Origin of the sequence: Streptomyces sp. 35G-GA-8 (genome assembly GCF_023534745.1) — a bacterium.
Lineage (GTDB): Bacteria > Actinomycetota > Actinomycetes > Streptomycetales > Streptomycetaceae > Streptomyces.
On sequence record NZ_JAMHJQ010000002.1, the window covers coordinates 71761 to 129431 of the forward strand.

Annotated in this window: 45 protein-coding genes (1 of these 45 running past the window's edge); 28 read left to right on the top strand and 17 right to left on the bottom strand. The window is 70.9% G+C overall.

Features of this window, described 5'->3' with window-relative positions:
- Positions 1-63 precede the first annotated feature (63 nt).
- Positions 64-1056 (bottom strand): acetylxylan esterase, encoded by a 993-nt coding sequence (locus M1203_RS03460; protein ID WP_249947988.1) that lies wholly within the window; start codon positions 1054-1056, stop codon positions 64-66.
- Positions 1057-1382: 326 nt separating this feature from the next.
- Between M1203_RS03460 and M1203_RS03465 the strand changes: the two genes are divergently transcribed.
- The 5 genes from M1203_RS03465 to M1203_RS03485 all read left to right on the top strand — a co-directional run bounded on the left by M1203_RS03465 (position 1383) and on the right by M1203_RS03485 (position 8132).
- Positions 1383-2627 carry a sugar ABC transporter substrate-binding protein gene (locus M1203_RS03465; RefSeq protein ID WP_249947989.1) on the top strand — a complete coding sequence of 415 codons (1245 nt, stop codon included), beginning with the start codon at positions 1383-1385 and terminating at the stop codon, positions 2625-2627.
- Positions 2628-2632: 5 nt separating this feature from the next.
- Positions 2633-3607 (top strand): carbohydrate ABC transporter permease, encoded by a 975-nt coding sequence (locus tag M1203_RS03470; RefSeq protein WP_249947990.1) that lies wholly within the window; start codon positions 2633-2635, stop codon positions 3605-3607.
- Positions 3604-4482 carry a carbohydrate ABC transporter permease gene (locus M1203_RS03475; RefSeq protein ID WP_249947991.1) on the top strand — a complete coding sequence of 293 codons (879 nt, stop codon included), beginning with the start codon at positions 3604-3606 and terminating at the stop codon, positions 4480-4482. The genes M1203_RS03470 and M1203_RS03475 overlap by 4 nt, the downstream gene beginning before the upstream one ends.
- Before the next feature lie 137 nt (positions 4483-4619).
- The gene (locus M1203_RS03480; RefSeq protein ID WP_249947992.1) at positions 4620-6467 is read left to right on the top strand and encodes a glycoside hydrolase; all 1848 of its coding nucleotides are present in this window, start codon (positions 4620-4622) and stop codon (positions 6465-6467) included.
- A 156-nt stretch (positions 6468-6623) separates the two neighbouring features.
- The gene (locus M1203_RS03485; protein WP_249947993.1) at positions 6624-8132 is read left to right on the top strand and encodes a glucoamylase family protein; all 1509 of its coding nucleotides are present in this window, start codon (positions 6624-6626) and stop codon (positions 8130-8132) included.
- Between the two features lie 24 nt (positions 8133-8156).
- Here the strand turns inward: M1203_RS03485 and M1203_RS03490 are convergent, their stop codons facing one another.
- Entirely contained in the window at positions 8157-9239 is a 1083-nt protein-coding gene (locus M1203_RS03490) for a hypothetical protein (protein WP_374401721.1), read from the bottom strand.
- 218 nt (positions 9240-9457) lie between these two features.
- Between M1203_RS03490 and M1203_RS03495 the strand changes: the two genes are divergently transcribed.
- Together M1203_RS03495 and M1203_RS03500 are read left to right on the top strand one after the other, a co-directional pair.
- Positions 9458-11515, top strand: a complete 2058-nt coding sequence (locus M1203_RS03495; protein ID WP_249948496.1) for a TPM domain-containing protein — start codon at positions 9458-9460, stop codon at positions 11513-11515.
- Positions 11516-11611: 96 nt separating this feature from the next.
- Positions 11612-12322, top strand: a complete 711-nt coding sequence (locus M1203_RS03500; protein ID WP_249947994.1) for a PspA/IM30 family protein — start codon at positions 11612-11614, stop codon at positions 12320-12322.
- A 72-nt stretch (positions 12323-12394) separates the two neighbouring features.
- On the opposite strand, the gene M1203_RS03505 is transcribed toward M1203_RS03500, so the two are convergent.
- From M1203_RS03505 to M1203_RS03525, 5 genes are all read right to left on the bottom strand, one after another.
- Positions 12395-14959: a SpoIIE family protein phosphatase gene (locus M1203_RS03505; RefSeq protein WP_249947995.1), complete on the bottom strand. Its 2565-nt coding sequence runs from the start codon at positions 14957-14959 to the stop codon at positions 12395-12397.
- 147 nt (positions 14960-15106) lie between these two features.
- Positions 15107-15577: an ATP-binding protein gene (locus tag M1203_RS03510; protein WP_249947996.1), complete on the bottom strand. Its 471-nt coding sequence runs from the start codon at positions 15575-15577 to the stop codon at positions 15107-15109.
- 237 nt (positions 15578-15814) lie between these two features.
- Complete coding sequence (locus M1203_RS03515) at positions 15815-16252, bottom strand: (deoxy)nucleoside triphosphate pyrophosphohydrolase (RefSeq protein ID WP_249947997.1); 438 nt, start codon at positions 16250-16252, stop codon at positions 15815-15817.
- A gap of 50 nt (positions 16253-16302) precedes the next feature.
- A complete protein-coding gene (locus M1203_RS03520) occupies positions 16303-16482 on the bottom strand; it encodes an SPOR domain-containing protein (RefSeq protein WP_249947998.1) in 180 nt (59 codons plus the stop codon).
- A gap of 330 nt (positions 16483-16812) precedes the next feature.
- The gene (locus M1203_RS03525) at positions 16813-17565 is read right to left on the bottom strand and encodes a GntR family transcriptional regulator (RefSeq protein WP_249947999.1); all 753 of its coding nucleotides are present in this window, start codon (positions 17563-17565) and stop codon (positions 16813-16815) included.
- A 248-nt stretch (positions 17566-17813) separates the two neighbouring features.
- Here M1203_RS03525 and M1203_RS03530 point away from each other — a divergent pair, with 248 nt between their 5' ends.
- Entirely contained in the window at positions 17814-18959 is a 1146-nt protein-coding gene (locus M1203_RS03530; RefSeq protein ID WP_249948497.1) for a threonine synthase, read from the top strand.
- Here M1203_RS03530 and M1203_RS03535 read toward each other — a convergent pair.
- Positions 18932-19096 (bottom strand): hypothetical protein, encoded by a 165-nt coding sequence (locus M1203_RS03535; protein ID WP_249948000.1) that lies wholly within the window; start codon positions 19094-19096, stop codon positions 18932-18934. The two genes, M1203_RS03530 and M1203_RS03535, sit on opposite strands and share 28 nt — an antisense overlap.
- 67 nt (positions 19097-19163) lie before the next feature.
- Between M1203_RS03535 and M1203_RS03540 the strand changes: the two genes are divergently transcribed.
- The 12 genes from M1203_RS03540 to M1203_RS03595 all read left to right on the top strand — a co-directional run bounded on the left by M1203_RS03540 (position 19164) and on the right by M1203_RS03595 (position 39183).
- Positions 19164-19673: a hypothetical protein gene (locus M1203_RS03540; protein ID WP_249948001.1), complete on the top strand. Its 510-nt coding sequence runs from the start codon at positions 19164-19166 to the stop codon at positions 19671-19673.
- Between the two features lie 115 nt (positions 19674-19788).
- Positions 19789-23196 carry a CHAT domain-containing protein gene (locus M1203_RS03545; protein WP_249948002.1) on the top strand — a complete coding sequence of 1136 codons (3408 nt, stop codon included), beginning with the start codon at positions 19789-19791 and terminating at the stop codon, positions 23194-23196.
- Positions 23193-23867 carry a hypothetical protein gene (locus M1203_RS03550; protein ID WP_249948003.1) on the top strand — a complete coding sequence of 225 codons (675 nt, stop codon included), beginning with the start codon at positions 23193-23195 and terminating at the stop codon, positions 23865-23867. Before M1203_RS03545 ends, M1203_RS03550 begins: the two co-directional genes overlap by 4 nt.
- Positions 23864-24538, top strand: coding sequence for an RES family NAD+ phosphorylase (locus M1203_RS03555; RefSeq protein ID WP_249948004.1), 675 nt, complete (start codon positions 23864-23866; stop codon positions 24536-24538). The genes M1203_RS03550 and M1203_RS03555 overlap by 4 nt, the downstream gene beginning before the upstream one ends.
- A gap of 297 nt (positions 24539-24835) precedes the next feature.
- On the top strand, positions 24836-26965 hold the full coding sequence (locus M1203_RS03560; RefSeq protein ID WP_249948005.1) for a hypothetical protein: 2130 nt from the start codon (positions 24836-24838) through the stop codon (positions 26963-26965).
- 8 nt (positions 26966-26973) lie between these two features.
- A complete protein-coding gene (locus M1203_RS03565; RefSeq protein ID WP_249948006.1) occupies positions 26974-28227 on the top strand; it encodes a hypothetical protein in 1254 nt (417 codons plus the stop codon).
- Positions 28224-31088 (top strand): hypothetical protein, encoded by a 2865-nt coding sequence (locus M1203_RS03570; RefSeq protein WP_249948007.1) that lies wholly within the window; start codon positions 28224-28226, stop codon positions 31086-31088. The genes M1203_RS03565 and M1203_RS03570 overlap by 4 nt, the downstream gene beginning before the upstream one ends.
- Positions 31085-32479, top strand: coding sequence for a hypothetical protein (locus tag M1203_RS03575; RefSeq protein WP_249948008.1), 1395 nt, complete (start codon positions 31085-31087; stop codon positions 32477-32479). Before M1203_RS03570 ends, M1203_RS03575 begins: the two co-directional genes overlap by 4 nt.
- A 64-nt stretch (positions 32480-32543) precedes the next feature.
- Positions 32544-34433, top strand: coding sequence for a VWA domain-containing protein (locus tag M1203_RS03580; RefSeq protein ID WP_249948009.1), 1890 nt, complete (start codon positions 32544-32546; stop codon positions 34431-34433).
- On the top strand, positions 34430-35119 hold the full coding sequence (locus M1203_RS03585) for a 4Fe-4S single cluster domain-containing protein (protein ID WP_249948010.1): 690 nt from the start codon (positions 34430-34432) through the stop codon (positions 35117-35119). The genes M1203_RS03580 and M1203_RS03585 overlap by 4 nt, the downstream gene beginning before the upstream one ends.
- Positions 35120-35131: 12 nt before the next feature.
- Complete coding sequence (locus M1203_RS03590) at positions 35132-36517, top strand: hypothetical protein (RefSeq protein ID WP_249948011.1); 1386 nt, start codon at positions 35132-35134, stop codon at positions 36515-36517.
- Positions 36514-39183: an AAA family ATPase gene (locus M1203_RS03595; RefSeq protein ID WP_249948012.1), complete on the top strand. Its 2670-nt coding sequence runs from the start codon at positions 36514-36516 to the stop codon at positions 39181-39183. The genes M1203_RS03590 and M1203_RS03595 overlap by 4 nt, the downstream gene beginning before the upstream one ends.
- Positions 39184-39265: 82 nt before the next feature.
- On the opposite strand, the gene M1203_RS03600 is transcribed toward M1203_RS03595, so the two are convergent.
- Entirely contained in the window at positions 39266-40243 is a 978-nt protein-coding gene (locus M1203_RS03600) for a hypothetical protein (protein ID WP_249948013.1), read from the bottom strand.
- A 329-nt stretch (positions 40244-40572) separates the two neighbouring features.
- On the opposite strand from M1203_RS03600, the gene M1203_RS03605 reads away from it, so the two are divergent.
- Positions 40573-40758 (top strand): hypothetical protein, encoded by a 186-nt coding sequence (locus tag M1203_RS03605; RefSeq protein ID WP_249948014.1) that lies wholly within the window; start codon positions 40573-40575, stop codon positions 40756-40758.
- Positions 40759-40863: 105 nt separating this feature from the next.
- Here the strand turns inward: M1203_RS03605 and dhaK are convergent, their stop codons facing one another.
- The 4 genes from dhaK to M1203_RS03625 all read right to left on the bottom strand — a co-directional run bounded on the left by dhaK (position 40864) and on the right by M1203_RS03625 (position 44394).
- Positions 40864-41859: a dihydroxyacetone kinase subunit DhaK gene (dhaK, locus tag M1203_RS03610; protein WP_249948015.1), complete on the bottom strand. Its 996-nt coding sequence runs from the start codon at positions 41857-41859 to the stop codon at positions 40864-40866.
- 42 nt (positions 41860-41901) lie between these two features.
- Positions 41902-42534: a dihydroxyacetone kinase subunit DhaL gene (dhaL, locus tag M1203_RS03615; protein WP_249948016.1), complete on the bottom strand. Its 633-nt coding sequence runs from the start codon at positions 42532-42534 to the stop codon at positions 41902-41904.
- A 145-nt stretch (positions 42535-42679) separates the two neighbouring features.
- Positions 42680-43531, bottom strand: coding sequence for an HAD-IA family hydrolase (locus M1203_RS03620; RefSeq protein ID WP_249948017.1), 852 nt, complete (start codon positions 43529-43531; stop codon positions 42680-42682).
- 2 nt (positions 43532-43533) lie between these two features.
- Positions 43534-44394 carry a class II fructose-bisphosphate aldolase gene (locus tag M1203_RS03625; protein ID WP_249948018.1) on the bottom strand — a complete coding sequence of 287 codons (861 nt, stop codon included), beginning with the start codon at positions 44392-44394 and terminating at the stop codon, positions 43534-43536.
- Between the two features lie 575 nt (positions 44395-44969).
- Here M1203_RS03625 and M1203_RS03630 point away from each other — a divergent pair.
- The 5 genes from M1203_RS03630 (at position 44970) to M1203_RS03650 (ending at position 51567) form a co-directional block, all read left to right on the top strand.
- Entirely contained in the window at positions 44970-46223 is a 1254-nt protein-coding gene (locus M1203_RS03630) for a helix-turn-helix domain-containing protein (protein WP_249948019.1), read from the top strand.
- Between the two features lie 310 nt (positions 46224-46533).
- On the top strand, positions 46534-47328 hold the full coding sequence (locus tag M1203_RS03635) for a toll/interleukin-1 receptor domain-containing protein (protein ID WP_249948020.1): 795 nt from the start codon (positions 46534-46536) through the stop codon (positions 47326-47328).
- Complete coding sequence (locus tag M1203_RS03640) at positions 47325-49310, top strand: hypothetical protein (RefSeq protein WP_249948021.1); 1986 nt, start codon at positions 47325-47327, stop codon at positions 49308-49310. The genes M1203_RS03635 and M1203_RS03640 overlap by 4 nt, the downstream gene beginning before the upstream one ends.
- On the top strand, positions 49307-50674 hold the full coding sequence (locus M1203_RS03645) for a hypothetical protein (RefSeq protein WP_249948022.1): 1368 nt from the start codon (positions 49307-49309) through the stop codon (positions 50672-50674). The genes M1203_RS03640 and M1203_RS03645 overlap by 4 nt, the downstream gene beginning before the upstream one ends.
- A gap of 311 nt (positions 50675-50985) precedes the next feature.
- Positions 50986-51567, top strand: a complete 582-nt coding sequence (locus M1203_RS03650; RefSeq protein ID WP_249948023.1) for a Uma2 family endonuclease — start codon at positions 50986-50988, stop codon at positions 51565-51567.
- Between the two features lie 214 nt (positions 51568-51781).
- On the opposite strand, the gene M1203_RS03655 is transcribed toward M1203_RS03650, so the two are convergent.
- Entirely contained in the window at positions 51782-52888 is a 1107-nt protein-coding gene (locus tag M1203_RS03655; RefSeq protein WP_249948024.1) for a tyrosine-type recombinase/integrase, read from the bottom strand.
- 376 nt (positions 52889-53264) lie between these two features.
- On the opposite strand from M1203_RS03655, the gene M1203_RS03660 reads away from it, so the two are divergent.
- Together M1203_RS03660 and M1203_RS03665 are read left to right on the top strand one after the other, a co-directional pair.
- Positions 53265-53531, top strand: coding sequence for a hypothetical protein (locus M1203_RS03660; RefSeq protein WP_249948025.1), 267 nt, complete (start codon positions 53265-53267; stop codon positions 53529-53531).
- Positions 53528-53920 (top strand): PIN domain-containing protein, encoded by a 393-nt coding sequence (locus tag M1203_RS03665; RefSeq protein WP_249948026.1) that lies wholly within the window; start codon positions 53528-53530, stop codon positions 53918-53920. Before M1203_RS03660 ends, M1203_RS03665 begins: the two co-directional genes overlap by 4 nt.
- A gap of 167 nt (positions 53921-54087) precedes the next feature.
- Here the strand turns inward: M1203_RS03665 and M1203_RS03670 are convergent, their stop codons facing one another.
- From M1203_RS03670 to M1203_RS03680, 3 genes are all read right to left on the bottom strand, one after another.
- Complete coding sequence (locus tag M1203_RS03670; RefSeq protein WP_249948027.1) at positions 54088-54834, bottom strand: hypothetical protein; 747 nt, start codon at positions 54832-54834, stop codon at positions 54088-54090.
- A 515-nt stretch (positions 54835-55349) separates the two neighbouring features.
- The gene (locus M1203_RS03675; protein WP_249948028.1) at positions 55350-56993 is read right to left on the bottom strand and encodes a class I SAM-dependent DNA methyltransferase; all 1644 of its coding nucleotides are present in this window, start codon (positions 56991-56993) and stop codon (positions 55350-55352) included.
- Positions 56990-57671 carry the 3' portion of a restriction endonuclease subunit S gene (locus M1203_RS03680; RefSeq protein ID WP_249948498.1) on the bottom strand. Its footprint extends 794 nt past the window's final position, so the window shows 682 of its 1476 coding nt (coding positions 795-1476); the start codon falls outside the window, past its right edge — the gene reads right to left on this strand; its stop codon occupies positions 56990-56992. The genes M1203_RS03675 and M1203_RS03680 overlap by 4 nt, the downstream gene beginning before the upstream one ends.

The window sequence follows — 57671 nt, forward strand, 5'->3', positions numbered from 1 at the left end:
AACCGCGAAACTGAAACCTAGGGGCGGCCCCCACCCGTATCCAGACGTCCCGGCCCACCCCGACTACCCCCCGCCCCCCAACCTCTCCCCAAAGAAGCGCCCATCCGCCGCCCTCAGCTCCCCCTCCTCCCGCTCGCTCCCCCCGTGCTCGAAGTGGCCGGCCGTCAGAACACGCAGTTCGCGCGGCCCGGCGAGCGCGTTGTATACGGCGAACTGGCCCGGCGGCGGGACCGCCGGGTCGAACAGGGCCGGTGCGACCATCATCGGGATCCCGATCCGGCTCGCGGCCGTGGCGGCGTCGAAGTACGGGAGTACGTCCGTGATCCCGGGGTGATCGCGGTAGTGGACGCGTACCGCCTCCCCGCTCCCGACGCCAGGCAGCGTCAGCCGCAGCGGGTGGTTGCCGAAGGTCGGTACCGTCAGCCGGCCACAGACGAAGCGGTCGTCCCAGGGCAGTGCCAGTGCGCCGAGGCCGCCGCCGAAGCTCTCGCCCGCGTATCCCAGCCGGGCGCCCCGTGGCGTCACCAGTTCCGGTACCAGTTCGAGCAGCGCGGACGCGGCGCACCACAGGTCGGCGACGCAGTCGCCGATGACATAGGTGTCACGGGACTCGATGCCGTGCAGCACATGGCGGTCCGCGTCGTCAGGGAGGGCGGGTCTGCGGCTGCGGGAGCCCAGTCCCCGTACGCAGGGCAGGATCGCCGCGCCGTCCGGCAGCGGAAGCGGCACATCCCGTCCGGCCTCCTGGCGTCCGCCATAGCCGTGGCCGATGACGAATCCGTGCCGTACCGGCCCTTCGGCGGGCAGGACGAGCCAGCCGCCGAGGCGCAGCCCGCCGACCGAGGTGAAGGACACCCCGAAGATCCGGAATCCGTCGCGCTCGTCCTCCTGGGGGCCCACCGCCGGCGCCGTCCCCACCCGTAGCGCCGCCTCGTAACGGTTCCGCCAGAACGTGTCGAATCCGTCCGGCGGGGCAGGAGCGGCGATGGTGAGCAGCTCATCAAGGGTCAGGCCGTAGGCCGGATCAAAGGGAAAGCCGTGTACGAACGCGGACATGATCGCGACAGTAGCTCACCGGGTATGCACCGGGCATGCACCGGACATGGGCCGGACATGCGCCGGACGCGTCCGGCCGGGCCTGAGCGGAATCCGTCACATCCGCTTTCGAAGCGTCATCGGCCCGGCTTAGCGTACGGAAACCGCACCCGGAGACGACACCCACGGCAACGCACTGCAACACACAGCCATCGCACGCACAGATGTCGCACATGTTGCACGAGTGTGACCAAGCCACCTCTTGCGGTTTTCCGAAGCGCGACGGCAGAGTGATGTATGCGCTTACAGGCAGCGCATACATCGGGGAGCTCAAGGAGGAGCCGTCCATGCACCGCACCGCCAGAACCGCCTCTGCCGCCACCGCGCTCGCGGTGGCATTCGGACTCACCGCGTGCGGAAGCTCGGGGGGTGAGGGCGTCGCCGCCGACAAGAAGCAGACGCTCACCGTCTGGGCCATGGGCGCCGAGGGCGAGAAGCTCGCCGACGTCGCCAAGGTGTACGAGAAGACCAACCCGCACATCACGGTCAAGGTCACCCCCATCAGCTGGGAGGTCGCGCACCAGAAGCTGGTCTCCGCGGCCGCCGCCGGCACCCTGCCCGATGTGACGCAGATGGGCGGCACGTACATGGGCGAGTTCGCCGAACTCGGCGTGCTGGAGCCTGTCGACACCGCCGCCTTCAAGAAGGAGGACTTCTTCCCCGCCTCCTGGAAGCAGGGAGAGGTGGGCGGCGAGGTGTACGGCGTCCCCTGGTACGTCGACACCCGCGTCCTCTACTACCGCACGGACCTCGCCAAGAAGACCGGCATCGGCAAGGCACCGGCCGACTGGCAGGAGTTGAAGCAGCTCGCCACCGCGTACCAGGACAAGGCCGGTACGGAGTGGGGCCTCTATCTCCAGCCCAGCGGCCTGGACACCGTACAGAGCTGGTACCCCTTCCTGTACTCGGCCGGCGGCGAGATCGTGTCCGAGGACGGCAAGGCGGTCTTCAACAGTCCCGAATCCGTCAGGGCCATGACGGAGTACGCCTCGTACTTCGACAAGGGGCTCACCAAGAAGAGCACTCCGCCCGGCTACGAGGTGCTCAAGGACTTCAACTCCGGTGATGTGCCGATGTTCTTCTCCGGCCCCTGGATCATGACCCTGATCAATGACGACTACCCCGACCTCAAGGGCAAGTGGGGCGTCGCGAAGGTCCCCGGTGACAAGGCGTCCGTCTCCATGGCGGGCGGCTCCAGCCTGGTCGTCTCCAAGGACAGCACGCGCAAGGCCGCGGCCACGGAATTCATCAAGTACCTCACCGGCACCGAGGGCCAGAAGGACTGGTTCACCCGCACCAGCGATCTGCCCGCCAACACCAGCGCCTGGGACTCCGGCAAGCTCTCCGACGACCCGGGGCTCCAGGTCTTCCGTGAGCAGATGGAGTCCGCCAAGGGCACGCCGGTGCTCGCCAAATGGAGCGAGATCACCTCGAAGGTCGACGAGGCCCTCGGCGCGGTGACCCAGAACAAGTCCTCCGCCAAAGAGGCCGCCGACAAGGCGCAGTCCGAAATCGAAGGGCTCGTGGAGTAACCGCCATGAGCACCACGACCGAATCCGCCGCGGACGCCGCCCCGGCACCGGCCGGGGCCAGTCCACCGACGAGCGGCGCGAAGGGCCGTGAGCCGCGCCCCCTGGGGGTGCAGAATCTGGCCGGGTGGCTGTTCTCCACCCCCTTCCTGGTGCTGTTCACGGTCTTCATGGCCTTCCCGATCATCGCCACGCTCGCCATGAGCTTCACCGACTTCGGGCTGCGCAATGTGACCGACCCGCTCTCCGCGGAGTTCATCGGTTTCGAGAACTACACCAAGCTCTTCGGTGACGAGAAGTTCCTCAAGGCGCTCTTCAACACGGCGTACTTCGTGGTCGTCGGCGTACCGCTCACCATCGGTGCGGGCCTCGCCGCCGCCGTCTTGCTGAACAGCGGGATCGACCGGGCGCGCACCTTGTTCCGGGTCGGTTTCTATGCCCCGGTGGTGACCAGCATCGTCGCCGTCGCCGTCGTCTGGACCTTCGTCCTCGATCCGTCCGAAGGGCTGATCGCGGGCCTGGCCTCCGAAGTCGGCCTCACCACCCCCGACTTCCTCGGCTCCGAGGCGCTGGCCATGCCGTCGCTGATCCTGATGGCGGTGTGGCGCAATCTCGGCACGGTCATGGTGCTCTTCATCGCGGGGCTCCAGGCCATTCCCAGCGAGGTGCGGGAAGCGGCGCGGCTGGACGGCGCCGGTGCCTGGCAGGAGTTCCGCCGGATCACCGTGCCGCTGGTGCGGCCCACGATGCTGTACGCCACGGTCATCACCACGATCGGCTATCTCAATGTCTTCGAGGAGCCGTTCGTGATGACCGAGGGCGGCCCCTCGAACAGCACCCTCACCGTTTCCCTGAACATGTATCGCGAAGGCTTCAACTTCTTCCACATGGGCTACGCGAGCGCCATGGCGTATGTGCTCTTCCTCGTGATCATGGGCATTACCGTGCTCCAGCTCCGTCTGCTGAAGGACAACACGAAATGAGCGCCGCAGAGACTTCGACCCGGCAGGCCGCACCGCGTGAGAGCGGGCGCACCGGTCGGCGCGGGAAAGCCGGGGTGTACGTTCTGCTCTCGCTCGGGCTGCTGGTCATGTCGGCGCCGTTCCTCTGGATGGCGCTGTCCGCCTTCAAGACCGACCGCGAGCTGGCGGCCAGCCCACCGGTGTGGCTCCCCACGGATTGGACTCTGGAGCACTTCTCGCGGCTGCTCGACCGGCTCGATCTGCCGGTCCATTTCTTCAACTCCGCACTGGTCGCCGTGCTGGTGACGGTCTCCAATCTGGTGTTCTGCTCGATGCTGGGCTACGCGCTGGCCAAGCTCCGGTTCGCCGGGCGGAACAAGGTGTTCGCGCTGGTGCTCGGCGCGCTCATGGTGCCCGGCAATCTGATGCTGCTGCCGCTCTTCGTCCTGATGAGCAAGTTGCAACTGATCGACTCGTACGCGGGTCTGGTGCTGCCGTTCGCCGCCGGGGCCTTCGGGGTCTTCCTGATGCGGCAGTTCATGCAGTCGATCCCGGACGAGCTGCTGGAAGCGGCCCGGATGGACGGCGCCGGTGAGTGGTACATCTTCTGGCGGATCGTGATGCCGCTGGTCAAACCCGCCCTCGCGACGCTCGCGATCCTCACCTTCCTGGGCTCCTGGAACAACTTCGTCTGGCCGCTGATCGCCACCAACGACCCCGGCAAATACACCCTCCCGGTGGCGCTGGCGACCTTTGCCACCGACCCCAATCAGTCGGAGGGCTCCAACGGCATGCTGATGGCCGGCTCCTTGCTCATCGTGCTGCCGGTGCTGCTCGTCTTCCTCGTACTCCAGCGGTACTTCACCCAGGGCATCGCCACGGCCGGCCTCAAATAGCGGCCCGCCCCTCAGCGACCCGCTCCCTCAGCGGCCCGCTCCCGCAACCGCCCGCCCCCTCAGCGACCCGCTCCTGCCTGTGTCTCCACGCGCTTCTGTAGCTCCGCACCCCCCTCCAAGAAAAGGTTTGTACTTCCATGACCGAAAAGTCCGCCGCTCGCGCCGACTGGGAGTCGCGCATCGGGAAGCCCAGTGACCGGCGGCTCGCCGGCATCGGGAAGCTTCCCGCTCCCGCCGGTCTGTCCGCCGAGGACGGCACCGGCCATGTGCTGCTGACCTGGCGGCCGGTGCCCGGCGCGCTCGGCTATCTGGTGCATCGCGCCGACTCCGCCGAGGGCCCCTTCGAGCCGCTCGACCACCTCGGCGGCGATGTGCTCGCCGTACCGCACCCGCCGTACGCGGACACGCTGGCCCAGCCGGGCCGCGGCTACTTCTACAAGGTCGCCACCTGGTCGGACACCGGTGCCGGCGCGCTGTCCGAGGCCGTGCCCGGCTCCCCGAGGGCGGCCGGCTCGCGCCCCGCCGAGGTCACGGTCGCCGTGGACGCCGCCGCCCCCGCCACCGAACTGCCCGGCGTCTGGAACCGGATGATCGGTGCCGAGCACTTCTCGCTGCTGACCTGGGACAAGCCGGGCGCGGGCGGCTCCGATGTCGCGGGAGAGTACGCCGAGGCGCTGGCCATCGTCCGCGACGAGATCGGCGTACGTTCCGTCCGCGCGCACGGCACCTTCCTGCCCGAGACCGTGACCGTACGAGGCGACGGCTCCTTCGACTTCTCCGGCCTCGACGCCGTCTACGACCGCTTCCTGGCCACCGGTCTCAAGCCGGTCGTCGAGCTCTCCTTCATGCCGAGGGAACTCGCCTCCGACCCGCACTACACGGTCTTCGACTACAAGGCCCTGGTCTCCACCCCCGCCCAGTGGGAGCGCTGGGGCGATCTCTGCCGCGAGCTGACGGTCCACCTCCAGGAGCGGTACGGCCGCGACACCGTCGCCGGCTGGGAGTTCGAGGTCTGGAACGAGGCCAACCTGGCGGTGTTCTGGAACGGCACCCAGGACGACTACCACCGGCTCTACGAGGTCGCCGTACGCGCCGTGAAGGGGGTGGACGACCGGATCAAGGTCGGCGGGCCCTCCTCCGCCGCGGCCGGCTGGGTCGGCGCGCTGCTGGAGTACTGCCAGGAGCACGATGTCCCCGTCGACTTCGTCTCCACCCACACCTACGGCAACGCCCCGCTGGACTTCCGTCCGATGACCCGCGCCTTCGCCGAGGCGACCGGCAGGCCCGAGCCGGAGATCCTGTGGACGGAGTGGGGCGTCACACCCACGCACTTCCATCGCGTCAGCGACTCCGTCTTCGCCGCGCCGTTCGTGCTGCGCGGGATGAAGAGCGCGCTGTCGTCCACCGACTGTCTCTCCTACTGGGTGGCCTCCGACCAGTTCGAGGAGCTGGGCTGGCCTCCCCGGCTCTTCCACGGCGGTTTCGGGCTGCTGACGGTCGGCAATCTGCGCAAGCCGCGCTTCTGGGCGCTCTATCTCCTCTCCCAGCTCACCGGCGGCCGGATCCCCGCCGCCGTCAGCGGTGACGGCGCGGCGGCGCTCGTCGAAGCGCTCGCCACCCGCGCCGAGGACCGCTCCACCGTGGACGTCCTGCTCTGGAACGGCACCCTCGACCAGTCCAAGATCGACGGCGCCGCCGTGCTCGACCGCGCCGCGACCGTCCGAGTCAGCGGGCTCGAACCGGGCGCGCTCTACACCGTCGCCTCGCGCCGGGTCGATGAGCGGCACGCCAATATCCAGGCCGTCTGGAAGGACCTCGGCGGCGGGGACTGGCCCGACGACCAGCAGTGGCAGAAGCTGCGCGCCGCCGACGAGCTGCCCGCCGAGGGGCTGGCGCCCGTGACCGCGGACGCCGAAGGCACCGCCGAGCTGACCGTCGAGCTGCCCAACCCCGGCATCCGCTTCCTGCGCCTCACCCGCGGCTGATTCCCCCTTCCCGCCGCCCGAGACCCGGGGGCCGACGGCACCTGACCGCCGTCGGCCCCCGTACGCACCACCACCGCGACTCCGGACCCTCAACTCCGGATCCGCGACTCCAGGAACACCCACAACTCCACACCCGCCAACAGGAGCTGGACTCTTATGGACCGTCGCACGTTTCTCGCCGCAGCGGGAACCGGGGCCGCCGCTCTGTCCCTCGGAGCCGTATCCACACCCGCCCTCGCCGCACCCGCACCCGCCGCACCCGCCGCCCTCGCCCGACCGGGAAGCGCCGCGCGCTCCTCCGACCTGCCGCTGCTGCGCCGCTGGTTCGAGGACACGTACCGCTCGATCGAGGCCATGACGACCGACTTCGGTCTCACCGCCGACAAGATCGACATCTCCGGGCCCGGTACGCCCGTCCCCTCGCGGAACACCTCACCGACCAATATCGGCTGCGGCCTGTGGTCCACCGTCGCCGCCGCCGGCCTCGGTGTCATCGGCCGGGACACCATGTACCGCAGGCTGGCGCACACCGTCTCGGCGGTCGAGCGGCTCGAACGCCACCACGGCTTCTGGCTCAACTGGTACGACGCGTACGACGGTTCCGTCCTCACCAGCTGGCCGGGCACCGGCGATCCGGTCCGCCCCTTCCTCTCCTCCGTCGACAACGCCTGGCTCGTCACCGGACTGCGGATCGCCGCCGACGCGGAGCCGCGGCTGCGCGGCCGGGTCGCCGCGATCCTCGCGACGGCGGACTGGTCGTACTACTACACGCCGTACGACCCCGCCGACCCGGTGATGAACCCCGGCCAGCTCCGCGGCGGTTTCTGGACCGACACCGGTGAACCCACCGCGCATCACTACGGCGCCCTCAACACCGAGCCCCGCATGGCCAGTTACCTGGGCATCGCGGACGGCTCGCTCCCCGGCGACCACTACTGGCACATGCTGCGCACGATGATCCCCGAGCACGGCCAGGAGCAGCCGCCGGGCGGCGCGTACGAGACCATCGACGGTGTCCGCCTCTGGCAGGGCCACTACACCTACCGGGGCCGCAAGCTCGTCCCCACCTGGGGCGGTTCGATGTTCGAGGCGCTGATGGTGCCGCTCTTCGTGCCGGAGACCGAGTGGTCGCCGCGCTCCTGGGGCACCACCCATCACCGCTATGTGCGCTCGCAGATCGAACACGGGCTGGCGGAGGCCGGGTACGGCTACTGGGGCTTCTCCCCCTCCAATGTGCCCGAGGGCGGTTATCAGGAGTACGGCGTCGACGCGATCGGGATGCAGATCGACGGCTACGCCTCCAACACCGACCGCACCTTCGTCACCCACGGCGAGCCGCTGCCCCCGGCGTCCGCGTACACCAACGGGGTCGTCACGCCGCACGCGTCGTTCCTCGCGCTGCCGCAGGCGCGCGGGGAGGCCATCGCCAATCTGAAGGCGATCGCGGCCGACTTCGGCGCGTACGACGACCGTTACGGCTTCCGTGACTCCGTCAATGTGGGGACGGGCCGGGTCAGCGACTTCGTTCTCGCCCTCGACCAGGGCATGATCGCCGCCGCGCTCGCCCAGGAGCTGCGCCCGGGGCTGCTCCAGCGGCCGTTCCGCACGGGCGGATTCACCTCGCGGGTCCGGCCGCTGCTGGCGAAGGAGCGGTTCAGCATCTAGGCCAGTCTTACTCGCCGGCCTTGCTCACCGGTCCCGTCCAGACGTCCCCAGACGTCCCCACCCGTCGCGGTAGGACGTCCAGTCCTGCTCGGTCGCCGCGAAGTCCACATAGATCGCGACCCCGAAGCGGTCCCGGTCGCGGTCCGTGCGCCCCAGGCCCAGCCTGACGCCGCGGACCGCGGCCGCGACGGTCTCCGCGTGGCCGTGGTGGCTCAGGTCGTCCTCGTAGTAGAAGGGCAGCCCCATCAGCAGATCGGTGTCCTCCGGCGTGACTTCGAGGGCGAGCGTGGTCTGCTGCGCGACATAGCCGCCGTACAGGCTCTGCGACGGCATCGCCGTGTCGTACGACATGACGGCGATCTGGTCGACCCGCCGGGCCACCTGCGCGAAGAAGGCCTGCGACCACCATTTGGGGTGTCCGGTGAGGGCGTCCGCGACGGAGTGCAGCGCGGGCAGCGGATCGATCTGGTGGGCGGCGACGGAGAGCGGCACCTCCCGGGCCCGGGTGAGGGCGCGCAGGTCGTCCAGGAGCGAGAGATAGTCGCGGTCGCCCGAGTGCAGCGGCTCCAGATCGAAGTGGACGCCGTCGAAGCCCGCGTCCAGGATCTGGCCGGTGGAGTCCACCACCGCGGCGCGGGACGCCGCCCGCTCCAGACGCAGTCCGTCGGGGGTCTCGGTCGCGAGCTTGTCGCCCAGCCAGGCGTGCACACGTACGCCCGGGATCTCGCGGTGTACGGCGTCGATCAGCCATCGCGCCCGGGGGTAGCGGGCGGTGGGGAGGGTGCCGTCATGCTCCAGCGGCCCGGCGTGGACATACAGGTCGCGTATCCCGGTGCCGCGGATCCGCTCCGCGAAGGCGGCGAGATCCGCGTCCTTCTTCCGGCCGTCCACCCAGGCGTGGCCCAGCCAGATGGCGTCCTTGCCGCGGGTGCGGGTGCCGTCCTGGAGATCGCCCGCGTAGGTGAGGCGCAGCGCGACCGCGCCGGTGAGCGCCGGTATCACCAGCAGGACGGCGAGCGCCAGCGCTATCCGCTTGGGCCATCGCGCGCGGGGAGCGCGCCAGGCCCGTATCACTGTCCGTCCGAATCCACGCGGCTGTGCACTCAATGCGGTTCCCTCCCCCGTGTGCCCGGGACCGGCCGGTCATGGGCACGCCCAGGCTATGCGCCGGACGCCACTCGGTGACGGTGACGCCCCCCGTTCCGGGAGGCCGCCACGTCCGGTCGCGCCCGCTCTTGACGGGACATAACCTCCCAAATGTGACGCTACTCGTGAGCCGCCCCCGCACGCCCATAGCCGCCCGGATCCTTCTTGCCGCGCTGGTCATGGCGTGGTGGCTCGTCGTACCCACGGCTCAGCGGGCAGCCGCCGAGCAGCCGATCCCCCTCGACCGGCAGGGGCAGATCACCGACAAGGTGGGGGCGCTCGGCGGTCAGCGGACCGCCGTGAGCCGGGCGCTCGACCGGCTCTACAAAGACCAGCGGGTGCAGCTCTTCGTCGTGTACGTACGTGACTTCTCCGGGCACGCGCCACAGAGCTGGGCCGACACCACGGCCACCCGCAACGGCCTCGGGCGTGACGACCTGCTGCTGGCGGTCGCGACCCACGACCGGCAGTACGCCTACTCCGCGGACATCGACTCGCCCCTCACCAACGACCAGCTCGGCACGGTCGCGCGCACCGCCGTCGAGCCGGCGCTACGGCAGAACGACTGGTCGGCCGCGGCGATCGGCGCCGCCGACGGATTCAACGCCGTACTCGCGGGCCGGCCGGTGCCCACGCCCGCCATCACCCCCGGTGTGGCGGACCCGGGGGGCCCGGCGGCCGACGGTGGCGCGGCGACCAATCTCGTGCTGCCCGTCATCGTGGTGCTCGGGGCGGCGCTCATCGGGGCGTACTCCTTCGCCAAGCGCAAGCGGCGGATGGCGGCCCGTACGACACCGAGGGGCGGACGCCAGGGCTGGGGCTCCCCCGGCGGTACGGAGGAGCCCGCGCCGACCCCGCTGCCCGAGCTCGACAGCCGGGCGAAGCAGGTCCTCGTCGAGACGGACGACGCGCTGCGCACCAGCCAGGAGGAACTGGGCTTCGCGACGGCGCAGTTCGGCGAGGAGGCGGCGGCGCCGTTCACCGATGCCGTGGCCTTCGCGAAGGGGCAGCTGACGCTCGCCTTCCGGCTGCGCCAGCAACTCGACGACGCCTTCCCTGAGGACGATCCGACCCGGCGCCGGATGCTGGACGAGATCATCGCCCGCTGTGCGGAGGCCAACGACCGGCTGGACGCCGAGTCCGAGGGCTTCGACCGGCTCAGGGCGCTGGAACGGAACGCGCCGCAGGCCGTCGAGTCGGTCGGGGCCACCTTCCGCGAGCTGAACGGGCGGGTCGCGACGGCGCGGAGCACGCTCGCCACGATGCGCGAGCGGTACGCCGACTCGGCCTCCGCGCCCGTCGCGGACAGCGTCGCACAGGCCGAGGACCGGCTCGTCTTCGCGTCGACCGCTCTGGACGAGGCCCGCGCTCTCACCGGCGCGGGCGACAACGGCAAGGCGGCCGTGCATGTGCGGGCGGCGGAGGCCGCCGTCGGGCAGACGGCCACGCTCGTCGAGACGGTCGAACGGCGCGCGCAGGAGCTGAGCGAGGCGGCCGGTAAGCTCGCCGGCGCGCTGACGGAAATGGAGACGGACCTCGCCGACGCGCGCGGTCTGCTGAAGGGCACGACCCAGGGAACGTCCACGGCCGACCTCCAGGGCCGGATCAGCCGCGCCGAGGCGGTGGTCTCGGGCGTACGGCGCGAGCTGGACTCCGGACGGTACGACCCGATCGACGCGCTGCGCCGGGTCGAGGAGGCGGACGCGGTCCTCGACGAGGCGCTGACCGGCGCGCGCGAGCGCGAGGCGGGCAGCCGCCGGGCCGGCACGCTCCTCGATCAGGCGATGCTCACGGCACGTTCGGCGATCGGCGCCGCCGCCGACTACATCGGCACACATCGCGGGGCGGTCGGCAGCCAGGCACGTACCCGGCTGATGGAGGCGCAGCGACGGCTGGAACTGGCGCACGCCGCGTCGGTGTCGGGCGACGCGCAGGGCGCGCTGGCGGAGGCGCAGCAGGCGGACGCGCTGGCCCGGACGGCGCAGGACCTCGCCGAGCAGGACGTCCGGTCGTTCGGGAGCGGTTACGGCGGCGGCGGTGTCCAGGGAACGGGAGGCGGGCTCGGCGGCGCCGTGCTCGGCGGAATCCTCCTGGGCGGCCTGTTCGGCGGCGGAATCGGCAGAGGCGGGGGGTTCGGCGGGGGTTACCGGGGTGGGGGCTATCGGGGCGGCGGCGGACCCGGCAGCTTCGGCGGCGGGGGGACGCGCGGCCGGATGGGCGGCGGCGGCCGGTTCTGACCTCCTCGCCCTTCCCCGGATCACCTTCCTCCCGTCCTTCTCACAGAACTCCCCACACGTTTCCGCCCCACACATTTCCGCACAAGGAGAAGAGCCATGACCAAGCAGACCATCCTCGGCCGGGTCAGCCAGCTGGCGAAGGCCAATATCAACGCCCTGCTGGACCAGGCGGAGGATCCGCAGAAGCTGCTGGACCAGTTGATCCGCGACTACACCAACAACATCGCCGAGGCGGAGGAGGCGGTGGCCGGCACCATCGGCAATCTGCGCCTGCTGGAGCAGGACCACACCGAGGACGTGGCCGCGGGCCGGGAGTGGGGCGAGAAGGCGCTCGCGGCCAGCAAGAAGGCGGACGAGCTGCGCTCCGCGGGGCACAGCGCGGACGCGGACACCTTCGACAACCTCGCCAAGGTCGCGCTGGAGCGGCAGCTCCAGTCCGAGAAGGAGGCGAGGACAGCGGAGCCCGCCATCGCCTCCCAGACGGAGGTCGTGGACAAACTCAAGGTCGGCCTGGAGCGGATGAAGGTGAAGCTGAACGAGTTGACGGCGAAGCGCGACGAGCTGGTGGCACGGGCCAAGTCCGCCCAGGCGCAGAACCGGATGATGGACGCCGTCAAGAACGTCAACGTCCTCGACCCGACCAGCGAGCTCGGCCGGTTCGAGGACAAGGTGCGGCGCGAGGAGGCGAGGGCGATGGGCAAGCAGGAGCTCGCCGCCTCGTCGCTGGACGCCCAGTTCGAGCAGTTGGACAGCGTGGGCGACCGCGCGGAGGTCGAGGCGCGGCTGGCGGCGCTGAAGAGCGGCTGACGGCACGGGGGCCCGGGACGCTCTGTCCATGGCCCTCCGCCCGGGGGCGGGAACCCGTCCCCGGGCCCAGCGTCAGAACATGCTCAGCAGCTGCTCGACAGTCGGCTCGGCCGACGAGTCACCGTCGGGCAGGGCCAGTTCGAACCAGACCGTCTTGCCGCGCGGCGTCCGGCGCGACCCCCACGCCGCGCTCAGCAGCCCGACGAGTTGGAGGCCCCGGCCGCCCTCGTCGGTGTCGCGGGCCCGCCGCCGCCGCGGCTGCACCAGCCCCGCGTCCCACACCTCGCAGACGAGGGTGCGGTCGAGCAGCAGCCGCAGCCGGATCTCGCCCTCGCCGTAGCGCATGGCGTTGGTGACCAGCTCGCTGACGAGCAGTTCCACGGTGTCCACCAGCGGTTCGAGATCCCAGGCGAGCAGCTGGGTGCGGGCCAGTTCCCTGGCCCTGCCCACCGAGCGCGGCTCGCGGGGCAGCCGCCAGTCCCCGACCGCCTCGGCCGGCAGCCCCTGGATACGGGCCATCAGGAGGGCGATGTCGTCCTCGCCGTGCCGGGTGTCGAGCGTGTTCAGCACGTGGTCGCAGACGTCCTCCAGCGGACGGGACGGATGAGCGAGGGCCGCGCGGAAGGCGCCCAGGCCCTCGTCCAGGGGCTGGTCCCTGGACTCGACAAGACCGTCCGTGTAGAGCGCGAGCAGCGCGCCCTCCGTGACATCGACCTCCACCTGCTCGAACGGCTCACCGCCCACGCCGAGGGGCATCCCGGGCGGCACGTCCAGCATCAGCGCCTCCTCGCCCGGTTCGACCAGGACGGGGGGCAGATGACCGGCGTTGGCGAAGGTGCAGCGCCGGGTGACCGGGTCGTAGACGGCGTACACACAGGTGGCGAGATAGACCTCGGCGAGGTCCGCGTCGCGCGATTTGTGGGCGACGCGCGAGGCCTGCTGGGCGCCGCTGGGCGAGCCCAGTCCCCGGGCGATCTCGTCCAGCGCGGAGAGCACTTCGGCGGGCTCCAGATCGAGCAGCGCCAGCGTGCGCACGGCCGTGCGCAGCTCCCCCATGGCGACGGCGGCCCGCAGGCCGCGCCCCATGACGTCACCGACGACCAGCGCGGTGCGGTGGCCGGGCAGTTCGATGACGTCGAACCAGTCGCCGCCCACTTCCGTGGCCGTGTTGCCGGGCAGATAGCGGCAGGCGATGTCCAGCCCCGCGGCCTCCGGGTCACCGGGCGGGAGCAGGCTGCGCTGGAGGATCAGCGCGCGTTCGTGTTCCCGCCGGTAGAGGCGGGCGTTGTCGATACAGACGGCGGCGCGCGCGGCGAGTTCCACGGCGAGCGCCCGGTCCCGCTCGCCGAACGGCTCGCTGCCCTTCGTACGGGAGAACTGGACGAGCCCGATGACGCTGTCGTGGGCGACCATCGGTACGGCGAACGTGGACTGTACGAGACTGCCGGTCTCGCCGGGGATGGTCCCCACGCGGCCGGTGCGCAGCGCGTTCGCGCTGAGCGAGCTGAACGGGAACCGGTGGACGGCGCCGACCTCCGGCGGGACATATCCGTCGCCCTCGCCGCCCGGCCCGGTCAGCGGTACGTCGGAGACGGCGCTGGCGAAGGCGACCCGGCGCAACCGGGCACTGCTGCCGCCGGAGTCGGCCCGCGAGGAGCCCCAGCGTCCCGGCGGCGCCTCCTCGCCGGTGAGCAGGCTCTGGTAGAGGTCGACGGAGGCGAGGTCGCAGAAGCCGGGGACGGCCACGCCGAGCAGTTCGCGCGCGGTGGTCTCCAGATCCAGGGAGTTGCCGATCCGGGCGCTGGCCTCGTTGAGGATGGCGAGGTTGCGGCGGGCGCTCGCGGCCTCTCTGGCGGCTATATGACGGCGGGTGACATCGGTGCCGACCCCGGCGACCCCGATGGAGCGGCCGGAGCCGCTGTGGACGCGATAGAGGTTGACCGACCAGTGCCGGCGCTCCGCGTCCCCCGGCCGGGTGCCCACGATCTGGAGGTCGGTGACGGACTCTCCGGTCCTCAGGACGCGCTCCAGGGCGGCGGTCATCCGCTCGGCCTCGGGGCGGGAGAGATAGTCGTGGACCGTACGGCCGCGGTGGTCGGTGGTCCGGCCGCCGAAGACGGTGGCGAAGCGCTGGTTGGCGCGCAGCACCTTGAGCTGGGTGTCGAACAGCAGGAACCCAAAGGGAGATTGGCCGAAAATAGCCTGCGAGGAGGCGAGGTCGGTTTCGATCCGGCGCAGGGCTCTGACGTCGACGACGATACAGAGCGCGGCGCGTTCACCACGCTCCGTCTCGCTCGGCATCACATAGACCTCGGCGAGCCCGTCCTGTCCGTCCTGCCCGTCGATGCCGTTCACACGGAACGGGACGAGGCCGGTCCACTCCTTGCCGTCGAGGATCTCCTTGACCTTGCGATGCCCTCGCGACCGCTGGCCGGCGGGCATGAACACCTCGACCGGGTCACGGCCCCTGACCTCGTCGGCGGCTACCCCGAACAGCTCTGTTGCCCGATCGCTCCACTGGTCGACCAGCCCGTCCGGGCCGATCGAGAACGAAGCGACCTTGATGTAGTCATAGATCGAGCCAGGCGGACTGCTCTGCCATACGACGTCGCCCGCCGCCCCGGATATCTCGCTCACGCGACCGTCCCCTCCAGCTCACGCACCGGACCGGCCATGCCCGCAGTATTCAGCACTACGGCCCCAGCCGACACGGCGTTCACGATCACAGCACGGTCTCGTTCTTTTTGAGCCGAGTCCGCTGTGATCGTTCTCCCTTTCTGACTTCTAACCAGGGAGGGGCAGCTCGAACCACACGGTCTTACCAGTCTTCCCGCGACGCGTGCCCCAACGCCGGGCCGAGACGGCCAGAAGCTGGAGTCCCCGGCCCCCCTCGTCGTCGGGACCGGCGGGACGTTCGGTGGGGAGGTCGGGCAGCGGATCGGAGACCTCCACCAGCAGCGCGGCACGCTCCGTGACGGCGGCGGGCCCGGCGTCGTCGGGACCACCGGGGTCTCCCGGTCCCGGCTCGACCGGGCGGACGGCGACCAGGACGCCGATCGGCCCCGAGGTGTAGCGCAGGGAATTGGTCACCAGCTCGCTCACCAGCAGGACTGCCATGTCGCCGACCGACTGCGGCAGACGCCAGGCATGGAGCGTGTCACGGACGGCGTGGCGGGCGGCTCGTACGGCATTGAGTTCGGCAGGGAAGGACCATTCGGCGCATGCGCCACCCTCTGTGTCGATCAAGCCGATCACTTCCCCAGACCGACGGCAGACCCGCGTCCCTTTTAGGGGGGTTAATCAGCACATACCCGATATCCATCGCGGCTACCGTCACAGCCGCCGCCACAGGGGAGGTTCACCGGCACAAACGGACTACGCCCCCCGCGCATATGACGTACCGCTCGTCACACGGCCGCGCACTTCTCGCCCGCTTCTCACCCGCCTCTCACCGCTTCTCGGGCACTCTCCGCGCCCCGGTCCGCGACCAGTTCAGGAGGTCGGACGAGGCGGACGGGGCGTGCGGGGCGGCGCGGACGCGGCGGACAGCCGGCGGGCCGCCTCGGCCACGGCCGGCCGGTCCTGGTCGAGCCAGTCCACCGTATGGATCTCATCCGGTCCCAGCCAGCGGAGTTCGTCGTGGTCCTCCAGCGGCCGGGGCTCGCCGGAGAGCAGCCGGGCCGTCCATACCTGGAGAACATAGCCCGGCTTGAGCGGCCACTCACCGGGGATCCGGTCCACCGGCTCGGTCTCCACGCCCAGTTCTTCCCGCAACTCGCGGACCAGCGTCTGTTCGGGCACCTCGCCCGGCTCCAGCTTGCCGCCGGGGAGCTCCCACCGGCCCGCCAGCTCGGGGGGCGCGCTGCGCCGGGCCGCCAGCAGCCGCCCCCGGTCGCACACGGCGCCCGCCACCACTACACGATCACTCATGCGCCGGAGCGTAACGCGCGCTCGGCCAGGGGCGTCACGTACGCACCCCTCTAACCGGTGGTCTGACCGACGCGCTCCACCCAGTAGATCCGCTGCTGTCCGCGGCCGTCGAGGCTCTCCACGATCTTCTGCGCCTCGTCCTGGGTGGCATATCTGCCGACGCGATAGCGGTTGCCGTTGTCGTCCTCCCGTATGACGAGCCACGGGAGCAGGGCTCCGCCGTCGTTCATCGCGCTCCTCCCGCCGCCGACCTGCATCTCTCCGAAGATCTACAGGAAACCGCATTCCGCATATGCCGGAGCCTACGCCTGACCTTCACAGAGCGGATACGTGTTTGTACAAAGAGGTACGCATCCGGCCAACAAAACGACGAAAACCAGGGGCGGGGATCTGCTGTGCGCGCCCCCTGGCCGTCCCGCGCGCCCGACCGGGCCCCGGGGCGTGCCCGATCGGCTCCGTACCACCGCGTGCGGGCATGCCCGAGCGGCGTACCACCCCGCGCGGGCCTGCCCGATCGGTCCGTACGCGCCGTCAACTCCCCGCGCGCGCCGGACCGTCGGTCACTTGACGGAGAGGTGGTACGCGATGCGGTACCGGTCCGCGGGGACGACGACCTCCGCGGTCTCCACGGCCCTCCCCGACGCGTAGTACGTCCGCTCCAGGACCATCACGACATGGCCGGGCACCCCGCCGAGCGCCATCAGCTCCTCCGCGAGCCCGGGGCGCGCGCCGACCTCCTCCAGCACGTTGTCCACGACGATGTCGATGGCCGCCATCCGCTCGACCACCCCGCAGCCGCCGAGCGGCCCCTCCTCGGGCAGCATCACCGGCGTACGCCCCGTGACCGCCAGGGGCTCCCAGGAGGTGGAGAGCATCATCGGCTCGCCCGCCTCCCTGAAGACATAGTGCGTACGCATCACGCGGTCGCCCGGCTCGATCCCCAGCCGGGCGGCGATCTCCGGCCCGGCCGTGTCCTGCTCGCTGCGGGACTCCCAGGTGCCCCGCGCGCCCGTCGCCGACTGCTCCTGGCGGAAGGGACTGGAGCCGGACGGCGGCCGGTATCCGGACCGGGCGATCCGGCGGGGGACGGGGCGCTCGCGCACATACGTACCGGATCCGGAGCGGCCCTCGACCAGCCCCTCGGCCATCAGCACCTTGCGCGCCTCCAGCGCGACCGTGTCCGAGACGCCGTACTCCTCGCGGATACGGGCCTGCGAGGGCAGCCGGGTATGCGGCGGCAGAGCGCCATTGGCGATCTTCTCGCGTAGATCGCTCGCAACGCGGAGATAGGCGGGCTGCTCACCGAAGGCCACGGGCCACTCCCATCAGGTTGACAGACAGCAACAGCGTGGCAACCGTCGGTTGATCACCGCAAGCATGGGCCAGAGTTTCACCCGAAGTGATGACTTGCGTTTAAGCAGGCACTTACCGCTGGTACGCCCCCGGGCGACCCGCTCCCGCACCGGGCGCACCACCGGGCACAGCCGTGCGCCACGGAGCGGGCGCGATGCGCCCCGCGCCCCGCGAACTCCCCACGCGCCGTGCGCGCCGTGAAACTGCGATGCTGGCGGTCATGACCGCGATGTACGTCTGCCCGGCCGACAGGACCCGCTCACCCGTCGATTCGCTCGCCTGGTGCTGTCCCGTCTGCCGGGGCCCCTGGGATCTGGACTTCGAGGCCTCACCCGTACCCCTGAAGTCCCTTTCCTCCCGGGCCGATTCGCTGTGGCGGTACGAGGAGGCGCTGCCGCTCTCCGCGCCGGTCACGACGCTCGGCGAGGGCCGTACCCCGCTCGTACCGCTGACCTCGTCCGTCTCCGCCAAGCTCGACTTCCTGATGCCGACGCTCTCCTTCAAGGACCGCGGCGCGGTGATGCTCGCCGAACTGGCACGGCGGCTCGGCCCCGAGCGGGTGATCGCCGACAGCAGCGGCAACGCGGGCACGGCGATCGCGGCGTACTGCGCGCGGGCCGGGCTGCCCTGCACGGTGTACGTGCCGGAGGCCACCTCGCCCAAGAAGACGGAGCAGATCCGGGCCCACGGCGCGCGCCTCGAACGCGTCCCGGGCGACCGTGAGGCCACCGCGCGGACCGCCCGCGCCGCCGCCGACGAGCCGGGCACGTTCTACGCGAGCCATGTCCACAACCCGTACTTCCCGCACGGCACCAAGACCTATGTCTACGAGCTGTGGGAAGACCTCGGCGGACGCCTCCCGGAGACGATCGTCGTCCCCGTCGGCAATGGCACCCTGCTCCTGGGCGCGGCGCTCGCGATCGCCGAACTGTCCGCGCACGGGCTCATCGACGAACGCCCCGCGCTGATCGCCGTCCAGGCCGAGGCCGTCTCACCGCTGGCGACCGCCTTCCGCGCGGGCGCCGAGGAACTGGGCGCGCCGGCCGAGAGCGCGCCGACCCTGGCCGAGGGCATCGCCATCCCGAACCCACCGCGCGCCCGGCAGATCCTGCGGGCGGTCCGGGCCTCCGGCGGCACGTTCCGTACCGTGACCGAGGATCAACTGCGCGCCGCCCAGCTCGATCTGGCGTCCCGGGGGCTCTTCGTGGAGTCGACGGCGGCCGCCTGCTGGGCGGCGGTACGCGACGAGGCCGGCCGGGCCGGTCCCTCCGTCGTCGTACCGCTGTGCGGCGCGGGCGCGAAGACCGGTCTCGCGCCGGCGGGCGGTCAGTCCGGCCGGTCCTCCCCGGTGTAGAGCCGTACCCTCCCGTCGAGTACGGAGAAGGACTCCGAGATCGTCTTGGTGTCGGCGGGCCGGTGGAGCACATTGATCTCGCCCTGGTCGACACCCGGTCGAACACTGGGCGTTACCCGGGACAGGCCTTCACCCACGAGGGGAGCCGATGCTTCGCTGGCAGCGTGACGGCATACGGATCGAGGCCAAGTGGACGCCGCTAGCGTGACCGCCCCCGCGGTCGCGGTCGTCGGGGTCGTCGGGACGCTCCTGTCCGCGCTGCTGACCCAGCGCGCGGCGGACCGCGGCCGGCAGCGCGAGCAGGAGCGCGTCGAGGGGCTGCGGGAGCGGCGCAGAGAGGCCGAGGAGCGGCGCTCGGGGTATGTGGCGCTCAACACCGCCGCCCGGCAGTATCTGGCCGCCCTCACGGACCAGTTGCACGCACTGGGCCGCGATGAGGACCGGCGGCCCGCGCGGCAGCGGCTCATCGAGGCCCGCGATCTGCACCGGGACGTGTACGCGGAGGCCCAGATGCGGATGCCGGAGCCCGTCCTCGGTATCACGGCCGAGGTCAGCCACGGGCTCGGGACGGTGTACGGCAGGCTCAGGCGGCTGGACGACGGTGTCCCGCGCCCCGACGACTCGGCGTCCGCCGCGCAGGCCGATATCGACGCGCTGTGGGAGCGGCTGCGGGAGATGCGGCGGAAGATGCGGGCCGATCTCGGCGCGTCCTGAGCGGACTCCGGGCATTGGCAGGAACCGGCCCCATGGTGCCCGAGTCCTCGTCATCATGGCTGTCCCACAGCGGAGTTGAGGCACCGGAGACGGACGGCGGATTCGGAGGAGGCACGTGAACGTCGAAGAGAGCGGGGGCGTCCAGGGGCTGCGCGCCTGGGTGATGGACGCCACGGAGCGGGCCAGGCGGCTGATCCCGGTATCGGGGGGAACGGTGGCCCCTTCGGGCGCGTACGACAGCTCGGTGGCCGAACTCACCGAACTCGCGGGCCTGCTGGACCACGAACCGCCCCTGCGCGGTGCTGTGACGGTATGGCTCGGGGCCGTACTCGCCACGCGGTATGTCGCCGGGGACGGCGCGCCGGAGGACCGGGAACGTGCGCGACGGCTGCTGCGGGACGCACGGGACCGGGACTCGGCGGTCGGGGCGGGGACCGATGAGGAGGTCAGGCGGTGGGCCGCGCTGTTCCTGCTCATGCTGGTGGTGCCCGTCCGGGAGATGGGGGGCGCGTTCGGGCAGGCGCTCGATCACTCCGCCGCCGTCGACTGGTTGGTACGGCACAAGGGCGAGGGGATGGCCGATGCCACCGCCGAGATGCGCGCGCTCTTGGCCGAGACCGCGGGGCTTCCGGTGCCGCCGGACCTTCTGGGGCCGTTCCGGCAGCTGGACGCCATGCTCTCGGTGCTCTCGGGAAAGCGGCTCGGTCCGGGGGACCTGGAGCAGTTCGCGGACATGATGCCGCCGGACTTTCCGCACACGAACCAGCTGCGGATGATGGCCGCCATGATGTCTGGCATGTCGGGCATGCCTGGCTCCCTTACCGATGCGGGTCGTTCCGATCCGCCACGGCGGGAGGAGCCACGCCCCGAGCCGGAGCCGAAGCCGGAGCCGGACCCGATCCCGGCTTCCGGCGACGCCGATGCCGATGCCGTCGCCCTGGAGGCCGTCTTCCCTCTCATCCTCGGCCTCGGGGACGCTCTACGACGCGGCGACTCGGAAACGTACAACGAGTACCTCGGGCGCATGCGCACCGCGCACGCGAAGCTGCCGCCGGGCCATGAGCTGGCCACCCTTCTTGAGGCCCAGATCGGTCTCCTGCTGCAAATGAGCGAGGGCGTCGGCGGCAATCTCCAGGATCAGTCGGTCGCCGACACGTACAAGAAGGCGGTGGCCGACAACTTCCACCAGGTCGCCGCCCGGTCCACGCATCCCCTGGCCGCCGAATTCTCGTTCCTGGCCCGCGTGTTCACCCTGATCGACCAGGTATACGAGGCCAACAAGGCCAAGGACGCGGACGCGCTCGGCTCCCTCGTGGCCGAACTCGCCGCGCTCGAAGAAGCCGTCCCGCGAGGCAGCACGTCCCGCTTCCTGGTCCAGATGGAGTACGCGGACGCGCTCACCTACCTCGGCAGGCTCACCGGCGACAAGGACATGATGCTGCGGGGCGTCGCGTACCAGGAGAAGGCGTTGGCGGACAGCCCCGCGTTCGTCCACGACCAACTCGCCTCGATCTCGACCGACATCGCCGCCACGCGCGCGGCCGTCACCGGCGACCCGGATCTGATCCGGGTTCCGGTCCCCTCCGACCATCCCCCGCACGCCTCGGTGAACGATCTCTACAGCTCGGTGCTGTCCCTGTTCACGCGGTACGACCTCACCGACGACCCCGCCGATCTCGACGCCGCCATCGCCACGCTGGAGCGGATCCGCGAGCGCGTCCGGCAGGGAGAAGCACCGCAGGGCGCCGCCTCCCTCGTATGGCAGCTGGCGGGGACGTACTGGATCCGCTGGTCGGCCAGCGGGGACGCGGCGGACCACACCGCCGCCACGGCCACCGCGATGGAGTCCCTGCTCACGCTCGCCGCCGACGTCGTGCTCCAGCTCGGCCCCGAGCACGGCTTGCTGGCCGCGCGCTCCGGTGCCACCCGGGGCGTGCAGACCGCCCTCTGGGCCGGTTCGCACCACCGGGTGGAGGAGGCCCTGGCCGCCCTGGAGCTGGGCCGCGCCCTGGTGTTGCAGACGGCGTCCACCTCTCGGGCCGTACCCGAACTCCTTCAGGCGCGCGGGCACCACGAGCTGGCCGAAGCATGGCGGGCCTCCGGCGCGTCCGAGGCGCCCGAGGCATCCGGCGCGTCCGAGGCCGAGACGCCGGGCGAGCTCCCCGGCGAACTGCCGAGCACCCTGCGCCGCCGGGCGCTCGAAGCACTCGGCTACCGGCGCCAAGGAAGCCTCTTCACCACGCCCACGCTGGCGGAACTCTCGGAAGGGGTCGCCCGCAGCGGGGCGGACGCGCTCGTCTATCTGCTCCCCGGCGAGGGGCGGGCCGAGGGCATGGGGATCATCGTGGGCGCCGATATCTGGGTCGTGGGCGGGCTGCCGCTGCTGTCCGGGGCGGAGAGCGGCCCGCTGGAGCGCTATCTCGACGCGGCAGGCGCCCGCTCCGACAACGCGCACGACCCCGTCGCCGAACAGGCCTGGGAGGAGGCCCTGTCCGAGCTGTGCGACTGGGCATACCGGGCCATCTCCCCCGTGTTCGAGATCATCACGGAACACATCGTGGCCGGGGGGAGCCGGCGTGCCGACCCCTCCGGCCCGCCCAGGATCGTCCTGGTGCCCTGCGGGCGGCTCGGCATCGTCCCCTGGCACGCCGCGCGCTTCCCGGCGGAGGCACCCCACGACTACGCCTGCCAGGCCATGGTCATCACCTACGCGGCGTCCGGCGGCCAGTTCCTGCGCACGGTGCGGCGCGCACGGCGTGACCCGGCCGCCGCTCCGGTCCTGGTGGCCGACCCCCGTATGGATCTGACGCACGCCGAGCGCGAGGTGACGGCGCTGCGCGAGACGTTCTATCCGCGGGCGCGTGTGTACGGAGAGTTCTTCGAGCCGTCCGTGGAGCCGGAGGCGGCGGGGACGCCCGACGAGCTTGTCGCGCTCCTCGCCGACGCGCCCTCGCTGCTCCATGTGGCCTCCCATGGATCGGCGGGGGTGCGTCCGACACTGTCGGCCCTGCATCTCGCGTTCCCCGGCCGCACCGACGAACTGTCCGCCGCCGAAGGCGGCCCGGGGGCCGAGCCGGACCTGGGGATGCTGACCGTGACCCGGCTGCTGGACCGGACGAGCGGTGAACAGGCCGACGCGGACGGGCCGTTGGTGGTCCTGAGTGCCTGTCAGACCGATCTGAGCACCCGTGACCACGATGAGGCGCTGACTCTGACGACGGCGTTCGTCTCGGCCGGCGCGCGTGACGTGGTGGGGTCGCGGTGGACGACGCGCGACGGTGCGTCGGTGCTGCTGATGGCCGTGTTCCACCACTACGTGGCGGTCGAGGGACGGACTCCCGTCGACGCGCTCAGGGCGGCCCAGCTGTGGATGCTCGACCCCCACCGCCAGAACCCGGGCTCGCTGAAGGGCGATCTGCTGCGCGAGCTGGGGCGCCCGGGGCTCGACCGTCTGTCGGTCTGGGCTCCGTTCATCCACCAGGGCCATCCGGGCCCGGCCGACCCGCGGGAGAGGACCGCATGAATTCCGAGGAACTGCTCGGCCTGATCGGCGAGCACCGGGACAGTATCCGCGAGAGCCTCGACGACGAGCAGCACGAGCTGCTCCTCGCCCGGGTGCGGGCGCTCGCCGACACGGCACAGGACAACAACAGAGCGGTCGCCAGGGCACTTCAGGGGGTCAGGCTCGCCCTGCTTCAGCTGCCGTACGACCATCCGGTGCAGCAGGCACTGGACTCCGTCCGCCTCGTCGGGGCATCGGCGGGATCGCCGACCGTGCTGGTGGCGCGGGAGCTGCTGACGCGGCTCGCGGGCGCTCCCTCGCTCTCTCCGGAGACCGCGGCGATCGTCGCCGCCGTGCGGCGCAGGCTGCTCAGGACGCCCTCGCTCTCGGCGGAGGAGGCGCGCGCCCGGTTCGCCGGCGCGGCACCGCCGCTCGAAGTGATCAGACTGGCGGATCCCGAACGCGGCGACCGCTACCCCGACTTCCAGTTCCCGGCCGATGACGGCACTCCGCACGGGGTGGTCCTCCAGGTCAACCGCATCCTCCTCGCCGAGACCGACCCCTGGGGCGCCGCCGACTGGTGGCTCAGCGGGAACACCTGGCTGGGCGGCCCGCCCGCCTCGCTCCTCGGCGCACTGCCCGACCAGCAGCTGGTCGGCGCGGCGGCGGCGCTGGTGGAGGGGGACGGATGACCGGCACCTTCTCCCCTTCGGAGTACGAGCTGCGGCCCCACCGCCGGCTGCTCCCGGCCGGCACGGAGCTGTGGCGGGTGCACTCGGCCAAGCGGTCCGCCGAGCAGTTCAACACGGTCAGCGTGGACGCGCACTTCGGCGGCAATCGCTTCGACGGCACGCCGTACGACCCGTATCCCTATCTGTACGTGGCCGACAGCCCGACCACCGCGCTCGCCGAAACGCTGCTGCGCTCGATGGAGTTCGACAAGGAGTCCAGGATGCGGCTCATTCCGTATGCCGCGGTCAGGGCCAAGTCGCTGAGCGTGGTGCGGACCCGGTGCGAGGTGAACCTCGTATCCCTGGTCACGGAGACCGATCTGGCCGCCGTCTGCCAGGACTCCTGGCTCCTTGAGGACGAGGGCGAGCGCTACGCGAAGACGCGGCGCTGGGCGAGCGAGATCCGGACCCAGGCCACTGACGCGATGGGACTGATCTGGCAGTCCCGGCGCAACCGGCCTCATCGGGCTCTGGTGCTCTTCGGCGACCGTTTCGAGAGCTGTGGGAACGAGCCGCTGGACGGGGTGCCGCTCGGTGGGATCCCGGATCTCGGCTCGCCCTCCGGTGTCACGGAGGCCAACCGGCTGCTCGCGCCGCTCCAGGCGGCGATCGTGCCGCCGTGGTCGGACTGATACGCACGGTGGCCCGGTCGGCGCCAGGACCGGTCCTGGCCCGGCCAGGATTCACCCGGCTCCCGACCAGTCCCCGACCGGACCGTCCGATTGACTGGAGTCATGGGTCCGGCAGCTCAGGGGAACCGCTGAACACCCCCTGAAAGCAACGGAGTTGACCAACCAGCCCGGTGTGGCCGGTTACCCCTCCCGGGCTCATCACGACGGAGCGGAGGCAGGGGACGGACATGACAATCCATCAAGGGCGGCGCCGGGCACGTACGTTGCTCCAGGCCGCTCTGAGAGGGCGCCGCGAACATGCTGCTCTCTCCCGGAGCTGACGAGATACGGTCGGGCCCGGCGGTGTGCTGCCCGGCCTGCCTCCACCCGGAACGGGGCGAACGACACTGCCGGGTGTGCGGATTCCCGCTCGGCGGGGACCCGGTTCTGGGGGCCGCGACCGAGGAGGACCATCGGGCCGCGGCGGCCGAACTGGCGGCGGCCGGGCACACCTGGGACCTCGACGCGGCCCGGCGCGCGCTGGGCGGTCCGGCCGAGCGCGCGGAGATCGCCGGGCTGCTGCGCCCGGCCCCCGCCGGAATTCCGCATGTCCGTTCTGGGGGAACGCCGGGGCCCACAGGAGCGCCGGGAACCCCCGGCCCCTCGGTGGCCACCGAGCCGCCCGCCCTGACCGATCTGCTGCGCGGGCTCACCACCGGTGCGCCTGCCGAGGTGCTGTTCGTCGAGTTCGGCACCCAACGGGCCGCTGTGGTACGGGCGTTCGCCGACACCGCCGGTCTGCCGTACGCGCGCCCGCACGCCGAGACCCCCTGGACCGAGCTGGTCCCCGGGCTCAGTCCCGGGGACGCCCCGCGCCGCTTCCAACTCGCCGGCGGCGTGGGCACCGTCGAGCCGGTGGACCGCCTGGCCTTCGACCGGGCCGTGCGCGACTGGCTGCACGCTGTCGTGCCCGGCGCGTGCGAGAGGACGGGCACACGGACGAGCGCGGTGGTGCTGCTCCGCGGCGGCACCGGCTGGACTCTTCTCGACCGGGCCGCCGCCGTGCTGCGCGAGACCTGCGCGACGAGTGCCGAGAGCGCCCCGGCCCCGGCGCCAGGTGCGGGTACGGCGTCCACCGTCACGGCCCGGGTCCGCCGGCTGCTGCGCGGCGTGCCACTGCGCGAACCGCACACCCTGCTCCTGGCGCGGGCCGGAACCGGCGAGGGTGACCACGTTCCGGTGGAGCTCCATCACCACACTCTGTTCGAGGCCGGTCTGCGGCTCGCGCCAGGTGAGACCCGGACCGCCTCGGTCACGGTGTACGGCGGCCTCCCGATCCCGACCCGCCCGGCCGAGCCGGGAGTCCCGACGGGAGTCCCGGCGGGAGTCCCGGCGGGAGTCCCGGCGGGAGTCCCGGCGGGCGGGTCCATCGCGCCGTCCGAGACGGTGCCCGTCGTACTGCCGCTGCTCGCCGGTCACTACCGCCGGGAAGACCGCCACCCCGCGCTTCTCGGCCTGCCCCGCACCGAACTGCCCGCGCTCGGCTCCGCGCACCTCACCTTCGTCCTGCGCGGTCCTGGCGAGATCGAGGTACACGCGGGCGCCGGAGACACCCTGGCCGAGGCACCGGCCGACCGGAGAGAGAGCCTGCACACCGTGGTCCACGGCGTACCGCGGTTCCTTCCCCGGCCCGGCCCCCTGGAGCTCATCTGCGCGGTGGAGATGTCCGGCGCCGACCGGTCCGAGGTCGCCGAGCGCGTCGGATTCACGAGCGACCTGATCCGCGCCGCGGAGCGCCACAGCGGCGCGGGCGGCGGGCTACGGGTCGCGGTGATCGGCTACTACCACCACGCGCCCCGCAACGAGCACCAGCAGGACCGCGACCTCATCAGGTACGTACGGCCGGGGCCACCCGAGCGGGCACAGCGCCAACTGCGGGAGCTGCCACCGGAGATACGGCCCCGGGACACCCTCACCTCCTCACTGGAGGACGCGCTCAGGACCGCGGCCAAAATGGCCGCCGGGCAGCGCGCCGAGCGGGTCGAGCAGGTCGACCGGGTCGACCGGGTGCTTCTGGTGGTCGGCAGCCGGCCACCGGCGCTGCCCGCACAAGACGGTCTGGTGCCCGGCTGTCCACGCGCCGTGGACTGGCGCGAGCAGCTGGGGACCCTGCGCCACCGGGGCGTACGCGTCGGTGTCCGGGCCGAGCCGTTCACCGCGCCCGCCACTCCCGGAGTGCCCAGCGGGGACCGGCTGCGCCGCTACCTCGCCCGAACCTGGCAGGACCTGACGGGCACGGACCGTCTCCTCTTCCGGCCAGGCACCGACTCGGCGGAACGGACGGCGCTCGCCCTCACCGCCGGAGAGAAACGCGACACCGACGGCTGTCCGCTGGCGTTCGCCGGACCGCCACTGCCCCCACGCCCATCCGATCTCCCCAGGAGCTGACCCACTCCATGACGACACCGACGCATCAACCCGACCCGGGCTCCGGGGACAACATGAACGGGGCCCGCTCCTCCGACGAGGGGCACTCCTCGAACGGGCACTCCCCGAACGGGCACTCCGACGCGAGCCGCAGCTGGCAGTCGCTCGGCGCCGCCGTACCTCCCTCCGTACCGCCTCCCCTCCCGCCTCCCCTGACGGCGTACGACCCGCTGCGGCCGGCCGCCCCCGACAACCACTCCGTGGCCGACCAGGTCAATCCACCGGTGCCCGTACCGCAGCTCCGGGGCGCCTCTCCCGGCGGTGTCAGGATCGGTGTGTGGGGAGCCTCCGGCTCCGGGAAGACGACGTTCCTGGGCGCCGTGCCGATCGCCGCGATTCAGCACCAGCGGCGCGGCCAGGTGAACTGGGTGGTCGCCGGCATGGACCCCTCCTCCACGGAGTTCCTGCACGAAAGCGTGGATCTGCTGGTGTCGGAGCAGCGGTTCCCGCAGGCGAGCCGGGCGCAGCGGGACCTCAGATGGTCGTTCTCCGGCGAGATACAGGGAGCACGGGGCTTCGGTACCCGCCCGATCACCTTCGCGCTCGAAGTGCTCGACCTCCCCGGGGAGGCGTTCAACCCCCGGTCCAACCAGGTCGGCGAGGAGCTGCACGACCGGGCCGTCACCCATCTGACGAACTGCGGCGGCCTTGTCTATCTGTTCGACCCGCTCCTGGACGCCAACCAGCAGACCACGAGCATCAATTACTTCTTCGGGATGGCCAGCCAGATCGCCGGCCGGGTGCGCGACGAGGGCCGGCTCCTCGCCAACGGCCGGCTGCCGCATCACGTCGCGGTGTGCATCACCAAATTCGACCACCCGGACGTCTTCGAACCGGCGCTGCGGGCCGGCTGGGTCACCCAGGAGCGTACGGGCGACATCCCGCGCGTCCCCGACCACCAGGCCCCGGCCTTCTTCGACTGGATGTGCGACAGCTTCCGCGGCGGCAGCGCCCGGCTGGTCCGTGACGCCCTCCGCAACTTCTTCCACTCCGACCGGATGTCGTACCACGCCAGCTCCGCCATCGGCTTCCGGCTCAACCCCTACAACCAGTTCGACTACCGCAGTTACGTCAATGTGGAGCCGGACGGCGGGCGCATCTGCAGCTCTCCGCCGATGCCGATCAACATCATCGAACCGCTGATGACCCTGGAGAAAGGTCTGCGGGACACAGCCGCCCGGCCGCCGCGCGGCGGCCGACTGCGGTGGGGGCGGCGGAGGTGAGCGGGCCGCCGAAGGGCCGCCCGGTGCGCGCCTCCTGGTCCCTCCAGGGCAAGGCACCGGGCCAGGTGGCCTACGACGTACAGGCGGGCAACGTGGACCCCCGGATCGCCCAGAAGTACTTCTGGGACGCGTCCACGGAGACGCCGCGCCCCGACCGCGCCCATGCCCCCGACGCACTGCCCTGGGTGGCGTTCCTCGGCGGCACCGAGGCCGGCGGGCCCGTGACCGGCCTGGTGGAGACCACCTGGTCGGGCGGGCGTGACGCCACCGGCCGGATCAGCTACTCGGCCCGGCTGCTGCTCCTCGACTGGCAGCCGACCAGCGGCGCGGGGCTCACCTGGACCTCGCTCTACAACGCCGCGCTGGACGCGGAGTGGCCGGCCATGAGCGCCGACGCCCCGCATCCCCCGCACCTCGCGCATCCCCCGCACATCGTTCTCGACGCGGCACCCGCCGATGTCGCGCAGCTGGCCCGGTACATCGACCAGGACATCCGGTTCGAGTGGGCCGCGCGGTGCGCCGCACTGCTCCTTGAGGGACGGCACGTGGCCATCACCCTCTCCCCCGAGCACGCGGGTCTGAACGCCGCCACCCGGGTCGCCGTGCTCGACGGGATCTGCGCTCTCCTGCCGTACGGCAGTCGCGCCTGGCTGTCCGCCGCGACCTGGGCCGGTCATGGCGCCGATCACGAGCTGCGGCTGACCTTCGCGCTGCGTCCCAGGGGAAATCAGTGCCATGCCGTACTCGCCGGGCAGCCGCCGCAGGAGCCCGGCTCACGTGAGGGCCGGGCCTATCTGGCGGAGCTGCTGCGGCTGCGGCGGAAGGTGGGCATCGAGACCTTGCTCACCCATCTGCTGTCCCATCGTGCCCCGCTGTCCCCGCTCGACGCCGAACAGGCGCTGCGGCACCTGCGGGACCTCGACCTCCGGTCGGTGGTGGTGGCGGACATCGACCGGGGTACCGGCCGGCTGGGCGATGTGTCCCGACTGCTGAGCCTGTACCCGTTGGACCGGCTGCCCGAGGGGGAGGCCGCCATGGTGGCCCGTCATCTGGCGCTCTCCACCCTGCCCGGTGGTCGCTCCGAGACGGAGCGCGAGCAGGCCCGGAGCCTGCTTCTGGAGCACTGGTCCCCACGGGTCGGCCGGGCGCTCGCGGACGAACTCAACTCCTGGCCCGTGGCGAGCCAGACCCTTCAGCGGGTGTGCGCCGTCCTCGATCTGGCGACCGCGGCGGGACCCCGGGACCGGCGGGCCCACGCCGTGGTCCTGGCCGGCTATCTCGACGGGGGCGCGGCGGCCGTTACGCCGGAGGGCCTGTCCTCGCGGAGTCAGAACCTGCACGCCCTGCGGCAGGGTCTGGACGAGGACACCGCCGCCGCCGTGCGCGATGTCTTCGTCCGCCGTCCGGAACTGACCCTGGCCTGGCTCGACTTCAACGCCGGGCGGAACACCCTGGACGACCTGATGGTCCGGGAACTGCTGCACGGGCCGGACACGGCGGGCGAACCGCGGCACGCACCGGACTGGCTGCGCGGCGCCGCCGCCCTGATCCACCACGGACCACCGGCTACCGCGCCCCTACCGGGCGTACCGGGCCTACCGGGCCTACCGGATCTCCCGACCTTCTCGACTCGCCCGACCGTCCCCGTCGACCGGGACGCACTCGACGCGTTCGCCGGAATCTCCACGACGGCCTGGCGCACCGGTCTGCGCCTGGCCTGCCACGCCCGTAACCCGGACGCGCTCTCCTGGCTTCACCCGGAGCTGTACGAGGTCGCGACGGGGCGGAGCGGCACCGACAGGGACCGGGAGTTCCTGCTCCACCAGATCGACATCCTCGTACCGAAGCGGCCCGGCCTCCCCGGAGCGCACGCCGCCTGGGCCGATCTGCTCCAGCTCCTTCTGCTCGGCCGGGGCATGCAACGGTCCCGCCTCATCGCGGACGACGGCGAAGCGGCCGTCGAGTACGCCGCCGTCCTGAGGCGGGAGGTGCCCCAACTGGGGCTGGGGAGCGGGAGAGAGGCCGCGCTGGCCTCGGGGCTGGTCGGCGAACGGCTCGACCAGATCCCCTACCGGGTGCTGTGGGAGCTGACGCGGCCTCAGGTCGAGTCCGCCAGAACCCGGAATGAGCCGACCCGGTCCCAGTCTGAGCCGACCCGACTCCAGGCTGAGCCGACCCGCCGTCCAAAGTCCTTGGGCCAGGGCGGTCCTGAGACCTGGGAGGGCCCGCTGCTCGACCGGATCGCCGAGCTGTTGGCCAACGCCGGGGACTGGATCACGCATGGCATGCCCGCGCAGTGGGAGCAGCGGCTGAGGACCCACCCCGGCCTCCAGTGGCTGGCCCACACCGCCGAGATCCGCCGGCTCGCGGCCACCCGTACCACCGTTCCCGAGACGCTGGGCGACGCCATCGTGCGGGCGAGCCCCAACTCCCGGTACGCCAGGAGCGCCCAGCAGACCGTCGAGTACCCCTCGGCCGTACTTGAGGCGATCACGCCCTGGCTCCACGACCACATGGGACGCGCCGACGCGGTCCATCGACTGGCCGGACACCTCAACCGGATCTCCCCGCAGCGTTTCCTCGGCGACCTGCTCTATTACTCCATCGCTCAGCCCCGGTTCGGCGAACTGGTCAGACAGCGGGTGCTGGAAGGCCACGAGGAGTTGAGGGACGGCGTCGAGCAGGCGATCAAACTCCTGCGCCAGAAGCCGTCCCGCCGACAGCCGACGGCGCCCGTGCCGACACCCGGCCGGCCGTACGGCGAACCGCCCCGCCCGGTACCCGGCTCCTACGCCGAGCCCGAGCAGAGCACACCATCCGTGCTGCCCTGGTGGCGGCGCCTAGGGGGTGACCGCGCGTGAACTCGCCATACGCCCACGCTCACGCGCCTGCCCACACCCTCGCGCTCGACATCGGCGTCCGCTACGCGCGGCTCGCCGTCGCACGGCCCGGCGCCGGGCCGCCGTGCCCGGTGTCGCTGCCCGGTGACATACCGGGCGAGGGACTGCCGCTCTCCGCCGCCACGCGCGGTCGGCCGGTCGACGCGCTGCGCGAGGCGTACGGCGCCTACCTCGCCCGGTACGGTCCGCCCGCCGGGGCCGTCGTGGTCCTGCCGCGCCGCAGCGCACGCGAGTTGGCCGGGCCCGCGACGGCCGCCCTCACGGCGGACGGCTGTCCACGGGCCCGCGCGATCGGCACCGCGCACGCCCTGCTCGCCCTCGTCCGGCACACCGCGGGCGGGACGGCCGACGCCGGGGAGTATCTGGTGTGCGATGTCGGGGCGCGCGCCGTCGACGCCGCGCGCTGCACGCTGGCCGGCTCCTCGGTACTCCTTCGCGCCACCGCCGAGGCGACAGGACCGAGTGGCGTGCTGGGAGCGGCACTTGACGCGGCCCTCCTCGCCGCCGCGGGTCTGTCCGACGACGAGGAAGGGCATCGCGCTCTTGCGGCCGTGCGCCGGGACGACCCCGGCGGGCGCCGCTTGGGGCTCTCCGTGGCCCAGGCGGTGAGTCGCCCCGACCCCTTCGACGACACCGTGGTCTACCGCGTGGCCGACCGGGACGTCACCGCGGGGACCGTTCGGACGTCTCTTCTCCCGCTGGTCGACGCGGTACGCCGGGCCCTGTCCGAGATCGCCGCGCCGCCGGGCGCCACCCGGCCGCTCCCGCTGCTGCTCACCGGAGGTCTGGCCCGACTCCGGCCGCTCATGGAGCGGTTGGGGGAGAGTCATCGGCTGCTTCCGCTGCCCCCGGAGGTGGATCCCGGGTACGCGGCGGCGGCCGGTGGCGCGCTGGTGGCCGCCGGGCTGGCGGACCCGGGTGACCGCTACCCGTACGCCATTCGTATCCGCACCCACAGCCGTACGGCCGGGCGGCTGCGCACCGAGGAGCTTCAACTGTCCGCCCCCGGTGCCCTGGAGCCGGGCGGCGACACCGTGTTCGCCGTACGGGCGGGCCGGCCGGCCGAGGTGCTTCCCGACGCGGCGGCCAGGCGCCCCCTGCGGGTCGAGGCCGTAGGCCCCGACGGCCGCCCCGTGCCGCTGCCGGACATCACGCTGCCCACCGGCACGCCGGACGGGCTCTGCCGGGTCGGGGTCCGGGTCTGCGAGGACGGGGCGGCGGCCCTTGTGCTGCGCCCGGTCGCGGTTGACCTGGTCGCGAATGGGCCGGTCGCGAATGGGCCGGTCGCGAATGGCCCGGACACCGAGACCCGCGTACCGCTCGGCCCCCTGCCCGTCCCACCCGAAACCTGATCCGTCCCACCGCCCCTGACCAGACCGTCCCTGACAGGTGCCGCGCCCGAGGAGCCCTCACGTGATGAACAAGCCGCCGTCGCAACCGAGATCGGGACGCGCGCGCGTCCACGCCGTCCACCGCGCCATCGCCTCGCTCGCCGCCCTGGTGCTCACGGCCTTGGCCACCACAGCGGCCGGGTCGCCCGCGGCCGGGGTTCCCGCGACCGGGTCGCCCGCGGCCGGGACTCCTGCGGCCGGGACTCCTGCGGCCGGGACTCCTGCGGCCGGATCGGAGCCCGGCCGCACCGAGATATACGCCGAACTCGGCCTGGACGAACTCCCCGCCGATTACGTCATCTTGGTGGATGTCTCCGGCTCGATGCTGAGCAAGGGGCGGTACGCCTCGGTCAGGTCGGCGCTGCTGCCGTTCCTGAAGAGCCTGTCGCCACAGGACTACGTCGCCCTGTTCACCTTCGGGAACAAGGCCGAGACCGTCTACCTGGGCCGCCCGTCCGACCCGGCGGGCATCATCGACAAGCTGCCCGCCCGCGCCGGTCCCTCCGGCGTGCGCACCGACATCGGCGCCGCCCTGGACCGTGGCCTGGCCGAGCTGGAGCGGCCGGGCGCCGCCGAGGTCGGCTCCGTGGTGATGTTCACCGACGGCAAGCACGAGCCTGCGAAGGGCTCCCGGTACCCCAAGGCCGACGGGCCGGCCTGGGACGCGCTGCGGGACCGGGGCGCCGAACTGGCCGGCGGACGCGAACTGGCCGCCTACTCACTGCCGTTGGCGACCGACGAGTCCGGCACCGCGCAGCTGGCCCGCGTCGTTCCGAAGACGACCGAGCTGCGGCCGGAGTCCGTGCAGGACCTCGCCGAATATCTCGGCCGGGCCGCCGAGCGGTCCCGGGCGCGCAAGGCCGCGCGGCTGGTCGCGCAGGACGCGGGCAAGGGCGTCACCGCCACGTGGTCGCCCGCCGGGACGCTCGACCTGGGCAGCGGCGGGGCGGCGGCCACGCTGACGCTGACCGCCACGACCGCGCGGGTGCCGCTGACCGTGACCGGCCTCAAGGCGACCCTGAACGGACAGCCGCTCACCGTCACCGGCCTGCCGGACCGGGTGTCCCTGGAGCCGGGCGCGGCACGGCGGTTCGCCGTCCAGGTGCGGGGCGAGCCCGACGCCGGCGCGCTGCCGATCCGGCGGACCTGGGAGTCCGAGGTCGGTCTCACCGTGCACGGCGAGGTCACGACGCCCTGGGCGGCCACCCTCGACGACGTCACGTTCACGGTGCCGACGGCGGTGGACGGACCGGACAGGGGTCCCCGGCTGCGGGCCGAGGTCGGCTCGCCGCTGGCCCTGCCGCTGCTGATCGGTGTCCCGGTGGCGGCCCTCCTCGCGGCCCTGCTGCTCTGGGTGCGCCGTAACCGGGCGGTCCTGAGCGGCGTGCTGGTGCTGTCCCCGGCCTCGGTGCCGGCCTCGGCCCTGGGCGGCGGCCCGGAGGAGCATGTCGTCCTGCGCGGGCGGCGGTTGGCTCTCGCGCCGCACCGGATCGGGGGCAGCGGCAGCGTGCACGGCCGCCGGTTCCGGACGGAGGACGGCCGTCGCGGGATCGCCCTGCACCTCCGCTACAGCCCGGACGGCACCCCGGCCCGGAGCGCGAACGCCGTCTGCCGGCCGGGCGACGGAGTGGTGATCAACGGCATCGCCTTCACCTACCGGCCGGACCCCGGCGGGCAGCCCGGGGCGCCGGCCGTACCGGAAGCCGGTGCCGGTGCTGGTGCTGGTGCTGGTGCTGGTGCTGGTGCCGGGGGGCCGGCCGGCCCCGCGCCGATCCCGCGCCCCGGATCACTTCCGCCGAGCGGGAACGGGCCCTGGCGCGGCGGCCCGCCACCGCCCGCGCGGCCACCACTCCCGCCCGCGCGACCGCCCGTGATACGCGACCGGCCCACGCCCTCCGAATCGGACCTGCCATGACCGGCCAGGACCTCAACGTCGCCGCCACCCGGGTCGGCACCCACGCCCTGGGCCCCGGGCGACGGTCGGTGGTATGGGTGCAGGGCTGCCCGTTCCGTTGCGCGGGGTGTCTCGCACCGGAGTGGATCCCGGACCGCCCGGCCCGGCGCCTGGCCCCCTCGGAGCTGGCCGACGAACTGCTCGCCGACCCCGCCGTGACGGGTCTGACGCTCTCCGGCGGCGAGCCGATGGCCCAGGCCGCCGGGCTTGCCGCGCTGGTCCGCGAGGCCCGCGCACGGCGCGACCTCTCGGTGATCTGCTTCACGGGCTACCGCCTGGAACGGCTGCGCGCCCGGCCGCCCGCTCCGGAGGTCACCGAACTCGTCGGTCTCCTCGATGTGTTGATCGACGGCCTATACGTCGCCCGGCTGGACGACGGCAAGGGGCTGCGAGGCAGCGGCAACCAGCGCGTCCACCACCTCACGCCCCGGCTCGCCGGCGGCGGATACGACTTCACCGGCGGGCCGCGTACCGCCGAGATCACGGTGGACGGACCCACCGCCCTGCTGGTCGGGGTACCGCCCCCGGGGCTGCTCGCGGCCTTCGACTCCGCCGTGGAGGAAGTCCGTTCGAGGCCGACGCCCAACCAGTGCGACACCGCCCAACCAGTGCGACACCGACCAACCAGTGAACACCCGACCAGGTGAGGACGACTGACCATGAGCGGCAAGAAGCGCATCCTGGTGGACGAGACAGAGTGGTACCGGGCCCAGCGCGCGGCCCAGAACCTCAGGCAGGTCCGGCGCGACGTTCCCCGGCTCCTTGACGAGGTACGGCGGCGGACCGAGGCCGATCAGGCCCGTACCCGCGCCGAGTTGGAGGAGCGCGCCCGCCGGACGGAGCAGGCGCTCTCCGGCCTCTCGGCGCAGACCCGGCGACTTGAGCAGGACACCGGCCGCAGGCTGCGCGAGCAGTCAGAGCGCCTGCACAAGGATCTGCGCGACACCACGGACCGGCTCGAACGCGACACCCGTACCGCGCTCGACGAACACCGCGCGGCCCTGGAGCGTGAGCTGGCCGCCGAACGCGACCAGCGCCACCGCGACATCGCCGGTCTCACCGGCCGCCTCGACGAGCTCGCCGGGAACCGCGAGCGCGCCGCGACCGCCACTCAGGGCTGGCTCGCCGACGGCGTCACGATGTCCGAATTCATCGCCACCACCCTGCCGCACGAACGACACGCCCCCGGCAGGCTCGACCGGCTCCGGCTGGACCTCGACACCGCGCGGCGGAACAGCGACATCGGCCACTACGAGGCCGCGCTCTCGCTCGCGCAGCGCGCCTACCTCGACCTCAGCGAACTGCGCCTCGACATCGAGCACCGGGAGCTGGAACGCCGGCTCGCCGCGACCGCGGCCACCGACGCACTGGTCCTGGTGGAGACACTGATCACCGAGAACGAGATCAGGCCGGTCATGGGTCCCGACGGACAGCCGCTGCCCGGTGTGGAACTCGACGTGGACCACTGGTCGGAGGGCGAGCTCAAGGAGTTGCGCGAGCAGGTGGCCGAGCGGCTTTCCCGGGCGAGGGACGACGCCACGACCGCCGCCGCGCAGCGCGAACTGACGGCCGAGGCGGCGGACTTGGAGCAGCGGCTCGGCGAACTCGTCGACCGGGCCGGTATGCGGCAGCTCGCCTCCCAGCTCCGCGTGAACCTCGCCGACTCGGTGGCCGAGACGCTGTCCCGTATCGGCGCCTACGAGCTGGCGGACGGCGAGTACCAGGACGAGGACGAGCGCCGCTCGTACCACGCGGTCCTTCAGCACGCGAACGGCAACAAGATCGTGGTGCAGGTCCTGCCCGCGCCGGACGAGGAGACCGGGCAGGTGATGCGGGTCCTCTCGTACGACTACGACACGGTCGCGGAACGCGAGATCAGGGACCGGGCCGAGGCGGTGCGGCAGGCGCTCCAGGAGGACGGGCACCCGACCGGTCCCCTGGAGTCGGAGCTCGGTGTCCCGGAGCCGGAGGCCCCCGACCTGAACCGGTTCCGGCGGCACCGCGCCCAGCCGGGCAGCCGCACCGCGCCCGGCGGCTCCTCATGACCGGCCGGCTCGGTTCCCGCTTCGCCGATCTGCGGCTGAGTATCGGCGAGCCGTTCACCGTGCTGTACGGGCCCGGCGTGGACGACACCTTCGTCGGCGCCGACTACCAGGAAAGGAATCTGGACGCCGCGCTGTGGCATCTGCTGCGCGCCGAGTCCTGCGCGTATGTGGCGTTCAGCTCCCAGCGCCGGCCGCTGTACTTCCTGGACCCGGACTCCGAGGCGCGGTCCCGGCCCGGATCGGAGGAGTCGGCGGGATCGGGAGGATCGGGAGGATCGGGTGGATCGGCGGGGTCGGATGGATCAGCGGGACCTGGGGGATCCGCGGGACCGGCGGGATCCGCGGGACCGGGCCTGATGCGCCATCCCCGCCTGCGCGGCCCGCTCGGCCGGCTGGTGGTACGCCCGCCCGCCGGGGCGCGGAACGCCGCGCCCGCCGGTGAGCGCACCGCCGCGCCCACCGAGCCAGGCCCGCCGCGTACCCTCTCCGACCCCTTCACCGTCATGACCCTGTCCGGATATCTGGCGGACCCCCCGCGCCGCACGGCCGTGGTGTTCACGGACGCGGAGAGCACCCTGCGGCACACCGACGCCACGCGCCCCCTGGACACCTTCTTCGGCGACTGGGCCCGGCACGGCGACTACGACCACCCGATCGTCCTGGTCTTCGCGCGCGAGACGTTCGGCGACTGTGTGGAGTACGTCGAATCGCTGCGCGGCTACCCCGGCCTGGCCGCCCGGCTGCGTCGGCAGGGTGCGCCGTCCGCCCGTATCGGCTACCCGGACGAGGCCGAACTGCACTGCCTCGTACAGCGGTTGCGACTGCGCCATGGACTCCGTATCGGCAGCTGGCGCGAACTGGACTCCGTGGTACGGGCGATGGCGGCCCAGCCGCTCACCGTGAAGAACTGGCGCAGCAACCTGCTGTCCCTCGGCGACACCCCGCTCAGCGGCAAGGAACTGGCCGAGCGTGGCTGGCTCCCCCGCTCGGCCGGACAACGGTCGGGGGCGCTCGCGAGCAAGAACACGCAGTCGGCAGAAGAGCAGTTGAACGACCTGCCCGGCCTGGAACCCGTGAAGAAGCACCTCAGAGAACTGCGCAGGCGGGTGGTCAACGAACAGCTGCTGCGCGCGGAGGGGCGCGGTTTGGACGCGGAAAGGGGCTCCCCCCACCTGCTGTTCGCCGGTCCGCCGGGTACCGGGAAGACCACGGTGGCCCGGCTCGTCGGCGAGATGTATCGGGAGATGGGTGTGCTGAGCCACGGTCATGTGGTGGAGGCACGGCTCGACGACATGATCGCGGGTTACGTCGGACAGACCGCCGAACAGGCCAACGGCGTAATGGACCAGGCCATGAACGGGGTGCTGTTCCTCGACGAGGTGCACGGCCTGAGCAGCGAGAACGGCAGCTTCGACCGGGACGTCGTGCGGCCTCTGCTCACCCGGCTGGAGAACGACCGGGACCGGTTCGTGGTGATCGCGGCCGGATACCCGGACAAGATCGATGAGTTCCTCGCCTCCGACCACGGCTTCCCCCGCCGGTTCGGCCATCGCATCGACTTCCCCGACTACCCGCCGGACGTCCTGCACACCATCCTGCTGCGGTACTTGGCGACAAGCGGCCTGGACTGGGACGAGACGGTGGCCGATCAGCTGCTCCGGGTCGTCACCGAGCTGTACGCCACGCGCCGCCCCGACTTCGGCAACGCCGGCACCATGCGTGAGCTCAGCGGCAAGATCTTCACCTGCTGGGCCAACCGGGTCGGAGAGGACATCAAGCAGCCGCTCAGCGTCGAGGACCTGCCGGAGGAGTACCGCGGCCTGCTGCCCCCGCCCGTGCCCGCACACGGCGACGGCGCCCTGCTGGCCGAGCTGGACCACATGGTCGGCCTCGCCTCGGTGCGTGAGGCGATCACCGGCCTGGCCGACCGTATCCGGCTGCGCCAGGCTCGGGGCAGAGCCGTGCCCGCTCCCCCGAACACACTGTTCACGGGGCCGCCCGGAACCGGCAAGACCTCCGTGGCACGGGCCGTCGGCACGATGCTCCGCGGCCTCGGACTGCTGCGCCGGGGCCATGTCGTCGAGGTCACCCGCGCCGACCTGGTCGGCGAGTACGTCGGTCACACCGCGCCCCGGGTCCGCGCGGCCGTGCATGAGGCCCTTGACGGGGTGCTTTTCATCGACGAGGCGTACAGCCTCACCGCCGGCTCCGCCATCCATGGCGCGGACTTCGGCAAGGAGGCCATCGACACTCTCGTCCGGGAGATGGAGCACTGGAACGACCGGCTCGTGGTGATCGCCGCGGGGTACTCGCGCGAAATGGACGAGTTCCTACGCGCCAACAGCGGCCTGCCCTCCCGCTTCGAGCTGCGCGTGGAGTTCCCGTCGTACAGCACCGAGGAGCTTGTCGAGGTGCTGCGCCGGACCGCCGAGGCCGAGGGTTTCACTCTCGCACCGGAGGTCGCCGAGCGGGGTGGGCGCTGGCTCGACGCCCGGCGGCGTAACGATCCCACCGGCTTCGGCAACGCCCGCGAGGTACGTGGTCTGCTCGCCGCCATGGAGGCCCGCCTCTCCCGCCGCCTCGGAAGCGGCCGGGCCGGGACCGTCCCTACCGCCACCGACTACTCCACGTTCACCGTCGACGACGTCCCCGCCCCTGGAGACTGATCGGGCCCGGCAGGGCGACCTGCCGGGCCCGACCTCCCTGGTCCGCCTGGATACCGGACCTGCTCGCCGCCCCGGCGCGTCCCTAATCCAGCGCCGCGCGGAGCACCCGATCGATCTCGGCCAGGTGGCGTTCCACCTCGGCGGCGTCCGCGCGCGCCCGCTCCAGCGCCGTCCCGTCCGCCGTCCCGTCCGTCGTCCCGTCCCTGGCGAGCCGTTCTCCGCGACCGTCCCCGGCCTCGTCGCCGTCGACGCGGCGCCGCGCGGACAGCGCCTCCGCCAGCTCCCGGTCCGCCCGCGCATAGCGCCTCAGCTCCGGAATCCGCTCCCCGAGCTCGGCGCGGACCGCATCGAGGCGCTGTCGCAGCGTATCCAGCTCGGAGGTGGTTCTGGCCAGCTCCCGTTCCTCGGCGGCAAGCCGCTCACCGCTCTCCTCTGCCCGGTGCAGCGCCTCACGGACGCGCGGCCCGAGCGCGTCCAACTGGTCCTCGCTGAGCCGCACCAATGTGCCGCAGTCCGCGGCCAGAGTCCGCTCGGCGGAGTCGTCCCGCCCGCGCAGGGCCTTCAGACGTTCGTCCACCACCCGTTGCTGTCCGCTCAGCGCGTCCAGCGCGTCCACCAGGCGTTCGAGCCGGCGCAGCTCCGCGATCCGCTCCCGCAACTCGGCGTGGTCCGCGAGACGTTGACGCAGGTCGTCCTCGGCGGCGGCAAGCCGCTCCAGGGCCGCCCGATCGTCGCGCAACCGCTCGTGGAGCGAGGTGAGCTCCGCCAGCCGCTTGTCCAGCTGCTCCGCCAACCGCTGACCGGGCCGGGCGTTCGCCACGAGGCGCGGCGCCTCGGCGGTCAGCGTCGGCAGCTCCTCCAGCGCGTCGAACAAGCCGAACAGTCCCTCAAGCGCGGCGACGCCATCGCCGTCACGTGCCTCCGCGAGGGCCGCCGCGGCCCACTTGAGCGAGGCCCCCAGCGCCGAAAGGGCCGCTGGGGCTCCGGCACCGTCCGTGAGCGCACCGCGCAGTTCCTGACGGGCCCGCCCACCCGGGGACATGTCGTCCGCGACCGTCATCCGCACCCCCCGATTCCCTGTTCACACCGCCGTCCGAGGCAGCGTAGCGCCGAAGTCCCCGCCGGTATCGGCACTTGCCGGGCCTGGCTCCACGCGTCCTGTCGATGGCGCGAACACCTCCCCCTTCACGCCCGAACACGCCTGCGGGAAGGGAGCGTTCGGACCTGGCCGCGCCCCCCCAGCGGGGACCGGGCCGTCGCCGGGTGTGTGGACGACGGCGGAGGGGGAATCGTGAGTGAACCGGCACGGTTCGAGGTGCCGGAGGGCTCCGAACGATCGTGGAGGTCGCCGATGATGCCCGCCCCGCCCAGGAAGGAGCCCCCGTACCCGTGCCCCATCCCGTGGAACCCGTCCTGACCGCAAGAGTGTTGGCCCTGCTCGGCGATGTCGCCGCTGCCGAGCTGCAGCCGCGCGAGGCCCGCCACTGGTATCGCCGCGCCCTGGACGCCCCCGACAGCGGCGAGGCGCACGACCACGCCCGCGCGGCCCTCGGAACCGCCCCGGCCACGTCCTGAGGCATGACGTGCGGTGCGCCGGTCCGCTCCTCCCTCCTCGTGTGTGCTCGGCGCGCTCCACGTACTCGGAGTGCTCGGAGCACTCGGAGTACTCGGAGTACTCGCTCAGAACACCCGAATCGGGATCTCCGCGGGGTCGGTGAGCAGGTCGTGGATCTCGTCGTCCAGCCGGACCAGGGTCACGGAGGCGCCGGCCATGTCGAGCGAGGTGCAGTACTCGCCCACGTAGCTGCGCCCGACCTCGATGCCGCGCTCGGCCAGCTGCTTGTGGGCCAGGCCGTACACCAGATACAGCTCGCCGATCGGTGTGCCGCCGAGGCCGTTCACCATCAGTGCGACACGGTCACCGGAGGAGAACGGCAGATCGTCCACGACCGCGCTGACGAGCTCGCGCACCATCGCGTCCGCCGAGCGCAGCTTCTCGCGCTTCCTGCCCGGTTCGCCGTGGATGCCCACGCCCATCTCGACGGAGTCGTCGGGCAGATCGAACAGCGGCGAACCCTTCGCCGGCGGCGTGCACGCGGTGAGCGCCATGCCCATGGTGCGGGTGACGGAGTTGACCTTCTCCCCGATCCGGTACACCTCGTCAAGGTCCGCGCCCCGCTCGGCGGCGGCGCCGACGGCCTTCATCACGAAGAAGTTGCCGGCCACCCCGCGCCGGCCGACGGTGTACGTCGAGTCCTGTACGGCCACGTCGTCATCGATGAAGAGGGTACGGACGGTCACCCCGTCGGCCTCCGAAAGCTCCTCGGCCATCTCGAACGCCATCCGGTCCCCGGTGTAGTTGTTGACCAGCAGCAGCACACCCTTCGGGGAGGCGACCAGCTTGACCGTCTCGTAGACGAAGTCGGCGGGCGGCGCGGCGAACACATCGCCGGGACAGGCGGCGTCGAGCATCCCCTTGCCGACGGACATCACATGGGCCGGCTCGTGCCCGGATCCGGACCCCTGCACAAGGGAGACCTTGTTCTCCTGGGGGGTGTCGGCGCGCATGATCAGGTTGTACTCGGGCACGTACGTCAGCGTGTCGGGGTTGGCCAGGGCCAGTCCCTCCAACATCTCCGCGACGTAGTCCTTCGGGTCGTTGACGAACTTCTTCATGCCGTAACTCCTCGTGGTCCTGCCGGTCCCGGTTGCCTGCCGTCACTCGCGTACGTCCCACTCGGCGGCGACGCGCTCCGCCATGACCGCGATGGCCACCGCGCCCGGGTCCGGCGAACCGATGCTGCGCTCGCCGGTGTAGCTCTGGCGTCCGCGTCTGGCCCGCATGGGTGCGGTCGCGTCCGCCGCGGCGCGGGCGGTCGTGGCGGCGAGGGCGGCCAACTCCGCACCGCCGGGGGCCGGTTCTCCGGCGGCCGGTTCGCCGACGGCCGGCTCAGCGGCGGCCGGCCGCTGCTCCAGCCGCTGCTCCAGTGCGTCGGTCATCGGGATCAGGGCGTCCAGCAGCGTCTTGTCACCGAGGTCCGACTTGCCGCGCGCCTTGATCCCCTCGGCGGCGGCCCGCAGCATGGCCACCGCGTCGGCGGCGTTCAGCTCCTGCCGGTCCTTCACGGCCCCGGCGGCCCGCAGGAAGGCGGTGCCCCACAGCGGGCCCGAGGTGCCGCCCACCCGCTTGGAGATCACCAGAGCGACCTTCTTCAGGAATTCGGCCGGCGAGTCCGAGGCGAGGGCGTCCCAGTCGCTGAGCACGATCTCGAAGCCGCGGGCGAGCGAGTACCCGAAATCCCCGTCGCCCGCGACGGCGTCGAGGTCCCCGAAGGCTCGCTCGTTGTCCACGGCTGTCCGGGCGATGGACCAGACGACGAAGGTGAGGTCGGCGGCGGACGTCGATGACGACGGCGAGGGCGAGGGCGAGGGCGACGATGGCGATGGCGATGGCGATGGCGATGGCGATGGCATGACTCTCCTGACTGCCGCGACGTCAGTGCGGTCGGGGACGGGGTCGGGCGGGGCCGTCCCCGAGCGGATCGGGTGTGGTGGGGTCCGAGTCGCCACCACCGGCGCTGAGGAGGACGGCCAGATCCGCGAGCACCACATAACGCCCCGGGCGGACGCCGAGCGGATCGCTCAGCACCCGTGTGACGGTCTCCTCCGGCGGCGGGTCACCGAGCGAGGTGACCACCAGGGAGGCCCCGGTGAAGTCCTCCTCGCCGGTGTAGGCGCTGGTCGTGACCGCGCAGGCGAGCCCGGCGCCGAGGGCGGCCAGCATCCCGTTACGGCTGTCCTCGATCGCGACGACGTCCACGGGATCCAGGCCGAGCCCGCGCACGGCGAAGGCGTAGATGTCCGGCGCGGGCTTCTTCCGCTGGACCACGTCCCCGGCGAAAACGCTGAAGCGGGCGGCCAGTTCCGGCCCCATGGCGAGTTCGAGCACGCTGCGGACGGACGCCTCCGCGGAGGTGGAGGCGACCGCGAGCGTCCACCCGGCCGAATGCGCCGCCGCGGCGACCCGGCGCACGCCGGGCCGGGGCGGAATGCTTCCGCCCCGGATGATCCCCGTATAGATCTCGGTCTTGCGCCGGTGCCAGCCGGCCAGCCGCTCATCGAGCGCGGCCGGGTCGGAGGGCAGACCGGCGGCGGCGACGAAGTCGGGGGTCAGCAGCGTCCGCATCCGCTCCTTGCCGCCGCCGACCTTCACTTTCTCCGCGTACTCCGCGTCGCTCCACCGCACAGGCAGACCGAACTCCTCGAACGTCTTGTTGAAGGCGGGCAGATGCCCGTCGCGTTCGGTGTCGGCGAGGACACCGTCGCAGTCGAAGATGAGCGCGGCCACGGCTAGCCCGCCCGTCCGGCGCTGCCGAAGAGCCTCATCAGCGAACCGGCCAACTCGACGACGTCCTGACGTACGGCCCGGAAGAGCGACGGCGGATCCCACTTCTGCCGCTCCGCCGCCGTCCGCAGGAAGGTCAGGTTCGACTTCATGTACGTCTCCTTGAGGGCCGTCGAGATATTGACCTTCGCGCACCCCCGGGAGATCAGGTCGTGGAACTGCTCGTCGGACAGCCCACTGCCGCCGTGCAGCGCGATCGGCACCGGATACGCCGCCACGAGATCGGACACACGCTGAGCATCGAGCACCGGCGCCCGCTTGTACGACCCGTGTGCGTTCCCGATCGCCGGTGCGAAGACATCGACCTGCGTGGTCCGCAGAAACTCCAGCGCGACCGCGAGACTCTGCTGCTCGGCGGCGGCGTCACTGCCCACGTCGTCCTCCACGCCGGTGATCGACTCGATCTCCCCCTCAACGGCGGCCCCGTACGCGCGTGCCTCGGCGACGACCTCGACGGTCTGCCGCATGTTCTCCTCGACGGGCAGCTTGGAGGCGTCGAAGAGCACCGAGTTCCAGCCCCGCCGCAGACACTCGGTGATGACCTCGCGTTCCGGACAGTGATCGAGGTGCAGGGTGACGGGCACCTCGATGCCGGCGGTCATCGAGGTCCACATGGCATAGAGGACATCGCTTCCGATGGACCTGACCGTCTTCACGGACGTCTGCACGATCAACGGCGACGCGTTCTCCACGGCGGCCGCCAGCACGGCCTCCAGCGTGAGGTCGTTGAACACATTGATGGCCGGCACGGCGTAGCGCTCGTCGAAAGGCTTGACGAGGATCTCGGTCAGCGGTGTCACACCCACGACGCCTCCACGTCTCCGCCCCCGCTCTCCCACCCCCCATTCCACGCCCCCACCCCGCCCCCCGCCACTCGTACCGGGACCCCGGCCACGACGAAGGGGCCGCCCCCAACCGGGACCGACCCCATGTGACCTGCACGTTCACCAAACCACTGCGCGGCCACCACGGCGCGCACTACACGTTGAAGCGGCCGCTTCACCCGGCCCGACCGCCTCCGGTACCAGTGGTCCACCCCCGCCTCCGCCCCCGGCCGACCCACGCTGCTGGATCGACGAGCGCTGCGACTTCATGAACGACTGACCCCGCCCGCCGATGCTTTTGTCCCGATTGTGGTCGACCTTATTCATCCCAAGGAACAGAGGGGGAGCAACGGAGAACGCAAGAGGCAACGGGCAACACAGCCGAACCCCGATTCTCCAGGCGCGCGTCGTGCCAGACTCGCTTTCGGATGCAAAGCGAAACGGTGCGGTTACAGCGGGTGTTCGCCGTCGGGTTTCGTGTCACTGGGTGATCATCGGATGACAGCTCCCGTGAGGGCGGACGGCTCTCGCGGTCACTGTTCTAGGGGAGGTTGATGATGAGCACGACTTTACGTTTTGGCCCGGAACTTCGCCGGTTACGAGTAGAAGCGGGGCTGACTCTGACTGAGTTCTCCATAGCGCTCAACTATGACAAGGGGCACCTCAGCAAGGTCGAGCGCGGGGAGCGTTCCGCGTCCCCCGAACTAGCCCGGCGATGCGACGCGTTCCTCGGCGCGGACGGCGAGCTGCAGCGTCTTGTCACCCGTCCCGTGACGGACTCGGACTCGGGCACCGCCGAATCCCCCGCCGGTCCGAGCCGCTGGCTCGTCGGGCGCCGGGTGGTCCTCTCGGCTGGTACGGGAGCCCTGATCGACCTCGGCCTAAAGCTCGGCGGTCAGGCGGTGTCCTCCACCGACGACCCCCTCCTGCCCTCCTTCCGCATGCAGTTCGACCAGCTGCGGAAGCTCGGTCAGTCCACGGCGCCCAAGGTCCTGCTGCCTCTGCTGGAGACGCAGACCCGCATGATCGCGGGGCTGGCCGCCGACGCCCGGTCCGCTTCTCGGGCCCCTGCGCTCCTGCTCGCCTCGCGGTTCGCGGAGTTCACCGGCTGGATGGCCCAGGAGGCCGGGGACAGCGACGCGGCACTCGGTTGGACGGGCGAGGCCGCCGAACTGGCTCGCGCCGGGGGTGACCCGTATCTCGGTTCCTACGCACTGGTGCGACGCGCCCTGGTCACGATGTACGGCGGGGACGCGGCCGGCACCGTCGCCCTGGCCCGGCGCGCCCAGAGCAGCGAACTCCCGCCGCGCATCCGGGGACTCGCGGCCCAGCGGGAGGCCCAAGGGCACGCGCTCGTCGGCAACGAGGTCGACTGCCTCCGCAGCCTCGACAGGGCACGGGAACTGCTCGCCAGCGACGACGCTCGCAATGGCGCTGAGCCCGTGATCGGCACCTCCCATGTGAGCGATCCGGCGGCGATGTCGACCGGCTGGTGCCTGCACGACCTCGGCCGCCCCAAGGCCGCTGCCGAGGTACTCGACCGGGAGTACCTCCGCCTTCCGCCGCACGCGCTGCGTACCCGCGCCCGCTACGGCTTCCGCCGGTCCTTGGCCCACGCCGCCTCCGGGGAAGTCGAGCACGCGTGTGCGATCGCCGGAGATCTCCTGGGAGTGATGCCGGCCGTGCCCTCGTCGACGGTGAACAGCGACGTCCGGCGTCTCGCACGGGAACTCTCCCGGTTCCGGAGTAGCCGACCCGTACGTGATCTGCAGCCCGCGCTGGCACGCGTACTCGCCCCCGCGCACGACTGACAGCCGCTCCACGACCGACACAGACTTGAGGCGCCCGGCTCGCCGGACTACCCGGCCCCTCCGTCCCTCCGGATCCCACGATCCCCCACGGAACCCTTTGGTTACCGCTCGACGCGTCGCATCGTGCCCCCGACTTCTTCGGGCTGCCCGCGACCAGTGACGCACCAGGCGGCGCCGCTCCATCCACACGCCCTCCCGTGGATGCGCCATGCCGTCACACGGTCGGGCCCTCGTGGCCCGGGCGGACCGGAGCCCCGATCCACAGCTCCGTGCCCATTCACCCCGTCTTCTTCTCACGAAGGGAACCTTCATGCCTGACGTCTTCGTCAACTACCGCACAGGCGACGAGGAGTCCGCAGCGGCCATGATCGCTCGGGAACTCATCCGTCGGTTCGGCAACGAGCGGATCTTCTTCGCCAGCAACTCGATCGAGCCCGGTCGCCGTTACCCGGTGGAACTGGTCAGGGCGGTGGGGGAGTGCCAGGCGCTCCTCGCCGTGATCGGCCCGCGCTGGGCGGAGGTGCGGGGGGCCGACGGCCGCCCCGCCCTCGAAGCCGAGCAGGACTGGACCCGTCGCGAGATCCAGACCGCGCTCGAACGCGGGGTCCTGGTGATCCCCGTGCTGGTCGGAAAGGCCACGAGGATCGACCGCGCCGTCCTTCCGGACGATCTGCTGGAGCTGGCGGACTGCCAGTACAGGCGGTTCGACCACCGTAACGCCCAATCGGACCTGACGGCGCTCGGCGACGCCCTCGCCCGGCTCCTGCCCGAGCTGGGTGCGGCGGACCGAGACGCCCGTGCGGTCCGGGAGCGGGCTGAGGCGAAGTCCCGTGAGAAGTCGGCCCAGGACACCGGGCACACCAGGATGCGGACGCGGGACGTCGAGCAGCGCGTGCGCGGCGGCATCGGAAACCTCAACGGAGACCTGTCCGGCACCTTCGTCAACGAGCCGCAGGGGCCCGTGAACACCGGTCCGGGCCATCAGTACAACGCACCTCACTTCGAGGGCGACAACACCGGGGTCCAGTTCACGGCGGGTGACAACAGCGGTACGGTGCACCAGCGCTTCGAGCGCGAGCGTCGGCACTCGGACGACGGACGATGACCGAGCAGGACCGCGTCACCGTCAACGATCCGCGCGGCCCGGTGAACAACGGCGAGGGACACCAGTACGTCTTCTACGGCGTCGGCGTGGACTGGATGATCCGCAAAGGAGTTGAGTCCCTCCGGATCACCCGCGAGGACCGGGTGCGCCTGGCCGACCGGTTCGTTCCGCCGGTGGGTTACCGCGTTGCCGCCGACCGTCTGGGGAAGCCCGGATCGGTGGTGCTGCTGGAAGGACCACCCGGCAGCGGCCGCCGCGCCGCGGCAATCATGCTGCTGCACGGATTCGGTGAGGACGGGGGCGCCGACAAGGAGGGGGTCCGGTTCGAGGAGCTTCCGGTCACGGGCAAGGACGAAAACCCTCTCGTTCCCGGTATGGGGGACCGCTTCCTCCTCGACCTCTCCGGAATCGCCGCCGAGGAGACGTACGACGAGGCCCAGCGCCGCCTGGCCGTGCGTCGGTCACAGGTCCAGGAGGCGGGGGCCCACATGGTCGTCGTCCTGCCGTCGGGCATGGAGCACGCCCACCCACCGGATCTCGAACCGCACACGGTGAGGCTGGGACACCCCAGGGGCGTCGCCGTCGTCACCCGGTACCTCCGTATGGACCGGATGCCCTTCCGCCCCGCGGACCTGGGGCGCGCCGACCTCCAGCACCTGTGCGACCGCTCCCCCATGCGTGAACTCGCGAGGCTTGCGGGACTGGTGAAGGCCGCTCGCGACAGCGGCCGATTCGGCGCCGACTTCGCGGGATGGCTCGACCAGGCGATGCACGCGGTGACCGACCGTGCCGGAGAGGTGGGCCGACAGGTGGCAGTCGTCCGCACCGTACCCGAGCGGGCCCTGCTGATCGCGACGGCGATGTTCGAGGAGGCCCGCGCCGACATCGTCTACGAGGCGTGGCACGGCCTGCTGAGGACGGTGAGGCACGAGGAAGAGACGACGACCGAGCTTGCGGGGACGGATTTCGGGGAGCGGTTGGCGGCGCTCGGGATCGAGCGGGATCCGGATGGACGGCTCCGCTTCGGGCGACTGGCCTACGCCGATGCGGTACGGACATACTTCTGGGCAAACTTCCCCGGGACGCGCGACGACCTCAGGGACTGGATCGGCCACGCCGCCGGGCTGCTCGGTCTGACCACCGACGCCCGGGTGAATGTCGTCGTCCGCTTCGGCGAGCGGTCCCTGGCCGTCGGAAGGCCCGACCACCTCTTCGACCTTGTGGTCCGCTGGGCGGACAGCGCGACCGGGGCGTCCTGCGACCCGCGAGCCGTGGCGGCCCTCGAACTCGGTCTCAGTCACGAGAGATTCGGGGGGTGGTTTCGCAAGCGGATATACGAGTGCGTGAGGTCCGGCCCCTTGTCGAACGGTCTCGTCCGCGTCCTAACGGCCGCCTGCCTCCAGAGCCTCGGCGCGACGCACCCAGATCAGGCGATGGTGCGGCTCCATTACCTCGCCGTACGGAAGGGGGAGACGGCGGGCGAGGCCCGGGAGGCACTTCTCGGCCTCGCCGGCCGCAACCGTCGGCTCTACCGGCTGCTGATCGACCGCGTTCGGGACCGGACGCGCCGGGAGCCACGCCAGGCAGAGCCCCATCTCCGGCTGCTCACGGAGCTGTTGAGGAGCGATCGCGCACCGGACCCGCCGCCGTGGCCGGACCTGTTCCTGGGCTGGGAGACGGTTTTCTCCCAGCCGCCGACGGAGCTCTGGAACCCGCTGGTGAGTAGCTGGCTGAACGCCGTGGCGGGCGACAGTACGCGGGAGATGGCGCTGGGCGTGATGGTCGGGTCGACGCACGGCCGCACGGCCGCTCTCCACCGCCTCTACACCATCGCCTGCGACTGGGCGGGGCACGCTCGCCACCCGCCCCGGGCGGCCGTAGCCGCCCTCTTCTGGCAGCACATCGACCACACGCAGTACGCCCGCACGGAGAGTACGAAGCATGCGGGCTCCGGACCACGGACCACGGAAGAGGCACGATGAAACACCGCTCTCCCAACCTGCTGTTCGTCGCTCTCTGCGGCCTCGCACCGGCTGTGCTCGGAAACCTCCTGCATTGGTCAGCGTGGCTGTGGGGCTTCATGTCCATGGTCACGGCCTCGGGTTCCCTGCTGCTCGTGCTGACGGTCCTCAGCAATGGCCGCGCGTCGGCCGATCCGTACGAGCCCGGGGAGCCCGGGGAGCCCGAGCCGCCCGCGGCGCCTGCAGAACAGCCGTACCAGGAGACGCGGGTGGTCGACGCGGCGCTGCCGAGCGCGGCGGACGGCTACGACTTCCTCTTCTCCGCCACCGTGTGGTGGAGGCCGGTCCTCGACTACGCCGACCGTCCCGACGTCGCCTCCCCTGCCCTCGCCGTTTCCTCGGTCGTCAGCCGGGCCTTGGACGTGGTCCGCCGCGAGGAGCCCGGCCGGGCGAGCTTCGCGCGGTATCTCTTGGAGGGGGAGCTGGGCGTACCGCTCCCGGACCGGAGCGGACGGGTGATGGCCCTGGCGCCCGATGTGACGTTGACCCTCGCCCCCGCGGACCGCGAGCGCCTGCGGAGGTTGAACGACCTTCGCAAGGATGAGGAGATCTGGGAGTACGAGCGTCAGCACGAGCGCAACAAGCGGCGCTACCTCGGTGACGACGTGCTCAAGAGCGCGGGCAGCGCGGTGGTGTGGTGGCTCGCCCGCCACGAGAACGAGATCGAGAAGGCGGTCGACTTGATCGGCCCGCTCGCCCAGATCGCGGCGGCGGCCAACGACGAAGAGGTCCCCGAGCTATTCCGCCACCTACTCGTCCCGCCCGCGGTCGCGCGGAGCGAAGCGACCGTCGGGGGCCCGCTGTGGGACGGACCCGGCCCGGGCGGAGGGACATTCGACCGCGAGGAGGAAGTAGGGGTTTCGGATCGGCTGCTCCTGTTGCTGGCGGCGGTGGGCCTGAAACCAGACATGGACGAGTACACAGTGTTCGTTCACCGTGTGGTGCGGAGCCTGGAAGCGGCAGGGCTGGACGAAGCCGCCGAGGAGATCAGGCAGACCCTTCTTCCGGCGCCCGACGAGGACGGGGGCGAGCAGCCGGAGGGTGGGCCTCCGGGCGAGGGGGGCACCACGGGACCCTGGTCGCCGCGCTTCCCAGCCTCCGAGGGCTCGCCGTTCACCGACGCGGCCGCGGACCCGGATGTCGGCACGGGCACGGGCATGTTCACGCCGGGGGCGGCGGAGAGCAGCCCAAACGAAAGGAACAGAGACCAGTGGGAGACAGGCGAGGACGACATGACGTCTCCACACCTCTGGGACCCTTCGCACAGTCCGCACCGGCCCGCCGAACCCCGCACACGGGACGAGGACGACGAGGACGGGAACTGATCCGGTAGACGGTCGGCTCTTTGAGGCTCCCCTTCGCCGCACACCGCGGCAGGGGAGCCCTTTCCCGTCCCGAGACGGAACAGGTTGGAAGGGTCCTGGCCTTGAAAGGTCAGGACCCTTCCAACCGGCACATTTGCTAGATCGTCGACGTGGTGGCGCTATCCGCTACACGTTGAACGGGAACTTGCACAACAACGCTGTGACCTGCAGAAACGCCCAGTCCGGAGGGGCGAGTCAGTCGGCAGCACATGAGGAATCAGGTCGCCCAAGAGCACCTCACCCGAGGTGGCTGAAGCCGCTACCGTGAAGCCATGACCGCACTGCCCGACTGGATGCGCCCGCCGCGCGCGGAAGGCTGGTTCGCGGAGGACCTGGACCGCCTCCCCGAGGCGCCACGCCACACCGAGCTGATCGACGGAGCCCTCGTCTTCATGATGTCGCCCCAGCGGTCCTGGCACGGCCGCCTCGTCACCGCCCTGACCAACACGCTCATGGCGCAGGCGCCGGCCGGATTCGAGGTCGAGCGGCAGATGACGATACGCCTGGATGCCCGCAACCGCCCCGAGCCGGACCTCTTGCTGACGATCCTGCCCTACGACCCCGACCGCACCTGGTACGCGCCGGAGGACGTGAAACCCGTCATCGAGGCCGTATCTCCCGAATCCGCCCGCCCTGATCGCACCGTAAAGCTTCGCAAGTACGCAGAGGCTGGCATCCCGCACTACTGGTGCATCGAGGATGAGGACGGGGCGCCCGTCGTCCACGTATACGAGCTCGACGAACCCACCGGCGCCTACGCGCCCGCCGTTATTTTCCGGGGCGCCCTACAGCGCCCAGTGCCCTTCGACATCACCCTGGACCTCGGCAAGCTCACACCGCCCCGAGCCAGCTGAAAAGTCAGCACCAAGCCGGCACGGGGACACGGAAGGGGTCGGGCGCACAGGAGCCCAACCCCTTCTGACCTGCGTGCTTGACGGATTACCTAGCACACTGCAATGCGGTTACACATTGAAGCGGAACATTCAGCACAGCGCTCCCACCTGTGGAAACGCCCTTTCAGCTGATCGCATCCAGCACCGTCGGAGCTCATCCATCACATCCAGCACGTCAAGCCGCGGCGACGGACTCCTCCGAGCCCTCAACCGCAGGGCGCATGGCGTTCTGCATGATGTCCCTGCAACGATCCCACGCCTCGGGGACGAGGTGACCGTAGATGTCCACGGTGGTCTTGATCGACTTATGGCCGAGCCAGCGCGAGACCTCACGGATCGGTACACCGTTGGCCAACGCGGTCGAGGCGAAGAAGTGCCGCAGGCTGCCGCGCGTGTATTTGGCCTTGCCGTCCACGTCGACCACGCCTGCCGCCACGCACGCCTTCTTGAAGTGGTATCCGAAGGTGGAGGCGGTGGGCACCACACCCTTGCCACGCTGGCGCGGGGAGAAAAAGACCTCCAGCTGCCGACGTCTGCCGCGAAGACCTGTGAAGGCCACGGGCACTGGCGCCCACTGCGACAGGTGGCCGTCGATTTCCTGCTCGACGAACGGAGCAGCCGGGACGTCCCGGTACTCGCTCTCCGTGCGGTACTTGAGCGGCACAATGCTCGTGTGGCAGTCACCGCGGTGCGCTTTGGCGCTGACCTGCCAGCGGACCCTGACGAAGCCGGACCGTCGGCACTCGGTGGAGAAGGCGAGGGCCTCGCTGGGGCGCTGGCCGGTGCCCGACTGCAGGTAAACCGCGAGACGGTACTGCGGGGCGATGTGCTCCGCGATCAGATCAACCTCGCCCAACGTGGGAATCTCGTCCTCGTCCACCGCGCACGGGGCAGCCTTGGATACCCGGACGCCGCGCGCGGGATTGTGCGGGATGCGTTTCTCAACAACGGCCGCCTCTAGCATCGCGGCCACCATCACCAACCGATCGTTGATCGTGGAGACCGCCAGCCCGGCGCCGGAGGAGTGGAGTTCCTTGGCGAACTCTTCGAAGTCACGCCGTGCCAGCCCGGCCAGCATCTTCCGTCCCAGTCGCGGCACGAGATGGTTATGGATGAACCCTTCGTAGTTGCGGCGCGTCGGTTCACCGATGACCCGGCGCTCCAGCCACTCCTGAGCCCAGACCTGCAATGACACCCGCCCAGACGCAGGATCGAAGCGAACGTCGGCCTTCTTGTCGTTCTCGACCTTGTCGGCGAAAGCGTCCGCACCATCCGAGCCCACCCGCCGGGCAAACGATCTCTCCCGCTGCCGCCCGCGCCTACCGCCCGGTTCCCGATACCGGACCGTCCACCCATGCCGACACCGCGGACGATCACAGGGAAAGTTCCGGTCCCGGACATCCCTCTTGCACCTCTGAAAAACGCTCGCCACCCAAGCCTCGATCCGTCGCATGGCCCGTGCTCGAAACCGTGCACTGACGCCCCAGGCCCCAGCAAGGCATTCATCGCCAATCCGCTCTTTCCAGCGAATATGAACCCAGCCTCACGCGCAGCTCCGGCCCGCCGAGACCCCTCACCGGACGCGCTCGCACCTCAACGCTCGCTGGCGCGTGAAGCGCACATCGACATCGGAGGCCATACCGCACTATGGTTAATGTATGGCTACCAAGAAGGTGACTATCACCCTCGACGAATCCCTGGTCGAAGCCCTGGCCGGAGCTGCCGAGGAAGAAGGCATCCCGCTTTCCCGCCTCGTCGCCGGAGCAGCCGAACGCGAGCTACGTCTGCGGGCCGGCCGCGCCGTCATCCAGGAGTGGCAGGCCGAGCACGGCGCCTTCACCCCGGAAGAGCTTGCCGCCGCCCGCGCGGATCTGGCCGCCGCCGACGCCGAATACCTCAGCAATCCGGGAGCCTCGGCCACGTGAACATCCCCTACCTGTACGACGCCGGGGTTGTCATCGCCATCGACAATGACGACCGGCGCATGTGGGCCCGACACAGCCTGGCCCTGGAAGACGGACGAGACATCCACGTCCCGTCCGTCGTCGTCAGCCAGGCATGGCGGGACTCCCGCCGCCAGGTCAGACTCGGCAAGCTCCTCGCCGGATGCCATGTCGTACCCGTCGGCCTCGAAACCGCCAAAACCGCAGGCATCCTCTGCGGCAAGGCCGGCACCTCCGACATCGTCGACGCCACCGTCGTGACTATGGCTGCCAGCCTCGGCGCCATCATCTGGACCTCGGACCCAGACGACCTCCGCACCCTCATCGACGCCCAGGACATCAAACCCGCCCCTGTGATCCGCACCGTCTAGCAACCAATGAGCTTCTACGACCAGCCCGCGCGGGGATCCGGAGAGGCATGGGCTGATGCCCACCAGGTCGGCCTCGCGTATCAGCTACTCGACCCGCGTACGGCTCACAGCGCGCACCTTCGCAGCTGAGGCGCCCGAAGACGAATTCGCAGGGATCGAGATCGCGATTACTCGTTCGACGCCTGGTTGATCTCCACCTGCACTTCCGAATTCTCGGTCTGAGCCGGGGCCGGAATCGGATGTGCTGAGGGCTTGGACGCGTCCCCCTCCAGCGCATATGCGAGCGCGAGCGCAATCCGCTCGATCCAGTTCAGCGCATCCGTGACATCAGCCTCGCCAATCGGGCGACGCTGCTTGAGGTCGCCGTCGATCAGATCCGCGTCGTGTGCGATCTGGTTTCGGCGACGGAGCAGCAGGACGTACTGACCACGCAGCCGTTTCTCATCGTATGAAGTGCGGTACTGGCTCCACCGGTTGACCCACTTCGCCGCCTCCCGCCACACCTTGACATCGGTGACGAGCGCCATCACCTTCGCGATGGCATCCGGATTCTGCAAAGTCTTGCGAGCGATGTCCTGGCGCACCCGTTCCGCGACTACCTCGGCTGTGGTGGCCTCGCCCCGCTGCACCTGCTCCACACAGTGCAGCGGCAACGGGTAGTCACGGAGCTTACGCGGCATGTCCGGATCGTCCTTGGCGGCTTCCTCGGCGACCCGGCGCAACACCTCTTCCTGTACCCAGTGCTCGAGGGCGGCGATGGACTGCACCCAGGCGGCCCGGTAGAAATCGGCGGTGTCGATGCCCTTGGGGCTGAGCACCTCCAGCGCCTGCCCGGCTCGCACCATCTTGCGTGCGTACGACAAGTTCGTGACGAACGATTCGAACTGACGGGTCTGGGGGTGTGCGATGGCCATGCATACCTCTGTACGGCGCGTAGGGAGAACGGAGAACTCCGGAACGTGGACTCCTGATGTTCCCTGTACTGCACAGAGGTCGGTCAAGCGGCTTTTCGGATCACGGTCGGTTTGTGGCTCGATCCGATCGGTTCAGCTCCGGATCCGGCCCTTCACTCCCTTACAGCAGGCTTCTGGGGCGCTCCGCGATACGAACGGGGTCGGCCGGCTCGCGTCGAGGCGTCGGCTCCGCGTTCTGGACGATCAGCCCAGAGACCAGGCCACTACCGGAGCCGGAGACGACGTAGGAGACTTCGCCGTCGACACTGTCCCAAGAGAGGTGGCTGGGGCGGCCCAGGGATGTCCGCCGTGGTGGCTGTGACGACTACTCCATCATCGAGCCAGTGCATCGTAGGGACTTCGGCATCGCCACCTCTGATGGAATAGCCGACAGTAACCGCGCGGGAAAGCCCAGGGCCGCAAGGCACTCGGCATTGCGGCCCGCCAGCGCGGTGACGCCTGCCTCCAGGCCGTCGTCAGACCTCTTCTGCCTCCGGTACATCAACATCCGCGCCCAAGGACTTCGCGATGGCCGTGAACTCGGCCAGGGCGGACTGAAGATCGCGCACGATCTCCTCGGCGATGACCTCCGGCTCCAGGTCGCTGTCCGCGTCCTCAAGAGCCGGGTCCTTCATCCACGTGATGTCGAGGTTGACCTTGTCGCGCCCGATCAAGTCCTCGTACGCGTACGACTTCCAGCAGCCGTTCTCGTCCTCGTCCGCAACGCGAGCGGTCAGCGGCTCGCCTGCCTTGTACCGGGCGACGAAGTCGTCCAGGTGGGCACGGGTCAGCGGGCGCTGCTTCATGGTGAAGTGCTGGCCTGTGCGGAAGTCGTAGACCCAGGTGACGGTGGTGTGCGGCTTACCGTCGGCGCGCGGGGGCTTCTTGTCGAAGAACAGGACGTTGGCCTTGACACCGCCCGCGTAGAAGATACCGGTGGGCAGGCGCAGGATCGTGTGCAGGTCGAACTCGTCGAGGAGCTTGCGGCGGACCTTCTCACCCGCGCCGCCCTCGAAGAGGACATTGTCCGGGAGGACTACGGCGGCCCGACCGTTGACTGCCGTCAACGACATGATGTGCTGAAGGAAGTTGAGCTGCTTGTTGGTCGTGGTGGCCGTGAAGTCGTCACGGTCGTACTGGACGTCCTCCTTCTCCAACTCGCCGTCCTGGCCGATCACAGTGATCGCGGACTTCCGGCCGAAGGGCGGGTTGGCGAGGACGAGGGAAGCGTGCCGCCCGCTCGGCTTCTCGGCGAGCGCGTCGCCGACATCGATCAGGCTCGGGCCGTCGCTCTTACCAATGCCGTGCAGCAACATGTTCATGGCTGCGAGGCGGGCGGTACCGGTGACCAGCTCGTTGCCCCAGATCTTGGACCCGCTGTCGTACGCCTTGCGGGCGTCGATGTCCATGTCCCGGACGTGGTGCCGGGTGACGTACGCGTGCGCCGCGATCAGGAAGCCGCCGGTACCGCAGGCAGGATCGGTGATGGTGTCGTCTGGGCCCGGCCGGGTCACGTCCACCATGGCATCGATGAGCGCGCGCGGGGTGAAGTACTGGCCGGCGCCGGTCTTGGTGTCCGAGGCGCCCTTAGCAAGCAGGCCCTCGTAGGCGTCGCCCTTGAGGTCGGTCCCGGTGACCGTCCACTCCTCGCGGCCGATCAGCTCGACGACCAGCTTTTCGAGCAGGGCGGGCTTGGTGATCCGGTTCTGCGCGTCGGCGAAGATCGTGCCGATGGTGGTGTGGGGCTTGCGGCCCAAGTGCTCCAGGATGGCGCGGTAGTGCGCTTCGAGCTCGGGACCGCGCTTGCTGACCAGCGACTTCCAGTTGTAGTCAGCGGGCACAAGGTCGCTGAGGTCACGGCCACCCCACTCGTCGTTCTCGATCTCGTCGACCATCTTCAGGAAGAGCAGGTACGAGAGCTGCTCGACGTACTCGATAGTGGACATGCCGTTGTCACGGAGGACGTTGCAGTAGTTCCAGAGCTTCGCGACCAGCGTGTTGGTCTGCGCGGCGGCCTTCTTCGACTTCGGCGTCTCGGTGAGAGGGACGTTGTCGGCCGAGGGCGTGGCAGCGTCGTCCGCGGTGGTCTCGGTGGCGGTATCGGATGCGAGCGCGGTCACTGGGCGAACAACTCCTGCTGAACGGAGGCGGAGGGGGCGGGGGTTGGAGCGGGGGCGGCCTTCGCCCCCGCAGCGGTCGCCTTACGCGGGCGCGCGGTCGGCTTGGCCGCCTTGCGGGCGGGTTTAGCGGCCTCGCGCTCGGCGGCGATGCGGTCGAGGAGGGTGTCGGCAGACTCGTCGGCGGGGTCCTGCGGGGTCAAGTTGCCGGTCAGCGCCTTCCTCAGCAGCGCCGAGCGCAAAGTCACAGCTCGCTTGAGCCCAACCTCGACGGCGGCCCCAACACGCGCAAGGCCGTCTAGCTGCTCACCACTCTGCTGCAGAATCTCCGGTTGCTCACCCGCAGGAGGAATTGGAACTGGCAGATTTCTAATTTTCTTCAGGCTGATCGAAGCAAGGTTGGTCGTCTGCTTTCCATTCGCCTCAAACCATCGTGCCGAACTATTCGCGTGATAGGCAAGGAGTTCCGGCAGAATAACCTCCCTGTGAACCCTTGCCCGGAATACATGATTCTGATGAATGGCATCCTTGACTTCGCCCCGCCAAACCCAGCCACGGCCCAGTTTGTCGCGGTCTCCACCTTCATTCATCAGCACGTCTCCGGTTTCGAGACGCAAGTCCTCAGCCTTCTTCTCCGGGACTCGAATTGTCGCTACATGGCTAAGGTCGAGCCATCCGCGT

What these genes read in the sequence shown, in the direction of transcription:
- M1203_RS03520 (WP_249947998.1), bottom strand. Translation starts at nt 16,482, where the DNA reads ATGAACGACGGCGGAGCCCTGCTCCCGTGGCTCGTCATACGGGAGGAC.
- M1203_RS03660 (WP_249948025.1), top strand. Translation starts at nt 53,265, where the DNA reads ATGGCTACCAAGAAGGTGACTATCACCCTCGACGAATCCCTGGTCGAA.
- M1203_RS03460 (WP_249947988.1), bottom strand. Translation starts at nt 1,056, where the DNA reads ATGTCCGCGTTCGTACACGGCTTTCCCTTTGATCCGGCCTACGGCCTG.
- M1203_RS03650 (WP_249948023.1), top strand. Translation starts at nt 50,986, where the DNA reads ATGACCGCACTGCCCGACTGGATGCGCCCGCCGCGCGCGGAAGGCTGG.
- M1203_RS03630 (WP_249948019.1), top strand. Translation starts at nt 44,970, where the DNA reads ATGAGCACGACTTTACGTTTTGGCCCGGAACTTCGCCGGTTACGAGTA.
- M1203_RS03595 (WP_249948012.1), top strand. Translation starts at nt 36,514, where the DNA reads ATGACCGGCCGGCTCGGTTCCCGCTTCGCCGATCTGCGGCTGAGTATC.
- M1203_RS03475 (WP_249947991.1), top strand. Translation starts at nt 3,604, where the DNA reads ATGAGCGCCGCAGAGACTTCGACCCGGCAGGCCGCACCGCGTGAGAGC.
- M1203_RS03480 (WP_249947992.1), top strand. Translation starts at nt 4,620, where the DNA reads ATGACCGAAAAGTCCGCCGCTCGCGCCGACTGGGAGTCGCGCATCGGG.
- M1203_RS03465 (WP_249947989.1), top strand. Translation starts at nt 1,383, where the DNA reads ATGCACCGCACCGCCAGAACCGCCTCTGCCGCCACCGCGCTCGCGGTG.
- M1203_RS03500 (WP_249947994.1), top strand. Translation starts at nt 11,612, where the DNA reads ATGACCAAGCAGACCATCCTCGGCCGGGTCAGCCAGCTGGCGAAGGCC.
- M1203_RS03585 (WP_249948010.1), top strand. Translation starts at nt 34,430, where the DNA reads ATGACCGGCCAGGACCTCAACGTCGCCGCCACCCGGGTCGGCACCCAC.
- M1203_RS03495 (WP_249948496.1), top strand. Translation starts at nt 9,458, where the DNA reads ATGGCGTGGTGGCTCGTCGTACCCACGGCTCAGCGGGCAGCCGCCGAG.
- dhaK (WP_249948015.1), bottom strand. Translation starts at nt 41,859, where the DNA reads ATGAAGAAGTTCGTCAACGACCCGAAGGACTACGTCGCGGAGATGTTG.
- M1203_RS03515 (WP_249947997.1), bottom strand. Translation starts at nt 16,252, where the DNA reads ATGAGTGATCGTGTAGTGGTGGCGGGCGCCGTGTGCGACCGGGGGCGG.
- M1203_RS03640 (WP_249948021.1), top strand. Translation starts at nt 47,325, where the DNA reads ATGACCGAGCAGGACCGCGTCACCGTCAACGATCCGCGCGGCCCGGTG.
- M1203_RS03590 (WP_249948011.1), top strand. Translation starts at nt 35,132, where the DNA reads ATGAGCGGCAAGAAGCGCATCCTGGTGGACGAGACAGAGTGGTACCGG.
- M1203_RS03550 (WP_249948003.1), top strand. Translation starts at nt 23,193, where the DNA reads ATGAATTCCGAGGAACTGCTCGGCCTGATCGGCGAGCACCGGGACAGT.
- M1203_RS03600 (WP_249948013.1), bottom strand. Translation starts at nt 40,243, where the DNA reads ATGACGGTCGCGGACGACATGTCCCCGGGTGGGCGGGCCCGTCAGGAA.
- M1203_RS03565 (WP_249948006.1), top strand. Translation starts at nt 26,974, where the DNA reads ATGACGACACCGACGCATCAACCCGACCCGGGCTCCGGGGACAACATG.
- M1203_RS03645 (WP_249948022.1), top strand. Translation starts at nt 49,307, where the DNA reads ATGAAACACCGCTCTCCCAACCTGCTGTTCGTCGCTCTCTGCGGCCTC.
- M1203_RS03555 (WP_249948004.1), top strand. Translation starts at nt 23,864, where the DNA reads ATGACCGGCACCTTCTCCCCTTCGGAGTACGAGCTGCGGCCCCACCGC.
- M1203_RS03560 (WP_249948005.1), top strand. Translation starts at nt 24,836, where the DNA reads ATGCTGCTCTCTCCCGGAGCTGACGAGATACGGTCGGGCCCGGCGGTG.
- M1203_RS03670 (WP_249948027.1), bottom strand. Translation starts at nt 54,834, where the DNA reads ATGGCCATCGCACACCCCCAGACCCGTCAGTTCGAATCGTTCGTCACG.
- M1203_RS03580 (WP_249948009.1), top strand. Translation starts at nt 32,544, where the DNA reads ATGAACAAGCCGCCGTCGCAACCGAGATCGGGACGCGCGCGCGTCCAC.
- M1203_RS03485 (WP_249947993.1), top strand. Translation starts at nt 6,624, where the DNA reads ATGGACCGTCGCACGTTTCTCGCCGCAGCGGGAACCGGGGCCGCCGCT.
- M1203_RS03635 (WP_249948020.1), top strand. Translation starts at nt 46,534, where the DNA reads ATGCCTGACGTCTTCGTCAACTACCGCACAGGCGACGAGGAGTCCGCA.
- M1203_RS03530 (WP_249948497.1), top strand. Translation starts at nt 17,814, where the DNA reads ATGCTGGCGGTCATGACCGCGATGTACGTCTGCCCGGCCGACAGGACC.
- M1203_RS03470 (WP_249947990.1), top strand. Translation starts at nt 2,633, where the DNA reads ATGAGCACCACGACCGAATCCGCCGCGGACGCCGCCCCGGCACCGGCC.